Annotated in this window: 43 protein-coding genes and 1 riboswitch; of the genes, 19 read left to right on the top strand and 24 right to left on the bottom strand. The window is 50.1% G+C overall.

The window, feature by feature from the left end:
• The first annotated feature begins 338 nt into the window (after positions 1–338).
• Complete coding sequence (locus ACXAF9_RS16105; RefSeq protein ID WP_475075839.1) at positions 339–860, top strand: hypothetical protein; 522 nt, start codon at positions 339–341, stop codon at positions 858–860.
• A gap of 70 nt (positions 861–930) precedes the next feature.
• On the opposite strand, the gene ACXAF9_RS16110 is transcribed toward ACXAF9_RS16105, so the two are convergent.
• Positions 931–1,926 (bottom strand): helix-turn-helix domain-containing protein, encoded by a 996-nt coding sequence (locus ACXAF9_RS16110; protein WP_475075841.1) that lies wholly within the window; start codon positions 1,924–1,926, stop codon positions 931–933.
• A gap of 374 nt (positions 1,927–2,300) precedes the next feature.
• Between ACXAF9_RS16110 and ACXAF9_RS16115 the strand changes: the two genes are divergently transcribed.
• Positions 2,301–4,043: a sugar phosphorylase gene (locus ACXAF9_RS16115; RefSeq protein ID WP_475075844.1), complete on the top strand. Its 1,743-nt coding sequence runs from the start codon at positions 2,301–2,303 to the stop codon at positions 4,041–4,043.
• A gap of 64 nt (positions 4,044–4,107) precedes the next feature.
• Here the strand turns inward: ACXAF9_RS16115 and ACXAF9_RS16120 are convergent, their stop codons facing one another.
• Positions 4,108–5,322: a glycosyltransferase family protein gene (locus tag ACXAF9_RS16120; protein ID WP_475075848.1), complete on the bottom strand. Its 1,215-nt coding sequence runs from the start codon at positions 5,320–5,322 to the stop codon at positions 4,108–4,110.
• A 13-nt stretch (positions 5,323–5,335) separates the two neighbouring features.
• Entirely contained in the window at positions 5,336–6,112 is a 777-nt protein-coding gene (locus tag ACXAF9_RS16125; RefSeq protein WP_475075851.1) for an HAD-IIB family hydrolase, read from the bottom strand.
• 303 nt (positions 6,113–6,415) lie between these two features.
• Between ACXAF9_RS16125 and ACXAF9_RS16130 the strand changes: the two genes are divergently transcribed.
• Positions 6,416–7,951 carry a GNAT family N-acetyltransferase gene (locus ACXAF9_RS16130; RefSeq protein WP_475075855.1) on the top strand — a complete coding sequence of 512 codons (1,536 nt, stop codon included), beginning with the start codon at positions 6,416–6,418 and terminating at the stop codon, positions 7,949–7,951.
• Positions 7,952–7,999: 48 nt separating this feature from the next.
• Entirely contained in the window at positions 8,000–8,404 is a 405-nt protein-coding gene (locus ACXAF9_RS16135; RefSeq protein ID WP_475075857.1) for a hypothetical protein, read from the top strand.
• Between the two features lie 162 nt (positions 8,405–8,566).
• On the opposite strand, the gene ACXAF9_RS16140 is transcribed toward ACXAF9_RS16135, so the two are convergent.
• The 4 genes from ACXAF9_RS16140 to ACXAF9_RS16155 form a co-directional block, all read right to left on the bottom strand.
• On the bottom strand, positions 8,567–9,256 hold the full coding sequence (locus ACXAF9_RS16140) for a phospholipase D-like domain-containing protein (protein WP_475075859.1): 690 nt from the start codon (positions 9,254–9,256) through the stop codon (positions 8,567–8,569).
• A gap of 114 nt (positions 9,257–9,370) precedes the next feature.
• Positions 9,371–10,153: a sulfite exporter TauE/SafE family protein gene (locus ACXAF9_RS16145; protein ID WP_475075861.1), complete on the bottom strand. Its 783-nt coding sequence runs from the start codon at positions 10,151–10,153 to the stop codon at positions 9,371–9,373.
• A gap of 236 nt (positions 10,154–10,389) precedes the next feature.
• Entirely contained in the window at positions 10,390–10,941 is a 552-nt protein-coding gene (locus tag ACXAF9_RS16150; protein ID WP_475075863.1) for a TetR/AcrR family transcriptional regulator, read from the bottom strand.
• Positions 10,942–11,177: 236 nt separating this feature from the next.
• Positions 11,178–11,672 carry a L,D-transpeptidase family protein gene (locus ACXAF9_RS16155; protein ID WP_475075865.1) on the bottom strand — a complete coding sequence of 165 codons (495 nt, stop codon included), beginning with the start codon at positions 11,670–11,672 and terminating at the stop codon, positions 11,178–11,180.
• Between the two features lie 477 nt (positions 11,673–12,149).
• Here ACXAF9_RS16155 and ACXAF9_RS16160 point away from each other — a divergent pair, with 477 nt between their 5' ends.
• From ACXAF9_RS16160 to ACXAF9_RS16180, 5 genes are all read left to right on the top strand, one after another.
• Positions 12,150–13,016 carry a delta-class carbonic anhydrase gene (locus ACXAF9_RS16160; protein WP_475075867.1) on the top strand — a complete coding sequence of 289 codons (867 nt, stop codon included), beginning with the start codon at positions 12,150–12,152 and terminating at the stop codon, positions 13,014–13,016.
• A 120-nt stretch (positions 13,017–13,136) separates the two neighbouring features.
• Positions 13,137–13,568: a hypothetical protein gene (locus tag ACXAF9_RS16165; RefSeq protein ID WP_475075871.1), complete on the top strand. Its 432-nt coding sequence runs from the start codon at positions 13,137–13,139 to the stop codon at positions 13,566–13,568.
• Between the two features lie 45 nt (positions 13,569–13,613).
• Entirely contained in the window at positions 13,614–14,003 is a 390-nt protein-coding gene (locus ACXAF9_RS16170) for a hypothetical protein (protein ID WP_475075873.1), read from the top strand.
• A gap of 29 nt (positions 14,004–14,032) precedes the next feature.
• The gene (locus ACXAF9_RS16175; RefSeq protein WP_475075875.1) at positions 14,033–16,108 is read left to right on the top strand and encodes a hypothetical protein; all 2,076 of its coding nucleotides are present in this window, start codon (positions 14,033–14,035) and stop codon (positions 16,106–16,108) included.
• Between the two features lie 189 nt (positions 16,109–16,297).
• Positions 16,298–18,391 (top strand): hypothetical protein, encoded by a 2,094-nt coding sequence (locus ACXAF9_RS16180; RefSeq protein ID WP_475075877.1) that lies wholly within the window; start codon positions 16,298–16,300, stop codon positions 18,389–18,391.
• 65 nt (positions 18,392–18,456) lie between these two features.
• Here ACXAF9_RS16180 and atzF read toward each other — a convergent pair whose 3' ends face one another.
• From atzF to ACXAF9_RS16215, 7 genes are all read right to left on the bottom strand, one after another.
• The gene (atzF, locus tag ACXAF9_RS16185) at positions 18,457–20,301 is read right to left on the bottom strand and encodes an allophanate hydrolase (RefSeq protein ID WP_475075879.1); all 1,845 of its coding nucleotides are present in this window, start codon (positions 20,299–20,301) and stop codon (positions 18,457–18,459) included.
• Positions 20,298–23,927, bottom strand: coding sequence for an urea carboxylase (gene uca / locus ACXAF9_RS16190; protein ID WP_475075882.1), 3,630 nt, complete (start codon positions 23,925–23,927; stop codon positions 20,298–20,300). The genes atzF and uca overlap by 4 nt, the downstream gene beginning before the upstream one ends.
• A gap of 70 nt (positions 23,928–23,997) precedes the next feature.
• Positions 23,998–24,636, bottom strand: coding sequence for an urea amidolyase associated protein UAAP2 (locus ACXAF9_RS16195; RefSeq protein WP_475075883.1), 639 nt, complete (start codon positions 24,634–24,636; stop codon positions 23,998–24,000).
• A 10-nt stretch (positions 24,637–24,646) separates the two neighbouring features.
• Positions 24,647–25,375, bottom strand: coding sequence for an urea amidolyase associated protein UAAP1 (locus tag ACXAF9_RS16200; protein ID WP_475075886.1), 729 nt, complete (start codon positions 25,373–25,375; stop codon positions 24,647–24,649).
• Positions 25,376–25,390: 15 nt separating this feature from the next.
• Positions 25,391–26,164 (bottom strand): ABC transporter ATP-binding protein, encoded by a 774-nt coding sequence (locus ACXAF9_RS16205; protein ID WP_475075890.1) that lies wholly within the window; start codon positions 26,162–26,164, stop codon positions 25,391–25,393.
• The gene (locus tag ACXAF9_RS16210; RefSeq protein WP_475075893.1) at positions 26,161–26,979 is read right to left on the bottom strand and encodes an ABC transporter permease; all 819 of its coding nucleotides are present in this window, start codon (positions 26,977–26,979) and stop codon (positions 26,161–26,163) included. The genes ACXAF9_RS16205 and ACXAF9_RS16210 overlap by 4 nt, the downstream gene beginning before the upstream one ends.
• A 43-nt stretch (positions 26,980–27,022) precedes the next feature.
• Positions 27,023–28,063: a putative urea ABC transporter substrate-binding protein gene (locus ACXAF9_RS16215; RefSeq protein WP_475075896.1), complete on the bottom strand. Its 1,041-nt coding sequence runs from the start codon at positions 28,061–28,063 to the stop codon at positions 27,023–27,025.
• Positions 28,064–28,154: 91 nt separating this feature from the next.
• Positions 28,155–28,275, bottom strand: a riboswitch (guanidine-I (ykkC/yxkD leader).
• 219 nt (positions 28,276–28,494) lie between these two features.
• Between ACXAF9_RS16215 and ACXAF9_RS16220 the strand changes: the two genes are divergently transcribed.
• From ACXAF9_RS16220 to ACXAF9_RS16230, 3 genes are all read left to right on the top strand, one after another.
• Positions 28,495–29,154: a LysE family translocator gene (locus ACXAF9_RS16220; RefSeq protein WP_475075898.1), complete on the top strand. Its 660-nt coding sequence runs from the start codon at positions 28,495–28,497 to the stop codon at positions 29,152–29,154.
• Between the two features lie 131 nt (positions 29,155–29,285).
• Positions 29,286–30,485 (top strand): S-methyl-5-thioribose kinase, encoded by a 1,200-nt coding sequence (gene mtnK / locus ACXAF9_RS16225; RefSeq protein WP_475075900.1) that lies wholly within the window; start codon positions 29,286–29,288, stop codon positions 30,483–30,485.
• Between the two features lie 98 nt (positions 30,486–30,583).
• Entirely contained in the window at positions 30,584–30,955 is a 372-nt protein-coding gene (locus ACXAF9_RS16230) for a diacylglycerol kinase (protein ID WP_475075904.1), read from the top strand.
• A gap of 54 nt (positions 30,956–31,009) precedes the next feature.
• On the opposite strand, the gene ACXAF9_RS16235 is transcribed toward ACXAF9_RS16230, so the two are convergent.
• Positions 31,010–33,667 carry a molybdopterin-dependent oxidoreductase gene (locus ACXAF9_RS16235; protein ID WP_475075906.1) on the bottom strand — a complete coding sequence of 886 codons (2,658 nt, stop codon included), beginning with the start codon at positions 33,665–33,667 and terminating at the stop codon, positions 31,010–31,012.
• 396 nt (positions 33,668–34,063) lie between these two features.
• Here ACXAF9_RS16235 and ACXAF9_RS16240 point away from each other — a divergent pair, with 396 nt between their 5' ends.
• Genes ACXAF9_RS16240 through ACXAF9_RS16255 form a run of 4 tightly spaced genes read left to right on the top strand, consistent with a single transcriptional unit; the run spans position 34,064 to position 39,105 of the window.
• Positions 34,064–34,699 (top strand): response regulator, encoded by a 636-nt coding sequence (locus ACXAF9_RS16240; protein ID WP_475075909.1) that lies wholly within the window; start codon positions 34,064–34,066, stop codon positions 34,697–34,699.
• A 1-nt stretch (position 34,700) separates the two neighbouring features.
• Positions 34,701–36,731, top strand: a complete 2,031-nt coding sequence (locus tag ACXAF9_RS16245) for a TonB-dependent receptor plug domain-containing protein (protein ID WP_475075912.1) — start codon at positions 34,701–34,703, stop codon at positions 36,729–36,731.
• A gap of 35 nt (positions 36,732–36,766) precedes the next feature.
• Positions 36,767–37,624, top strand: a complete 858-nt coding sequence (locus ACXAF9_RS16250; RefSeq protein WP_475075915.1) for a hypothetical protein — start codon at positions 36,767–36,769, stop codon at positions 37,622–37,624.
• 5 nt (positions 37,625–37,629) lie between these two features.
• Positions 37,630–39,105, top strand: a complete 1,476-nt coding sequence (locus ACXAF9_RS16255) for a sensor histidine kinase (RefSeq protein WP_475075917.1) — start codon at positions 37,630–37,632, stop codon at positions 39,103–39,105.
• A 167-nt stretch (positions 39,106–39,272) separates the two neighbouring features.
• On the opposite strand, the gene ACXAF9_RS16260 is transcribed toward ACXAF9_RS16255, so the two are convergent.
• The 9 genes from ACXAF9_RS16260 to ACXAF9_RS16300 form a co-directional block, all read right to left on the bottom strand.
• Entirely contained in the window at positions 39,273–39,857 is a 585-nt protein-coding gene (locus ACXAF9_RS16260) for a hypothetical protein (protein ID WP_475075919.1), read from the bottom strand.
• A 1-nt stretch (position 39,858) separates the two neighbouring features.
• Positions 39,859–42,327 carry a reprolysin-like metallopeptidase gene (locus ACXAF9_RS16265; RefSeq protein WP_475075922.1) on the bottom strand — a complete coding sequence of 823 codons (2,469 nt, stop codon included), beginning with the start codon at positions 42,325–42,327 and terminating at the stop codon, positions 39,859–39,861.
• A 212-nt stretch (positions 42,328–42,539) separates the two neighbouring features.
• The gene (gene nirD, locus ACXAF9_RS16270; RefSeq protein ID WP_475075924.1) at positions 42,540–42,863 is read right to left on the bottom strand and encodes a nitrite reductase small subunit NirD; all 324 of its coding nucleotides are present in this window, start codon (positions 42,861–42,863) and stop codon (positions 42,540–42,542) included.
• Between the two features lie 14 nt (positions 42,864–42,877).
• On the bottom strand, positions 42,878–45,418 hold the full coding sequence (gene nirB / locus ACXAF9_RS16275) for a nitrite reductase large subunit NirB (protein ID WP_475075928.1): 2,541 nt from the start codon (positions 45,416–45,418) through the stop codon (positions 42,878–42,880).
• Entirely contained in the window at positions 45,415–46,701 is a 1,287-nt protein-coding gene (locus tag ACXAF9_RS16280) for an NAD(P)/FAD-dependent oxidoreductase (RefSeq protein ID WP_475075931.1), read from the bottom strand. The genes nirB and ACXAF9_RS16280 overlap by 4 nt, the downstream gene beginning before the upstream one ends.
• Before the next feature lie 264 nt (positions 46,702–46,965).
• Positions 46,966–47,586 carry a serine/threonine protein kinase gene (locus tag ACXAF9_RS16285; protein WP_475075933.1) on the bottom strand — a complete coding sequence of 207 codons (621 nt, stop codon included), beginning with the start codon at positions 47,584–47,586 and terminating at the stop codon, positions 46,966–46,968.
• Positions 47,587–47,621: 35 nt separating this feature from the next.
• Entirely contained in the window at positions 47,622–48,503 is an 882-nt protein-coding gene (locus ACXAF9_RS16290) for an ABC transporter ATP-binding protein (protein ID WP_475075935.1), read from the bottom strand.
• A gap of 21 nt (positions 48,504–48,524) precedes the next feature.
• Positions 48,525–49,544: an ABC transporter permease gene (locus tag ACXAF9_RS16295; protein ID WP_475075939.1), complete on the bottom strand. Its 1,020-nt coding sequence runs from the start codon at positions 49,542–49,544 to the stop codon at positions 48,525–48,527.
• 58 nt (positions 49,545–49,602) lie between these two features.
• Positions 49,603–50,955, bottom strand: a complete 1,353-nt coding sequence (locus ACXAF9_RS16300) for a CmpA/NrtA family ABC transporter substrate-binding protein (RefSeq protein WP_475075952.1) — start codon at positions 50,953–50,955, stop codon at positions 49,603–49,605.
• 456 nt (positions 50,956–51,411) lie between these two features.
• On the opposite strand from ACXAF9_RS16300, the gene gltX reads away from it, so the two are divergent.
• The 3 genes from gltX to ACXAF9_RS16315 form a co-directional block, all read left to right on the top strand.
• Positions 51,412–52,908: a glutamate--tRNA ligase gene (gltX, locus tag ACXAF9_RS16305; protein ID WP_475075942.1), complete on the top strand. Its 1,497-nt coding sequence runs from the start codon at positions 51,412–51,414 to the stop codon at positions 52,906–52,908.
• 491 nt (positions 52,909–53,399) lie between these two features.
• The gene (locus tag ACXAF9_RS16310; RefSeq protein ID WP_475075946.1) at positions 53,400–53,720 is read left to right on the top strand and encodes a hypothetical protein; all 321 of its coding nucleotides are present in this window, start codon (positions 53,400–53,402) and stop codon (positions 53,718–53,720) included.
• A 166-nt stretch (positions 53,721–53,886) separates the two neighbouring features.
• The coding region (locus ACXAF9_RS16315; protein WP_475075949.1) for a transposase at positions 53,887–54,766 on the top strand (880 nt) is incomplete at its 3' end.

Raw genomic sequence — 54,766 nt, forward strand, 5'->3', positions numbered from 1 at the left:
CCGTAAGCGTTCGACCAAAATATCTTATTGAAAGTAAAGGATTTAATTATTCGTGGTTGTCGAGTGGAGGACTTATTCGCAGCTTCCCTAGCATAATGTGACTCCTTGAAATCGTTGAATTGATGTAGTTATTGCGATAGCTGTGCCACGTTTTCTAAGTGTCTGTAATAAAAAGTATTTTTGGATTTGTAAGGGAGTTTCTGATACGGGAAATTACCTATTTATCCGGTAAAAATCGCCAAGGGTTATGAAAAAAGTTCATTTATGGAATGTTCATAAAGGAGTTGGACTGCTAATTGCTTAAGCTTAATGGCAGATGACAAAGAGGAGGTATCAGCATGTCGTTAAGTGCAAGTATGTGGAAGTCACTCTTTGAGTGTTGTCGCGATGCGAAAACCGGTTCCTTGTTTATTGCTACCAAAGAAAATAAGGCGGGGCAGGTTGTTGTTAAGGACGGCATCTTGGTGGGTATTGCCTATGCGGGCCTGTATAACCACGAAGCGGTCGAGAAACTCGAATCTGTCGGTGAGTTGCGTTTCTCTTTCACCCCTGGGGTTCAATTCCCGCTGAAAGAGACATTAACGGAAGATGCATCTGCCGAGCTGTTACAAGCCATGGGGTACGAGGCACCGGCTATCGAGCCTTGGGAGGAGGCTCTTGATGCGGTTGAAACCCAGCAGCCTGAGGAAGCGCCAGCGAGTTTGGAGTTAGCCTTGGATGAAGATCACCACGATGCGTTATGGGAAACGGCGAAAGCGGGTACAGTAGATCGCTTGTATCGTGGTCATAAAATCCTCAAAGCCCCTGAAATTGAACACCCTACCGAGCGCTTCTATCGAGGACAGCGAGTAGTCGCCTAAAAGCGGCCGATAGATCCGCCAAGCGATGCGTAGATAGAGGACGGACTTTTTATGGTTTACCGTGACCCGATCAGCTGCGTAATCCCCCAAAGGAGTGGGGGAGCTTAAGCCGGGTTTCCGACGGCTTCTCACCAAAGAGTTGCTTATAATCCTTCGAGAACTGGCTCAAATGCCAAAAGCCCCACTGTGTGGCGATGTCCGTGACGGTCATATCGGCTGAGGCATGGGTTAACGCTCGACGCACTGCATTAAGACGTGCCATACGAAGGTACTGAACCGGACTCACCCCAATAATGGACTCAAAACTGTACTGCAGTGTTCGTCTTGACACATTGAGCTGCTCGCACAAATCCGAAATGGTGATGGGCTCATCTTTGTGCAGCTGTAAAAATAGACGTGCTTCCTCAACCACCGCTTTTCGTTTGTGGTGACTCGGCTGTGTTTCCTGCATCGGGGTTTCGTTTTGCAACAGCTCTAAGATGGCCATCATGACTAAGTCGTACTGCAATTTAGATGCATTTTGACCGCGTGGCTCTCGCAGTAAGCGTTGCAGCAAGAAACGGATCGAGCGCAGAGTATCCTCTGGGATGTGTAAACGCTCGTTGTGCATCAGCTCAGACCAATTGATCTGAATCCCCTGCACAGCCGCCATGTTTTGAAGCGCGTGATGGCTGACAACCAAGCCGTAGATGTCGTGGTTTTCGGGCGTTACCAATTCAAACTCGGTGTTGCCGGGTCTGCACATAACATCGTATGCACCGACCTCGTAGCCGTTGATGCGGCTGCTGGCTTCTGGGCTTGCGGCAATGCCAATCCACAAACTGTCGGGCCATACGTTGCAGGTTTGGTGCAAGGTCTGGCTGGTGAATTCGTGAAACACTTGCAGGTTACCCATGGGTAACTCAGTGATTCGGCCATAAAAATGCCCAGAGCTGATCTGGTCATATTCTTGTTGCCAATCCGTCAGGTTAGAGGCGTGCTGGTCGGCATCAAACGCTTCGCTTTGGCTCAGCGCGATTGGCTGATTTAAACGAATTTGGGGCTCTTGGGTGTAGATCATATCCATTCATCACGGGCAAACCTGCTCTAAACTCCATAAAAAGGTTTAGAACGATCGACCACTTAGCAGGTTGTTATTTTTATTACTGCAATAAACGTTCCGCCTTAAGATTCGCTCTTTTGGCAAAAACGCGATACGTTGACCATAACCGACTGGCTTTTTTTGGGTCAACCCCTGTTCCATATTGAGGCGTTGTGTTGTTTGCGTGTTTTATTTTGGTGCAGTGCCGTTCGCAACGATCGAGAATGGGTTTGTCTCAATGTGAATAAGATTCATTTACTTCCTGATCTGAAAGGGAAAGCGTACGTAGGCTCTTTTTGAATAAGACTGGTCTGTAATTTGCTGCAACTGCTTAAACTTGGACAAAAAGGATGCATTCGATGACGGTGATTTCTGAAACGGCGTATTCAACCATCTTAAAGCGCTTAACGTTTTTGTATGGAGAACAAACCGCCGACGAGGTGATGCCGCAACTGATAGAGCGTATCAAACCCTATGCTGCACCGATGGCAAGCAACACGTTTAAGAAAGGTTGGGATCAAGAGGACATGGTGCTGATTACCTATGGGGACAGCATTACCCATCAGGATGATCGTCAGGCCATTAACACCCTTAAGGGCTTTGTGGACCGTTGGCTGAAAAATACGTTTAGTGTGATCCATTTATTGCCCATCTTCCCCTACACATCGGACGATGGTTTTTCAGTAGCCGATTACCGCGCCATTCGAACCGATTTGGGCAGCTGGGACGATGTGGAATCATTAGGCGAGCATTTTGATTTGATGTTCGATTTTGTTTTGAATCACTGCTCGCGGGTGAGCCTCTACTTTGCGGATTTTCGCGGTAACCGCGATCCCTACAAAGACTTCTTTATCTACGAAGACCCAGAAAACGATTGGAGTCAGGTTGTTCGCCCACGAAGCACGCCATTACTGACCGAGATCCCCACCCATGACGGCCTGCGCCATGTATGGACGACCTTCTCGGCCGACCAAGTCGATCTTAACTACAAGAACCCAAATGTGCTGCTTGAGATGATCGACATCCTGTTGTTTTACATCTCTAAAGGGTCGCGCATTACCCGCTTGGATGCGGTCGCGTTTTTATGGAAAGAGGTTGGCACCAGCTGTCTTCACCTGCCGCAAACCCACGAGGTGGTTAAACTGATGCGGGATGTGATGGATGCCATCTGCCCAACAGCCGTGCTCTTGACCGAAACCAACGTCCCCCACGAGGAGAACATCAGCTATTTTGGCCAAGGGGATGAGGCGCACATGGTGTACCAGTTCAGCCTGCCGCCCTTGCTGCTGCATGCGATCCACTCAGGGAACACCAAATACCTTTATGATTGGCTGAAAAACTTATCGGCCCCTCCTAAAGGCTGTACCTACTTTAACTTTACGGCGTCGCACGATGGCATTGGTGTGCGCCCGCTTGAGGGGCTGTTACCCAAAGAGGAGATGAAGCAACTCTTGGATGACATGCGATCGCGCGGGGCGTATGTCTCGACCCGTCGTAACACCGAAGGGCGGGATGTCCCGTACGAGATCAATGTGACCTTCTTTGACGCGTTCCGTAACCCAGGGCATCAGTCGGCACCGTGGCAGGCGGCTCGGTATCTGTTATCACAGACCTTTGCGCTGTGTTTACGAGGGATTCCGGGGATTTATATCCACTCTTTACTGGGCACCCCGAACGATCATAAGCGAGTTGAAGTGACGGGCAGTACCCGTGCAATCAACCGTCATCAATGGAATTACGAAGAGTTAGAAGCGCTTTTGGAGGTGCACGAGAGCAGCACCTACATCTTGATGCGCGAGTATCTGCGCCGCATTCGTATTCGTCGTGCTCAACCTGCCTTCCATCCCGATGCCGAGCAGTTGGTGCTGGACCTTGATGAAGGCTTAATGGGGATCATGCGGGTGGCTCAGTCCGGTCAGAAAATCATTGCTTTGTACAACTTCACAAAGACCTTTAAGCATGTGAATGAAAATACGCTAAAAGCCTTACTGGGGGCGGATGTGAATCAATGGGATGATCTTCTTCATAAACAACCGCTCAATCACGAGAACGGCTGTTTGCTGGTGAAACCGTACGCTTGTCACTGGTTGACGGTGTTGTAGTTTAGCTCTGATCATCAGCTACAAAAAAACCGGCATTGGCCGGTTTTTTCAATCTTAATGGGGGCTATCGGTTATCGAGATCCACCGCTTCCAAAAGCTGCTCTGGTAAATCAGGGAAGGCGCTGAAGACACGGTTCCAGTTAGGGATAAACGGAATCTCCATTGGGTTATGCAGGTATTTTTCGCCCGCATCTAAAATGCTGCCTGCAAAGAACTCAATGGTGCGCGCTTCTTCGTTGATATCGATGCTCAGGCCGTTGATGTGCGCATCAGCATCGTATTTTTCCAGCATATCCAAGGCTTCGCGCAGGTAAACCGCTTTTAAGGCACGGAAGAACGCGCTGTCCATGGTGGTGCCTTCGGTACCGAGCTTACGGAAAACCGCTTTAGCGATCTCGTAGGTCATTCGGGACAAACCGCCCTCATGGTCGGAATTACCCATATCTTGGTGCTTGTGATCGTAATTTTCGGCGATATCAACTTGGCAAACGCGACGTGAGGTCATGTTGCGATAGGCTTCGGAGAGAATGCCCACCTCGAGTCCCCAATCACTTGGGATACGAATCGCGCTTAATAGATCGGTACTTAAGGAAAACTCGCCCGAGAGTGGGTAACGAAACGCATCTAAAAACTCGAGATAATCGGTATTACCCAGCACTTTTTTCAGTGATGTGATCAAGGGCTGCACGAACAATCGGGTCACGCGTCCACTCAATCGACCTTTGCTGTTAACCCGTGTGTAGTAGCCCTTACAAAACTCAAAATCGAGCGCAGGACTTACAATCGGGTAAAACAAACGCGCCGGAATATCGCGGGAGTAGGTCAAGATATCGCAATCGTGCAGAGCCACCGCTTTGGAGTTATTGGCCGCCAAAATGTAGCCGATGCAGTACCAGACATTGCGACCTTTGCCCGGTTGGTTCGGGCCAAGATTCGCATCTTCTAAGGTTTCGGCGATGGCACGTAAACGTGGCCCATCGTTCCATAAAATGCGGGTATTTTGCGGTAATTGACTGAAAAACTTTTTGGCTTTTTCAAATTCGGCTTCATCGGCTTGGTCCAGTCCAATCACAATGTGATTGATGTAATCGGCTTTTTTCAGCTCTTCGATGATGCCCGCCAATGCTGGCCCTTCAAGCTCGGAATAGAGCGAGGGCAACAGCAGTGTCATTGGGTTGCGTTTAGAGTAACGACGAAGCTCATCTTCAAGCTTTTCAAGGTCGTAACCTGGGAGGCGGTGTAAGGTGGTGATTGCGCCAGTCTGTTTATAATCGGACATACTGTGCTCCTTATTATTCTGTCAAAAGCGCCAAGAGGGTGGCATTCCAACCTTCAGGGCCTGGCGCTTCGGTGCGTATAATTTTTTGATCAGGCCTTTGAGTTACAGCAAGAGGCGTGCCATCCGGGTTGTAAACAATGACTCCGATGTCAGCTGCGGCGATCATCTCTTGGTCATTAGGGCCATCGCCTAGCGCAACAACGGTGGGTTTGTCCCCATCCGCTTGGTAATGCTTGGTGACATACGCCATGGCTTTAACCTTGTCGGTATTGCCCATCACATGCCAAAAACGACCGCCACGCTTTAAGGTTAAGTTGGCCTGTTCTAGGGCTTCTTTAAAGGTGTTCAAGGCAGGCTCCGAATCAAACCACAGCATGGGCTCGGAGGCTTCGCGCTGGCGAGCTAATGCGGCCGACTCTTTGGGAAGACCGGTCACCTCAGCCACTTTATCGACACTCCAATCGTGAAACCCTTCGCATTGAAATCCGTGCTCTTCTCGAATTCGATCGATCTGTTGGCAAATGTATTCGTAAGCTTCTCCCATGATGATGGGCTCGTACTTATCGGGTAGGGCGATTAAGCTGCCGTTTTCCGCGATGATGGCGGTGGGTAAGCCTAAGCTTTGGGCGATGGATTGGATCTCGGCGCGGGTCTTACTGGAGTTTAAAATGACCGGAATATTACGGGCTTCTAAAGCATTAAGTGCGGGCAGTGCAGCGTCAAAGGAGTAGGTGTGATGGTCCAATAATGTGCCATCAAGATCGGTAAAAACCAAAGCATTGGTTAACATAGTGTCTCCTTTTGCAGAGGCAAAACAAAAGGATAGCGAGGTGTCCGTTTGCCTCTCCTGGTTCCTGAGAGCTTTGCAAAAAAGCATGAAGGTTTTATGACATAAAAACATGCAGCTAGGTTAAATACCAGATCTACCAAACGTTTATAGACGTAATGACGTACGCTTTCCTCCTTGTGTTTACCTTACAAAGGGAACGCTTTTTGCTTTCAATGTTCCTATACTGTGAACCATCACTGTCGATGTGTTTGTTACGTTTCGCCACTGGCCCGTGTACCCCACGGTGTCTGATAAGGAAGTATCATGCTTGAAGATCTGCATCTAAAAATACGTAACCTTGAAAAGTCCGATTACCCGCAGCTTAAAGAGCTGATGGATAAGATCTACGATGACATTGGTGGCGCGTGGCCAGAGCATACGATCTTTAAACTGATTGATGATTTGCCCGATGGCCAGATCTGCTTGATCGACCATGAAAAGATCGTCGGTGTTGCCTTATCCGTGCAGGTGGATTATCAACGCTTCAGTAACCCGCACACCTACGATGACCTCATCAGTGCACGCGAATACATCTTAAATAACTCAGATGGTGATGCCTTATACGGCCTAGATGTGCTGATCCACCCTGACTACCGAGGCTACCGATTAGGCCGTCGTTTGTACGAAGCGCGCAAAGAGCTGTGTCGCCAGCACAACCTGCGTGCCATTTTAGCTGGTGGTCGGATTCCTAATTACTATCGCCATGCCGACTCGATGACTCCGGGTGAGTACTTTGAAGCGGTTAAACAGCGCAAAATCTACGACCCGATTTTAACCTTCCAGCTTTCGAACGATTTTCAGGTAAAACGACTGCTCGGCCAATATCTACCCGAGGATGAAAAGTCTCAAGGCTATGCCACGCTGTTGGAGTGGAACAACATCTTCTTTGAAGCTGAATCACCGGTAATAGAGACGCGTAAAACGCAGGTGCGCATTGGTGCGATTCAGTGGCAAATGCGCGAGGTCTCATCCGTTGAGGAGCTCTTAAAGCAGGTTGAGTACTTTATTGATGCGTTGTCTAACTACAAATCTGACTTTGCGTTGTTTCCTGAGTTTTTTAATGCGCCTTTGATGGGCTTGAGTCCAGATCAGCGAAACCAAACAGAAGCGATTCGGTTTGTGGCTGGCTTTACCGAGCGCTTTAAGCTTGAAATGTCTCAGATGGCGGTCAGCTATAACATTAATGTGATCACGGGGTCGCTACCGCTGATTGAAGGTGACCGTCTTTATAACGTGAGCTATTTGTGCCGTCGCGATGGCACTATTGAAGAGCAGAAAAAAATCCACATCACACCGCACGAGCGCCGTGACTGGGTCATCAATGGTGGGCATGACTTGCGCGTTTTCGAAACCGATGCCGGTCGTGTCGGCATCTTGATCTGCTACGACGTTGAGTTCCCAGAACTAGGTCGCTTACTGGCGGATCAGGACATGGATATTCTGTTTGTACCTTTCTGGACGGATACCAAAAACGGTTACTTGCGTGTGCGTAACTGTGCGCAAGCACGCGCGATTGAAAACGAGTGTTATGTTGTGATTTGCGGAAGCTGTGGCAACTTACCGCAGGTCGAAAACTTGGATGTTCAGTACTCTCAAGCGGCGGTGTTCTCGCCATCGGACTTCTCGTATCCACACGATGCGGTCATGGCGGAAACCACGCCTAACACAGAGATGATCATGTTCAGTGACCTTGATTTGGATAAGTTAAAACTTACCCGCAGCGAAGGCTCCGTGAATAATTTAAAAGATCGCCGTAAAGATCTTTACGATGTGCGCTGGAAAGAGCACGTACGAGGCTAACAACCAAGATAAGGGCGCTAAGGCGCCCTTATTTATTAGGATAAACAGATGGATTTGATCTTTGTTGATGATAGCTTGCCCGGTATTACACGCATTAGGCGTGGTAAGGGCTGGAGTTATTACTGCCCAGAAGGGAAACACATCAAAGAGAAAGTGCTGGTTAAGCGGTTGAATGCCATCGCGTTACCGCCCGCTTATACCGACGCATGGTTTTGCCCCGCCGAGAACGGCCACATTTTAGCTACAGGCTTTGATGCCAAAGGACGTAAGCAGTACCGATATCACCCTCAATTTCGTGAACAGCAAGAGCGCTCAAAGTTTGAGGCGTGTGCTGTGTTTGGCCATAAGCTTCCCCTTATACGGGCCCGCGTTTTAGGATGCTGGAGAGTGTTTCAAAAGAGTTGGGCAACACACCCAGCATCGCGCGTAAATCCTATGTGCATCCGGTATTAATTGAGGCGTGTAAATGGCCAGAGGATCAATATCAAACGGTTTTTGCAGACTTTGATTTACCCCGCAAAACTCAGTATCTGAGCCGTTACGAGCGGGGGCTTTTGGTTTTTTTAGAGACCTACTCTTGAATCAAAAAAGAGTAAAGATCCATAACGCTAAAGACTATTTGGAAAAGGTCGTCCACAAATCATTGAAGATGCGATCAAAATCGCGCACAAGCGTTGGATTATCGCTAACAACGATATTCTCTTGGTTGTAATCAGAAGCACTGCGCGTCCAGTTAAAGCTGCCGTTGAGCAAATACTCGTCCACCAACGCAAACTTATGGTGCATATGACTGGGTGAGCTGTCCATGACCACCGGAACTCCGTGATCTTGCATACGATAGACGTCACTTCCAAGGTCGTTGGCTTTATCGTTGTCGGTCAGAATCCTAACCGGGATTTGTCGGTCGTGGGCTGCAATGATCGACTCAGTAATGCGATCATCCGAGATGGTGAACACGCAAATATCAATGCGTTTACGGGCTTTTGTGAGTAGGTCCAAAATACCGTTTCGGCAATCTTGCCCTGGGCTAAAGAAGGCGCGGCTGGTGATAATATCCTGCTGAGAGCTCATATCGACCAGTTTTACGACTCTCTCTAACCAGCCCATCACGCGCATAATCTGGCTGATGTCGTCGCTGATGGATGCAACTTTATCCCGTGCAAGATCAAACGCTTGGTTTCGTACGTAGCGCTTTTGATCGATGTTGAGCGTTGTCATTACTTCATAGAAATAACTTTTCTCATCGTTATCGAGTTTGTTATCGGCCAGTGATTCTGAAAGCTGCTGTTTTAAAGTATCCAACATAGTGAACTGATGCCTAAATCCGTTTTGTTTCTGTTCGAGTGGAGCCATAAATCGGCCGCATCATAACACAGAATGTAAGGTGGATTTTCGGACAATCATGAACACAGCGATTGGTTAAGGTGCGCCATAGACATCCACAAAAAAGTAAAGCGTGGTTGCAAGGCTGATCCCGATCACGAAGTACCTCACCGCTTTTTGCGGTAAGCGAGTAGAGATATGTGCTGATAAATAACCACCAGTAACGGTGCCGACCAGAACAGCAATCCCCTCAAACCATGCAATCTTATCGTCAAGGATAAACAAGACGATTGCGACGATGGATACTGCGGATGAGATCAACAACTTCATACCATTCATGGCATTGATGTTGGTGTAACCGGCAAGGGCGAGATAACTCAGCGAGATGATCCCAAGGCCAGCATTAAAAAAGCCCCCGTACACCGACACACCTAATAAAAACAGTGCTAATAACAGGACACCCAATCCACCGAGCTTGGCGGAATGACGGTTGTTCGAAGCCATATGTTTGAGTGCTTGGTTGAGTTGAACACCAAAGATGAACATCACGGTTGCAAAGAGGAGTAACCAAGGGACAATCTGGTTAAAGGTCGTTTCTTGGGTGTGCAGTAATAGATAAGCCCCTAAGCCACCGCCGATTAGACTGATGCCGAGGATTTTTGGGATGTCGCTTCGGTAGGCGCGCAGTTCTCGGCGCAGTGCAAAAGTACCACTCATGTAACCTGCACACGCCGAAAACGTATTAGTGGCGTTGGCGATGACCGTCGGCACGCCCATAAACACCAGTGTAGGGAAGGTGATAAAACTGCCACCGCCCGCCAGTGAATTGATGATGCCGCCAAAGAAGCCTGCAATAAATAAGATCAGCCAATCAATCACAACACGCCCTTATCTAACGACTTAAAAACAACACCTTAGCAGGGCGCTGTTATGCAGGACAGATACAGATCTTTACACCTTTAGGGTGACAGATTGGCAGGGTTTCTGACTACAATAAGGCAACTTAAATAGGGTGTTTGTGATGCAACCGATAAACAAGTTGGACCTGAATCTGCTGAAAGCCTTTGTGGTGTTGATGGATGAGTGCAACGTCTCGCGCGCGGCCGCAAGAGAGCTCAGCTTGCGACTAGGTGTTTCGCTATCGCTTTTGCGGTGTTGCTGGCGTCTGGATTTTTCGCTACCGCCGCTTGAACGATCGCGCCCTCTTTTAACAAAGCCAATGCGTTAGCTAGGTCGCGATTTTCCGATGGAAGTTTTTTTTGTATCAAGTCGACTACCGATGCTTTATGCCGCTGGCAGCTTTGTGCAATAGAGTGGTTTGCTTCGCCAAATTCCGATGCGGTATTGATAAAAAAACACCCCCTAAACTCCCCAAGCTCCGGCACTTTGCCGCTGAACCAGTGATATAAGGCATCAAAGAGCTGATCGATTAAACCTGCATCGCTTGGCGCCGCATTGAGCGCGTTATCCAGCCAAGCCATAAATCGTGTATGTCTTGCCTCTAGGGTAGCCAAGACCAATTCATCTTTGCTCGCAAAGTGGGTGTACAGGGTTTTTTTTGCCACCGACGCTTCTTTAAGTACTTCGTTAATCCCCATTGTATGTATTCCATGACGATAAAACAGTGATAAAGCGGTTTGGATAAGGTGTTCTCGTTTTTGGCTCATACCGTTATTCGTTTTTGTGTGTGAAAAAGAGATTGTACTGATCGCAATAGCCAAAGGTTTTAGAGCTACGTTGGGTTTATCATTTTTAGTTATGTTGGACATGTTTATTTCCGATTTTTTAGTCGTTTGAAGCAAGGGGAATCGGAGTATAATAAGCTAAATGATTGATAAAGGCTTAATGATAATAATTCGTATTCAATTTAAAGGTATGAAACAGGCGTTACGCCTTGCTCGCTTTACCACTCAATCTGAATAGGGGTACCTACGGGTACCAGTGATAGAAATTCATCCATCTCGTCATTAGTGAGGGCGATGCAACCATTGGTCCAATCAAAATGTTGAGTGAGGGGCGACAGCCAACCTAGGCCGTTTCGTTGTCCGTGAACCATGATAAACCCACCAGGCGAAACGCCGCGTTGCTGCGCATTTTGAGTATCAATTGTGTTTGGATAACTGACATGCATGGCGCGGTAAAATGAGGAGTCTTCCTTCACGTAGTCTAATGTATAAACCCCTTCGGGCGTTTTTTCATCGCCTTCTTGTTGTTTGTGGCCTTTGGGGTTGGCACCCAAAGCAATGCGATACTGGCGAATGGTTTTCCCATCGTGCATCAGGGCCATCATCCTCTCTGATTTATCAACGATGACTCTGTCCACCGCTTGGGCTTGATGAGGCAACGCGAGTAAAAGGCCGAACGTAAGACACCAAGGTTTAATCGAGGGGGGAATCATAAGAGCGCTTCCTTGCTTGATTCGATAAATGCAGAAGGGAAGGCTACCGCCTTCGTACGTTTGAGTAAATCAAGTTTAGTGGTGTGTAAGCGCTGAATATGGGTACTCGATGGCCCATTCCTCTTGGCGAATAGAGCTAGGACGGCTGGTGTATTTGAACGTTTTCCTGTTCATTTTATATTAATAAATACCCTTATAGTGTTCGTATCCTATCTCAGGGATAGTCTGTAAATTTGTACTTTTTTTGGTTGATTTTCAGATTGTTAAGTTTTAATTAATCTTTTCATGCACAACCTTGTGCACGTGAAATGCAATTCACTGTCACGTTTCACGAGTTCTATCGTGCGTTTTAGGGAAAAGATGCCGCTGTGTTTTAAGTTGTAAACAACAATACAGGCTGTATGAATTGTTTTGATACATAGGGTAGTCGCCTTAATTCCTTGCAAACCTATGCTTATTAATCAAAAGAGAGATGCAATGAAATCTTCAAAAATCGCAATGTTGACTCTGATGGGTGCAACTCTATCCAGCACAGCTGTTTTCGCTGATTCTGCTGCGCATACCGATCACGCGGTTGCCGACAGTGTGATCACTGAGCAGCGCGCTGCGCTGGCTAAAAACACCACCGGTGAAGGCTTTGGCCCACAGTCACCTCGTGATATCGATGCAAAAGTAGGCGAGAACACGGTTCAGTTTTCTACTGCGCCTAAGTCGTCTCAAATGAACCTGTGTAACATCCACTTCCATAAATACGCAGAACATAAAGGCGGTGAATTTACCAAGTTTATGGGGAATGGCGATGGCATGGGTAACGGTACAGGCTTTGCGTACAGCGGTAAGCTGAGCGCAGATGAGCTGAAACCAACAGCGCCTGCTTGCCCTAGCAGCCATGGTGGTCTGGTTCCTGGTGATACGATTGAAGTGCACTACGTGCATTCAACTGCGCAAGTTCATCCGGGTGAAACTTTGGGTGCATGCTTGAGCCCTTCTATCAACAATCCACAGCTACGTGTAGAAGCGCAGGTTTACGTGCTGGTTAATGATGACAAAGCACTTGATTTTGCTGAATTGGCCAAAGTAGGTGAAAAGAGCGGCTATCACCAAGCGCTAAACATTCCGAAAAACAGCGGAAGTCCAGTTGAGTACGCAGGTTCTACTACCGGTCCTAAGTACAACGAAGAAGGTTCTCCATTTCAAGTGACTTGGAGCGTTCGTCCGAAGGTACAAAAAGTAAACATCGCAACCGTAGGTGAGTGGTGTAAAGGTAACGAGTTTAACGAAGACCACGCGCACGGTGTTCGTAACTTGGTTATCAATCCAGCTTTGCTGTCGAACATGAAGTAAGACATGCATTGATGCTGATAAGAAGCCGGCCATAGCCGGCTTTTTTAGTCGCTGAATTTAGACTTTTTATCAGTAACTCTTTATGATGATGGCCGATGGAACGGATTTTAGGATGACAGGATGTCAAAGCTGCAATTCCGACAATGGCCCTCGTACCTTGCCCCAAGCTTGGTATCTATAGCACTCCTTTATAGCTTGATACAGTTGGCGGTAATGCCTTGTATGACGGTTAATAAAGAGCTGCAGGCATCCGCTAATCGTTTAAATGCCTTCCTTCCGATAAAAGTGACACCGACCACCCGTTGGGATCAGGTCATTGCTGGTGATAACTCACTTGGTTATGTGTATACCCTAACGCTTGCACTATCATCAGGTCGGGTCATGCCCACGATGCTGTCTGAAAGCCAGTACCTGATTGACTATGGGTGTGGGGATTCGGCGTTGCGCTCATACCTTGAAAACGATGTGAGGGTTTCTTTAACCCTACGCGATCAGTTAGGGGTATTGGTGCGCGTCATTAATTTGAATAAAAGCGACTGTAACGTTCTGTAAGTTGCTTTTAGGGATCGCTCTATTTCTTATGACAGGAAGTCAAACATGAAAAAAATACTACTACCTATCCTTACTGCAGGAATGCTTTGCTCGTTAGCCGGCTGCTCAGATATTAACGATGAGTTAAAGACGTTATCCGAGGACACTAACAAGCAGTTACCTAAAAAGCTCAACCCATTTGTAACAATGGAAAAAACGGAGTCTAAGGACCACGGGTTTAGCATCTTTTATACGATGACAAGGGTCACAGCCGAAGAAATAGATGACGACACCATAGCAACAACCAAACAAATGGTCGTTGATCTAACGTGTAAGGATGGAGATATAAAGGATTATCTCGAGCAAGACGTAGAAATCACCTATGTCCTGAATGATAAAAATGGCGAACATGTTCGTGATATTTCAGTGAAGAAGAAAGATTGCCCTGAGCTTTAACATCTGAATTATAGACATTGGAACATGGTATGAAACGGAATTTACTTGCCGCAGCTGTGATGGCTGCCAGTCTTACTCAATTAGCAGGCTGTCAGGTGCAGACCAGCGCCGAGACGTTAAATAAAGTATTTGAGTTTTCCCAACAAAATGCGCCGGCTGATACCATTCTGTATCTGCAAAGTAAGCACCTGCCGGATGCGGAAGGGGCGTATGATCTGACTCAATTACAAAGCGCTTTATCACTCTATGCTTCGAAAAGTGACTCAATGCCCTCTGCGTTGATGAATGTAAAAGCGTTTCTTGATCGCTTATCCGCGTTGGAAGATCAATCACCGGACACCTTATTAGAGCGCTTTGGCTTGGAAACGGGTTTTGGTTCAGTTGTATATCTTGATGGCTTAGCACCTGTGATGCACCTATCGGTTGCTGATTCGGAGCAGTTCTTAACAGGTATTCGCTCGCTCTCTGATGAGAATGAGTTAGAAGAAGTGAAGATCAATAATCAGTCGGTTCTGGTGATGCCTTTAGCCGCAAGTGATGAGCCTAAGCCTTCTGATGAGCAGATCTATTTAGCAGCTCGAGTGAGCGATGGGATCGGGACAATCACGCTCTTCACGGACAAAGACTCTGATCAGGTTAAGCAGCAAAGACTAGCGTTGGCGAAAGAGAGCGATTCTTTGTTAGATACACACCAGGTTAAGCAGCTAAAAGACACCTATCAATACCACCACGATGTCGTTGGGTTTATTGACTTGGTGCAACTTGCAACGAGTTTGTTAAAGCCTGAACAAAAAAGAGCCGGTCAGGATTTACTCGCGCACGATATCAACACTAAACCAGATGGTTTGATCGACGTGTGTGCCGATGATCTCATTCGTGTTGCGGGTAATACCCCACGAATCGTCATGGGCATGACCGATATTCAAAAAGAAGGTGACGCTTATACCGTTGATGTATCGGCGACACTCGAGATTGCCAACACTGATGTTCGAAACCAATTAATCAAGCTGAACGGGCATTTAGACCCTTCTGCTTTCTCATCCCAAGCATTGTTATCTCTTGGCCTTGGTGCAAATGTCGATAACTTTGTCACGGTTATGACGGGGCTTACCGGTCAGTTAAAGTCAGCTTCTTTCGAGTGTTCTGGTTTTCAAGCTAAAAAGGATGAGCTGATGGATGAAGATGCGGTCAAAAAAATTGCAACCTTTTCAGCGCTTGCATCCGGCCTTCAGGGGGCCTCTGTAGAGCTGTTTAGTGTTGATATGGATGCTAAAAAAGGCGAGCCATCGGGTATAGATGCCTTGATAACCGCCTATTCTAAAAACCCGCAGCAGCTTTTGAATTTGTCGGCGATGCTCAACAACACGGTTAACTTGCCTGATGATGGGACGGTTGTTGATCTAGATATGCCTGAAGCGCATCCGCTAATTCAAAAACTCGAGCTTAAAGCCGCGAAAAAAGAAAACACATTACTGATGTTAAGCGGTGAAACTTCACTTAACTCTGTGCAAAACGCGAGTACAGTTGAGCTTAATCAAAAAGGCATTTTGGGGCTTCGTGTGGATTATAAGGGTCTTCGCGCACGTGCTGCCGAAATGCAGGCCATTTTGGCAAACTCCGAAAAACCGAGCTCAGCAGGTTGCAGCCTGCTGCACACAACGGTTGTATCGATTAACCCATCCAGTGATTACGCTGATCTGTTGATGGGCTTTGAGGAGCAAGGTTTCACCCTTAATTCGAGTTATAAATTCTCGAAAGCACAAACGCATTCGTTTGAACCTGGTACTTATCACTTAGAGTCTTTGAGTCGCAAATGTGCTTGGGAATACGACAGTGAGATTGAGTTTAAAGACGATGGAACAGCCACCTTTACGCGCTCTGAGGAGCCTGGGTCTTGCCCTTTAAGTAAGGTGGAAAGTCATTGGACAAAAACGGGTCCGCAGATGGCGTTTACGATTGATCGTGTGACAAAGCGAAAAGATTGTTCAGCCGAGTGGAGTGAGTCAAAGCTTGGTGACCTTTCATGCGTTATAGTGAACCCGACCAAAGAGAGCTTTGAGTGTCGCATGGGCGACGATCACTATATGCGCTTTACGCGGCAATAGTTGTTTAATTTTTGTACGAGATGATTCGTAAAGATCAGATGTCCCACGATTTATTGAGTATTTAGGTAAAACTCTTATTTACCCATGACATTTAGATCGTTATTTTGTGCGCTGATGATCGATGGTGAATACCTAAACGGATGCTAGCGAATCAATAAAATTCATTACAGAGGAATATTAGGGAATAGCATGAATAAAAAAATGCTGGTAACAGGCGCTTTAGTAGTAGGCGCTACGCAATTAGTTGGATGTGGTTCTGATAGTGATCCGTTGACGATTTTCCAAAAAAACGCCCCTGCTGACACCATCATGTATGCTCAAGGCAAGCATGTTGCAGGCACAAGTGGCATGTACGATTTAGACAAGATCCAATCGGCTCTTTATCGTTTGCTCATGATGGATGGTATTCATCAAGACAATGAAGCCAAAAAGACCTTTCGCTCTTTGCTTGATAAGCTGACAACACTGTCTGAACAAGATGCTGATAATGCGCTTAAGTCATTTGGCTTAAAAGACGGCTATGCATCAGCTTTCTACTTGGACGGTATCGCACCTGTCTTGCAATTCGAATTGGAGAACGATGAGCAATTCATCAAAGGTGTTCAAGACTTAGTGTCTGATACCGAAAGCTTGAAATTCGAAGAGCAAACCATCGGCGGTAAGAAAGTTCAGGTTCTGCCTTTCAAATCAAAAGATGAAAATACCGAAAGCTCAACATCAAAAGGGCCTCAGCAGTTATTCCTAGCGGTACGTGCTGAAGAGGGTATTGGTACGATTACCATCTTTACCGATAAAGATGCTGACGAGCAGAAGGAACAGCGCTTAGCCATTATCGAAGAACCAAAGCCTCTTTCTGATACAGACCGCATCGAATCCCTGGAGAAGAAGTACAACTTTACTGAGAACATGGTGGGTTTTGTTGACCTAGTCCAGTTAGCGACCAGTGTTGTAAAGCCTGAAACAACGCGCGCAGGTAAAGATTTCTTAGCGTGGGATGGCCCAAATTCAAGTCAGGGTTTACCGCCCGTGTGCGCTGATGAAACCATTTCATTAGTCAAAAATGTGCCTGAGTTGGTAGTGGGTTATACCCAGTTAGAAAGCGACGGCAGTAAGCTCAAAATGGACTCTACGATGATTCTTAAAATTGAGAATCAGAAAGTGCGTGATGAGCTTAAAAAGTTAAACGGTCACTTGGATAGCTCAATGCTGAACTCTAATGCCATCATTGCGATGGGTCTGGGTTTAGACATGGATCAATTGGTTCCATCGTTGACGAATCTGTGGACTCAATTTACCGGCGCTACTTTTGAGTGTCCGGCGCTGCAGCAAGCTCAAATGCAAGCTCAGCAAGCTAACCCTGCTATGTTAGGCATGTTCACGTCATTTGCATCTGGCGTACAAGGTGTATCGTTCGAGTTGTTTGATGTGAACTTTAATGAAGAAGGTGAGCCAAGCGATGCTGACTTCATTATCACGGCCGCTACTAAGCAACCAAACCAGTTGGTAGGTTTGACGGCGATGGCCGGAATGCCTCTGCAATTACCAGCAGATGGTTCAGCGATCAGTCTTCCATTGCCACCTAATGCTCAGCTCCCAGAAGGTGTTGACGTTAAGGCCGCAATGAAAGAGAAAGAAGTTGTTCTTTTCATGGGTAAAAAAGCAACTGAAGTCTTTGAAGGTAAAAACAATGATGCCCTTAACCACGACGGCATCATGAATGGTATGTTCAATTACAACAAGTTGTTTGATTTGGCGTCCAAAGGTGCACAGCTGATTGGCGCGGCCAAGTACAGCGACTCTTATGAGTGTGCTACCGCACGTGAAGCTGTGATGATGTGGGATTCCGCTGTAGATTACGCAAACTATGATATGCGCTTTAACGATGAAGGCCTTGTCATCAAAAGTGCTGGCCAAGTGAGCAGCCGTGAAGCTGCCGCGTTCAAGCCAGGTAAGTATCAAGTGGAATACCTGTCTGATGGTTGCGAGTGGGTTGTTGAAGGCAAAGAAGAACTGAAAGAAGATGGTACCGGTTCTTACTCTAGCCTAAGCGATGATCAATCGTGCGCACTGACTGAAGTGGCTTACACATGGACTAAGACCGGTCCTATGATTGAGTTCAAGGATGACAGCGTTCAATACCGTGAGCAGTGTTCAGATGAGCTGGTTGACGATGAGAAATCGGAATACTCTTGCTTGATCCTAAGCACCAACGAGAAAGGCTTCGAGTGTCTTTACGGTGTAGAAGAGGGTGAAGGTGAGCTTTACCGCTTTACGCGTCAGTAATTAATCGCCTGCGTTAAAGTAAAAGAGCCTCATCATGAGGCTCTTTTTGGTTAATGGCTTTAACCTTACTTTTCCAAACTGGCGAGATACGCCCGCCAGCCACCCAAATGGGTTATCTCTTTTGAGTCTTTTAACCCCGCGGGTTCACAGATAAAACCCGATACCCAGCGTCCATCGGCTAACTCCACCTTACCAATCCCCAGTGGTGCTGGGATGCCTGCAACAAAGCTACCCAATTGAGCCGTTGGTATTTTCCACACCTCGACATCAATCGCTTGGCCTTGCGTTTCGCTGTTCACCAAAGCAGGGCGAAGCGGCGGGCCGCCGGCTAACGCATAAAGGCGATAGCTGGGTGAAGTTGTGGTGCTTTGTAGTAGTGTGGCACCGCGTTCGGTGAGCTGCCAATTAAGTGGTTGGCCAGAGAGATGCGCCCCGCAGACCAGCAGTTCCACTGAGTCTAAGTCCCCCACTTCTTGGTTGCTAAGTGTAGGGTTAGCAATGCCTGTAGCCCCTTGTGGTAGCAGGAATAAGGTCTGAATGCGGTTGGCGATGGACAGTAATTGCCGGTCGCTGAACGCAGGTCCCACCACGGTAACACCGAACGGCATTTGATGAGTGATCTGTGTGGGCACAGCCACCGAGGCCATATCCAAAAGGTTCATAAAGTTGGTGTAAAAGCCGAGCTGGCTGTTCCGGAGAATGGGCTCCTCGAGCACCTCCTCAATGGTGAAGTGTCGTCCAGCCGTTGGGGTGAGTAAACAATCAAGTGATTCCATTTGCGCTTTGCAAAGCTGGTTTAAGTCATTCAAGCGATACTGTGCTTTAAAAAGCTCAGTGGCTTTGGGGGTGCGGCCTTGCTCGACAATGGTGCGCACGACAGGGAAGACCGACTCTGGGTTGGTCTGGAGCATCTGTTCTGTTGCTATAAAGCGCTCGCTGACCCAAGGACCCTCGTAAAGCAGTTTTGCGGCTTCATCGAATGGAGCGTAGTCGATCTCGATCAGGGTGTGACCGTCGGCTTTAAGCGTCTCTAACGTGGCGTTGTACGCCGCTTGGTATTCAGTGCTGCCAAAAAAGTCGAGCTGATCGTTTGGAATAACACCGATGGTGAGCGCACCTTGGCGTCGTCCATACTGGCGAGCTTGGTTTTGAAATGGATTTTTACGGCTGTATCCATCGCGTATATCAAACCCTTCGGCGGCGCTTAAAACGACATTGGCATCGTCGCTGTTAAAGGCAAAAATGCTGATGCAATCCAATGTTCTGCAAGCGGCCACCATGCCGGTCGCCGAGAGTAAACCGATGGTCGGTTTTACGCCGATTAGGTTGTTAAAACACGCTGGGACTCGTCCAGAGCCTGCGGTATCAGTCCCCAAACTGAATGTGGCTAACCCAAGACCTACGGCAACAGCCGAGCCCGAACTTGAACCGCCGCTGACGTAATCTTTGTTAAAGCTGTTTCGGCAAGGGCCAGCAAAGGAGCGGGTGCCATTTAGCCCTGTGGCAAATTGATCGAGATTGGTTTTGCCAACCGGAATCGCGCCAGCATCAATCAACTGCTGAACCACACATGCAGAGTCATCTGGTTTGTATGTAAAAGGTTCGCACCCTGCTGTGGTTGGAATACCGGCCAGATCAATATTGTCTTTGATCGCAAACGGCACGCCCCAAAGTGGATGAGTCTCGATCGGTTTCTGCTTTAACGCATCAAGGTAAGGGCTGATCTCCTCCTCGGTCAGTAGGTGCAGGAAGATTGTGTGATCTTCCGCAATCTTAGCTCTAGCGCGTATGTCGGCGAAAACCCCGTCTGGGGTGCGAACACCACTTTGATAATCCTTGTGTAGGTCCGCTATGGTCATCGAATGCTGAGCGGCACCGGGCAGCGGTGTAAAGTCGTGAGTCGTGTTCATGCGGATTCCTCCATGATGATTAAAGCTTGGCCTGCTTGGATTTTTTGTCCGGAAGTGATCAAGACCTCAGTGATTGTCCCGCTGCACGGTGCAAAAATAGGGATCTCCATTTTCATGGATTCAAGGACTAACAGCTCTTGCCCTTGTTGCACGGTATCGCCTTGATGAACATTGGCTTGCCATACGCTGCCCGATACGGGGGAATCACACACCATGGCGTCTTCTGGCCATTGTGTGTCGATCGTGATGACTGCCTCTTCTTTGGTTTCGTAATTGAACTGACCGTCTTTGTGCCAGCGGGCAAGCTCCTCTTCAAAGGCAAGGTCTCGCTGGGTTTTGAACTGATCGATTTCGCTTTGATGTTGCGCCACAAACGCATCATATTCACTTAGGCTAAAGGTCGTCTCTTCGATGGTGATGGGGTAGTCCCCATTCGGGAAGTCACGACGAATCTGGGTGAGCTCCTTGTGTGAGACTTCGTAAAAACGGATCTGATCAAAGAAGCGTAACAGCCAAGGTTGGGTAAATTCGCGGGTGTGTTTGTAGCGATTCCACATCTGTAAGGTGCGGCCCACAAACTGATAACCGCCGGGGCCTTCCATGCCGTAAACACACAGGTAAGACCCACCGATCCCCACTGAGTTTTCAGCTGTCCACGTTCTTGCTGGGTTGTACTTGGTGGTCACTAAACGCTGGCGAGGGTCAATTGGGGTGGCTACCGGTGCGCCTAAGTACACATCCCCTAAGCCCATTACAAGGTAGGAAGCCCCAAAGACGATCTCCTTAACCGCCTCGATGCTATCAAGGCCATTGATACGGCGGATAAACTCAAGGTTACTTGGACTCCACGGGGCGTTTTTACGCACGGATTGATCATACTTATCAATCGCAAGCTGGCAGGCTTTGTCATCCCACGAAAGGGGGATATGCACAACGCGAGATGGAACACTCATGTTTTCAAGCTGTGTCGCGAGTGTACGCTCGGCTTTGTGAAGGTGAGCTAGCAAGGTATCAATCGAAAGCTGCTTGGCATCGTAATGCACCTGCAAAGATCGAATACCGGGCGTGAGCTCTCGCATGCCATCCAATGGGTGTTGGCGAAGCCATTGCATCAGGGCATGAGCTCTAAAACGCAGTCGAATATCGAGCTGCTGTGGGCCATACTCAACCAACAAGAAATGATCGCCAGCGGCACGGTAGACCACGGTTTCGCCCACATCCTCTTGGTGTAGTTGGGAGATGACGGGGGTGGTGATGGCCACGTGCGGGATCTGTTTTTCCAGATGCTGCAAAGCCTGAATAGCGTTGCATTGATGTGTTTCAAGCTCTACCGCATCCTGCAACGCCACCGGTATGAACCGCACTTTGGAACCGGCTTTGAGTTGGCCGAGTTTCCAAAGATCTGCACTGATCACGGTTGCAGGGCAGACAAACCCGCCCAGTGAGGGGCCGTCTGGGCCGAGGATAACGGGCATGTCGCCGGTAAAGTCGATGGTGCCAAAAGCGTACGCATTATCGTGAATGTTTGACGGATGAAGACCGGCCTCTCCGCCGTTTTTGCGTGCCCAATTGGGTTTGGGGCCAATCAACCGTACACCGGTACGGCTGGAGTTGTAGTGCACCTCCCAAGTGTGATCAAAGAAGGTTTCGATGTCCTCTTGGGTGAAAAAATCCGGCGCACCGTGTGGGCCATAGATGACGCGAATCTCCCAATGGCCGGATTCACAGGCGCTTTGAAAAGCCGCTAACTCAGCTGCCTGCAGCGTTAGCGGATTGGTCTTGTTGTGTAGATCGGCTTTCGGTGTATCCACTAATCGAATCACGTCGCCGGTGCGAAGTGCTCGCCCGTTGTGTCCGCCAAATTGACCCAGTGTGAAGGTTGAGCGCGAGCCTAAATAATCCGGGCATTGGATGCCGTCTTTTATGGCCAAATAGCTTCGTGCGCCTTTGCCTTGAATGCGCCCAAGCTTGAGCGTTTGACCGGCTTTAATCGTGACGCATTGCCATTGTGGAAACGGCTGCTCATCCAAGGTGGCATCAATCATCGCACCGGTAAGCGCGACCTCGGTGTCTTTGCTAAACAGCAGTTGTGGCCCCGACACGGTGATCTCAAGCCCTGCGGCGTTCTCTGGGTTATCAAGAAGTCGGTTGGCCAAAGCAAACGAGCGTTGATCGAACGGACCACTGGGTGGTACGCCAACATCCCAATAGCCACTGCGTCCAGATAAATCCTGAACCGTGGTTTGGGTTCCTCCTTGCAGTACATCGATGCGTGAGGGGGTAAATGAAAAGGTGTTTAAGTAGCGAGTGGTGATCTTCCCTTGGCGCAGTACTTCATCCTCAAGGAGGGCAATCAAGTAATGTTGATTAGTGACACTGCCGTAAAGAGTGGTGTCTCTTAATGCGTTGGATAACCGTTCTAAGGCTTCGTCACGGGTATCGGCGTGTGCGATCACTTTGGCGAGCATCGGGTCAAAGTAAGGTGCGACGCTAATACCGCTCTCTAGCCAGTGATCAATGCGAATGCCGTTACGCTCTGGGAAGTGGACGGCGGTGAGTTGATCAGCACTGGGTTGGAAATCTCGATAGGGGTCTTCGGCGTAAACACGCACCTGTACGGCATGGCCTTGAGGGAATAGGGCGGCTTTCAAGGTCGCAAGTTTGGGTAATTCGCCGGACGCTAATTGTACCATCCACTCTACAAGATCCACCTTGTACACCATCTCGGTGACGCCGTGTTCAACCTGCAGTCGGGTGTTGACCTCCAAAAAGTAGAACTGGTCGGTATCGGTGTCGTAGATAAACTCGACGGTGCCGGCATTGCGGTAATGGGCCGCTTGTAAGAGCTGCTCGGCGGTGTGGTGCAGTGTTTCGGCAAGCTCCGGCTTAAGATGGGGGGCTGGGCACTCTTCAACCACTTTTTGGTTGCGTCTCTGGCTTGAGCAGTCGCGCTCGCCGATGGCGATCGCTTGGCCTTCGCCATCGCCAAACATCTGAACTTCGATGTGGCGTGCGTTTTGGATAAATTTCTCTAAAAAGACGCCATCATCGGAGAAGTTATTGGCCCCTAAGCGTTTGATCGAATCAAAAGCGCGCGTTAACGCAGCGGAGGATTCACACAGTTGCATCCCAATTCCGCCACCGCCTGCGGTGGTTTTCAGCATGACGGGGTAGCCGATCTGTTCGGCGGCCTGAAGCGCCTCGGCTAAAGTGGTGATCAGATCGGTGCCGGGCAAAAGTGGCACATTGGCTTTCTCGGCTAGGGCGCGTGCCTCGTGTTTTAAGCCAAATTGACGAATCTGCTGTGCGGTTGGGCCGATAAAGGCGATTCCGGCGGCTTCACAGGCCTCCACAAATTGGGCATTTTCACTTAAAAAACCATAACCTGGGTGGATCGCTTGTGCGCCACTTTTCTTGGCAATGTCGAGCAGCTTTTGGCCATCAAGGTAGGTGTTAGCCGCCGGACCATCGCCCAAACTGTAGGCTTCATCGGCGTGTTGAACATGAAGACTTTGCACATCGCAATCGGCGTATACGGCAACCGATGTGATTTGCATCGCTTTTAAAGTACGGATAATCCGAGTGGCAATGGCACCGCGGTTGGCGATCAGCACTTTTGTAAACATGGAGCACCTGTTTCCGGGCCGTCCCGGAATCTGTTTTCACTGTGAGGTCGTCCACACAGGGATTAATCGGTCAGTTCCAGATCGCTACATCTATCGGGGTTGGGTTGTAGCCGTTGCAAGGGTTGTTCAGCTGTGGGCAGTTGGAGATCAGCACAATCACATCCATCAAAGCCGTAAGCTCTACGTATTTACCGGGGGCTGAAATGCCGTCGGCAAAGGTCAAACCGCCCTCTGGGGTGATGGGGACATTCATAAAAAAGTTAATGTTGTGGGCGATGTCGCGTTTGTGCAGACCGTATTCGGGGTGTTCGGCAATCGCGAGCATCCAGCTATCACGACACGCATGCATACAGCGCTTTTCCAAGTCATAGCGCACGGTGTTGCTCTCGGTGGCGCAGGCTCCGCCTAAGGTATCGTGACGGCCACAGGTATCCGCAGTGATCTCAAGTAAGGGGTTATTGAGGTTGGAGCGTAAAACCGACCCGGCGGTTAAATACACATTGCCTTGTTCGCGTACGGTATCGGTTGCGCTGTAACGCTCTTGCGGGTCGTTGGCATTAAAAAACAAGGTATCGGCCGCTTGGTTGCCTTCAAGGTCGGTGATACGAAAAGTTTGACCGGCTTTAATGCGGCCTATGTAGTAATCACCGGCTTTGACGTGTTGCACCGCGTGGGCGGTGTCGTGGGTAAGTGGGCTTTCTTTGATCATGTTCATCCCCTTAGCGGCCAATGTGGTAAAGGTCGTTATTTTGGAAGCCTCTTAGGTTTTCGGCGCATGCGTTTTTGCAGGTGTCGTCCTCTTGAACCGGTGCGGCTGTCCCCAGTGCGATTTCGACTTGGCCCTGTGGGTAGGCTTTCGCGCGCTCCAAAGGGTGAGGGCAGGTGTGCAACATCACGAGGGTGTCCATCTCGAATCGCAGCGTGACTTCGTGCCCTTGAGTGGATTGATCAACAAGGCGCATGTTGCCTTGTTCATCGGTTGTGACTTGGCTAAACCAGTTGATGTTGGCGGCAAGGTCAGCGGCGCTTAGCCCGTATTTGGCCAGCTCGACCAAAAAAGCATCGTGCCCGTTTTGTAGCCAGTCATTGCGGTCGTGTTGGTAGTCCCGAAGACCCCATTGTTTGATGTGACTTGCATGGCTGTTACCGCATACGGTGTCGTGCCACCCAAGAGAATCCTCCACCACTGAGGCAAAAATCCGCCCCATATCGGAGTAAAGGCAATGGCCTTGGGTCAGCTTAAACGTGTGCTGGCATTTAAGGGTATCGGGTGCGTTGTAGCGCTCCAGCATATTCTCGGGGTTGTAGAACAACATCCCGACATTTGAGTGGTTGGACACGTTTTTCAAACGCATCACGGTGCCTTTGCGCATGCGCAGCGACCAGTGCGCACCGCTGGGTAAATAGGTGGTGTAGTTGATCTGATCGATCAAAGACGATTCAGACATCACAATCTCCTTAACTTAGGCGGCAACCGGAGTTGGCCTGATGGACTGTTGAAGGTGTTGATAGGTTGAGCTGGCTATCTCACCCACGTTTAGGTCGTAGGTGATGGTGGCCCCATAGGCGTTGGGGGCGTGTGGGTCATACCGAAGTTTGTCGAACACCCACAAGCGCGTACCTAAGTAGAACCCCTCTTTAAGGTCGTGCGTGACCATAAACACGGTCAGCTTGTACTGCTCCCAAAGCGAGAGGACAAGGTCGTGCATATCTGAACGAATGCCAGGGTCAAGTGCGCCAAAAGGCTCATCCAGCAGTAGGATTTTGGGTTTTCCAAGTAGGGTTTGGGCGATGGCGAGGCGTTGACGCATACCGCCGGATAGCTCAAGTGGGTATTTATCCAACGCATGCTGAAGGCCAACGCGCTCTAGCATCTCTAGGGCTTCGTCGCGTGCTTGGGCTTTTGCATTCCCGAACAGGTAGCCAGTTACGCCTCGTCGTTGAAACCCTTTGGTGGCCATTACGTTGGCCAACACATTCATGTGCGGAAACACCGAGTATTGCTGGAACACAATGCCACGATCGGGGCCTGGTTCTGATGGGATAGGGTGATCATCCAGTTGCAGCTCACCCTGGCTTGGCGTTTCGGTGCCCAGCAGCATTTTCAGGAAGGTGCTTTTACCACACCCTGATGCGCCCACCATGGTGATGAATTCGCCTTCCTTCACCTGCGTATTGATGTTTTCTAGGACGGTATGATCACCGAAGCGTTTCCATAAATTACGGGCGTGAATCATGATTGACCTCCTTGATGCCAAGGGAACAGAGCCTTGCTGAGTCGTGCGAGGGCATAATCGATCACAAAGGCGAGTAGGGTGATCCAAGCCACATAGGGGATGATCACATCCATCGACAGGTAACGACGGACCAAAAAGATGCGGTACCCCAACCCATCGGTCGAGGCGATGGCCTCAGCGGCGATCAAAAATAGCCAACCAGCACCGAGGGACAAGCGCACAGCGTCGAATAAACGAGGCATCAGTTGTGGCAGCATCACGCGTACCAGAATTTGCGAGGTGTTTGCCCCAAGCGTTTGGGCTTTGACCAACTGCTCGCTGGGGATCTCTTCAGCGCGACGCTGAATGTCTCGTGCGATGAAGGGGGTGATCCCCACCGCAATCAACACGACCTTGGAGAGCTCGCCAAGTCCAAAGACGATGAACAAGATGGGCAAAAGCGCCAGTGGCGGGATCAGCGACAGCACCGTTAATAAAGGTGAGAAACCGGCTCTGACCAGTGGCAGTGCACCGGTAAACAACCCCATCGCAAGCCCGAGGGTGGCCGCAATGGCCACACCGTACCCTAAGCGCGTTAAGCTGCTCAGTGTGTCTTGCCAAAAGAGGTATTCGCCTGTGCGTTTACTCGGCTCAAACGCCATGCGCTCAATGGCGCTGCTCATCTGAGTAAAGCTGGGTAACAGCTTGTCATTGGCGTTTTCGGCCAAGCGCATGTCCGAGCCGATCATGTACAGCACAATCAAAGCCGCAAAGGGCAGCAGTGCTAATAAGACCGCGCTGGCGCGAGACGGTGTGTAATTAATCAGACGTTTCATGATAGATCCAACTAAGCGGCAACCTGAGTTGCCGCGTTAACGATTACAGAGCGCCGTCTGCCGCCATTTGCATGAAGCTTGGGTTGAATCGCAGTTGGATATTGTCTGGGTTACCGTACACACCGGACGGTGTTTCGATACCAATGAAACCTGCATCCGGTGCGCCATCGCCCAATAAACCATGATCGAATGAGAACTCAGCCACATGCGCCATCGTGGTTTTTAGCTGATCGCTGTTGGTGAGTTCCAAGGCGCTGGTTGGGGTGTAGAACATCTCGGTGCTGGCCAGTTGGTCGTTGTAGCCTGCAAGGTCGGTACCTGACGCTTCGGCCATGTAGGTTTTGGCCGCATTAGCGGTGTCTGAATCCCCTTGCATTAGGCCCATGATTTCATACCAAGCGCCGACCAAGGCTTTGCCAAGTTCGGGATGATCGTTCAGCGTTTGGGTGTTGATCACCATCATGTCGATGATTTCGCCCGGGATTTGAGATGAGTTAAACACCTCTTGGCTGTTTGGCATCGAATTGATCTCACTGAGCAGAGGGTTCCACGTCACCACCGAGGTCACATCATCCGTACCGTACACGGCAACCATATCCGCATCGGAGGTGTTCACAACGGTGACATCCGCTTCGCTCATGCCCACGCTGTCCAAAGCGCGTGCGAGCAGGTAATGTGAAACGCTCAGCTCAACCAGATTCACCTGCTGGCCTTTAATGGCCTCAAGCGAGTCAGCCCCTTTTAGAACCACACCGTCATTTCCGTTAGAGAAGTCCCCAACGATCAGAGCCGTGCTATCGACACCGCCGGCGGCTGGGATAGTCAAGGCATCCATGTTGGTCATGGTGCAGGCATCAAATTGACCCGCCGTGTATTGGTTGATGGATTCAACATAATCGTTGATCTGAACCACTTCGATCTCGATACCGTATTTATCGGCCCACTTTTTGACGATGCCTTGTTCAGCACCATAAGCCCATGGCATCCAGCCAACGTAGATCGACCAGCAAACTTTGAAGGAATCGGCGGCCATCGCCGAAGTGGAGAGCAGTAAAGACAAAGACAACGCGCACAGTCGTTTCATGAAAAACCTCTCGTTCGTTCCGGTGGCAAAGCTGCCACTGTGTTCAGGTTGCGTCGGTAAATGGAGTACCCCTGGCGCTTACGCCAAACGAGTCTCCCGGGCTTTTGTCCCGCCGTGTAACCTGTACTCGAACACGCCTGTTCGAATCGAAAGGTCGAGTGCTCTTGGACCAGACGTTGATAGCATCAACCGGAACCCTAGCGCTCTATTTATCCAGATTGTTTGTCACGTAATGCAAGGGTACGGACACTTTTGTCACAGCAAAAATAAGTCCTGTTTTTATAAAGTGCTTATTAAACAGTTGGTTATATGAATTTTTGTATGGTTCGATAATATAGTTCTGGTTCTGTAGCTTCTGTCTTGCTCTAACTCGGTGCACAATACCTCTGCACATTGCACTCTTTTAGACGCACACCCCAAAAGGATGGTAAATGGAAGGTTTAGCGCTTTCGCACTATGGATTTTTCTTTTTAACGGCGATCTTACTGGCCCTAACGCCTGGGCCGGATAACCTGTTTGTTCTGCTTCAATCGGCGCGGTTTGGCCATCGTGCCGGCCTTAGTATTATTGCCGGTTTATGCACCGGGCTTTTGGGTCACACGCTTGCGGTCTTGCTGGGGGTGGCGGCCCTTCTGAAAGCATCGGCTTTAGCGTTTACCGTGTTAAAAGTCTTGGGGGCGCTTTATCTGGTGTATTTGGCCTACAAAGCTTGGACGGCGCCTGTCGGCACTTCATCAGCATCGCAACCTGACGTACAAGGCGCGAACACGCAAGCGCCATCACTCTGGCGTTACTACCGTACCGGTGTGTTGATGAACCTCACCAACCCTAAGGTGACTTTGTTCTTTTTGGCGTTTCTCCCGCAATTTGTGAACCCTAGTGTAGGTAGGGTAGAGGTGCAGATTGTGATCTTTGCGGCCTTGTTTATCATCGCGGCCATACTGATCTTTACCGTGCTTGCTTATGTGGCCAGTGCTTTATCGAAAGTGCTTTTCTCAAAACCCATCTACGAGCGTTGCTTAAATCGATTAGCCGCGACCGTCTTTGGGGCGTTGGCGGTCAAGCTTATGATGAGCCGCGTTCACGATTAACCCTAACGATTTGATCTTTAAGGATGCTGGTTTTTCTCTATAATGCCCTACACCTTAACAACCGTATGTAGGGCATCGGGCGCTGCTCGGTAACGATAATAATCGGCCTGTAATCGACGTGGATCTTGATCATGACGTACCCAAAATTTGAATCCGATGCGGATGTCATCGCCTTTGTTCGCTCCTACACCTCTGTGTTTTCTGATGCAGAAACCCTCATCGTGGAGGAGATCGGCGACGGTAACATCAACTTCATCTACCGAGTTAGAGGCGACATCGAGAGCGTCATCGTAAAGCAGGCCTTGCCGTTTGTTCGCATTATTGGGGATGGTTGGCCGCTCTCGCGGGATCGAATTCGCATTGAAGCCGAAGTCCTTAAAACCGAAGGGACGTGGGCACCACAATACGTGCCCAAGGTGTTCGCGTTTGACCCTGATGAGTCGGCTTTCATTATGGAAGACGTGGGCGATCACGAGAACTTGCGCCATGCTTGGATTGCCCGTCACCCGCTGCCGGATTTGGCTCGTCATTTAGGTGTGTTTTTGGCCGAGACCTTATTCCATACCTCCGACTTTTATCTGGATTACGAGGCGAAAAAGCGTGCGGTTGCTAACTACATCAATCCGGATCTTTGTAAAATTACCGAAGACTTATTCTTCTGGGACCCTTACTGCGACCACGAGCGCAACAGCATCAACCCAGCCGTTAAATCCGTGGCGCAAAGCCTATGGCAGGATGAACCCCTGAAACTTGAGGTCAACCGCTTAAAGTACCGCTTTATGACAGGTGCTGAAGCGCTGCTGCACGGGGACCTTCACGCAGGTTCGGTCTTTGTTCGTGCGGACAGCACCAAGGTGATTGACCCGGAGTTTGCCTTTTATGGGCCTATGGCTTTTGATGTCGGCTCGGTGATCGGTAACTACCTGTTAAACATCGCCGGTCAATTTGGCCTTGAAGGCGATGCCAAGGCGCGTGCGGATTACCAAGCGCATCTGTATGAGTCGATCCAAACTCTGTGGGTGACGTTTAAAACACGCTTCTTGAAGCGCGTATCCGAGAAAACCGATGAGCCAACGTTCCAGTCGGCGGCGTTTGCCAAAGATTTTCTAGATCGGGTGTGGCATGAGTCGGTCTCTTTTGCCGGTACCGAGATGATCCGTCGCACAATTGGTCTTGCGCATGTGGCGGATCTGGATCGGATTGACGATGAAGCCTTACGTGCCAAATCCGAGCGTTGGGCCTTGCTGTTGGGGCGTGAAATGATCCTCACGGCGGATCAGATTGCATCGCCAGAGGCCTTGGTGGCGCTTGCCAAGGATTGGGAATATTAACCCGGATGTGACATTTGCGTGAATTAGATCTTAGCGGCTGGAAAAACCCTACCCAAGCCGCTAGATTACTGCGCTGATTGGTTAAGGAATAGGACACCATGATTAAAGCCCGAGGTTTAGCCCGCTTTTATTACGCAACCCAATATTCAATTAAAGGGTTAAAAGCGGCGTTTCGTAATGAGCCTGCATTCGAGTATGAGGTGTACGCTTTTATTGTGCTGTTTCCGGCCTCCTTTTTTGTGGCGCAAAGCCCAACGCAGTGGGCTTTGCTAGCCGGCAGCTTATTCATGGTTTTGGCGTTTGAGCTGATTAATTCGGCGATCGAAGCCGTGGTGGATCGAGTGGGTGTCGAGTTTCACGAGCTGGCCGGTCGTGCTAAAGATTTAGGATCAGCAACGGTCATGATGGGGCTCTTTATTGTGGCGATCTGTTGGGGATCGGTCATCGTCGAAAATCTCATGGGTGGCTAATGCCCCCATGATTTTTCCGCTCTAGCACTGCCAATGGCTGCTTTTGCAGCTCTTTTAGGCGGCAGCATCCCTGGTTAGAGTCTTTTCTACAATTGCTTTGAGTTCCGGTATGCAAGAACCACAGTTGGTACCGCATTTTAAGGTGGCACCTAGTGATTCGGCTGAGTCGGATTTGCCCTCCAGCAAGGCGTTGATGATGGTTTGCTCGCCCACCTGATAACACGAGCACACGGTGCGTCCCGTTTGGCTGGCAGGGGCTGCCGGTACGCCCGCTAACAGGCGAAGGCGGTCGGTCGAAACATCAAAGCATTCACCCAGTTGCTCATTAACCCAATGCCGATCACAGTTAGGGCGGTTTGGCTCACCCAGTAGCAGCACCACAAGGCGGGTCTTCACAAAGCCCGCGGCACTCAAATACCGCCCTTCGGTATCGCTTAAATGCACCCACTCGTCTACTTCTGGAAAGTTGTTTTTAAGCCAATCAAGATCGGGTAGGCGATCCTCACTGATCAGCTCCCACGCCGTGCCTTTACTTAGAGGCGTTTTAAACCAGATAAGGTCTTCGTCCGGCTTAAACGCAGCTGTGGTAAAGAGCAAACCTTGCCACATCGCAGGCAGAGCGCTGACATTCACCGGGCTTTGTTTGAACTCGGGCTGACCCGATATCGGGTCGACTTCGGCTTTCACAACGCTGTTTACACGCGCTTGGCTGGCAAATTGATCTGTCCAGTGCATCGGTACAAACACCGAGTCTTTACGCACCGCTTCGGTGACTTCGGCGCGCGCTACGTATCGGGTTTGCTGGTGAGTAATACTGACCAATTGATCATCTTCAATCAAACGATGCTTGGCTGAGTCCGGGTGGATTTGTACGCTGGGTAAACTGATGTGCTCCAGTAAGCGAGCCGCTTTGCCGGTACGCGTCATGGTGTGCCACTGGTCGCGGATACGGCCGGTGTTGAGCATCAACTCGCTGGCCTTAGGTGCGTGCACTGGCAAACGAGGTTGAACCGCCACTAAATTGGCTTTTCGGTTCGGTGTAAAAAAAAGACCATCATCAAAAAAACGCTGACGGCCGTTTGGGTAGGCCTGATTAACAGGCCATTGAATCGGTTTGAGCGCGTGGTAAGCAACGTCAGAAATATCGGCCAAGCCACTGATATCAAAATCCCGCTCGTGATCGTTTTCAAAGCCCGATAGTGCTGCGTGCTCGCGGAAAATATCGGCATTACTGGTGTACGAGAAGGCCTCTTCAAAGCCCATGCGTTTGGCAATATCGCACAGGGCTTGCCAATCGTGGCGGGCCTCCCCAGGTGGGGTTAAGTAACCGCGCTGGCGGGAGATAAAGCGCTCCGAGTTTGTGACGGTGCCGTCCTTCTCGCCCCAAGTGGTGGCGGGCAGTTTTACATGGGCAAAGGCACTGGTATCGGTGTGTTCCAGTGCATCGGACACCACCACCAACTCGCAATTACCTAAAGCTGCTTTAATCCGATCCGCATCTGGCATCGAGACAACCGGGTTGGTGGCCATAATCCAGACGGCCTTGATGCGCCCATCCAGCATCGCATCAAACATATCCACGGCTTTTAAACCTTCGGTTGTGGCCATATTGGGGGCCTGCCAAAAGCGTTGCACGCGCTCGACATGCTCAGGCTTTTTAAAGTCCATATGGGCCGCCAACTGATTAGCCAATCCGCCGACTTCTCGGCCACCCATTGCGTTGGGTTGGCCTGTGATGGAAAAAGGGGCAGCCCCTTTTCGGCCGATCTTGCCTGTCAGCAAGTGGCAGTTAATGATGCTGTTGCCTTTATCTACGCCCGATGAAGATTGGTTAATGCCCTGTGAAAACAGAGTCACGACATTGGTGCGCTCGGTAAATAACCGGTAAAATTCACCGAGGGCGTCCTCATCAAGATCGCAATCGGCCGCTGTTTTAGAAAGGGTTTGACCTTTAACCGAATAACAAAATGCTTCAAACCCATTGGTGTGATCATTCACAAACACAGGGTCGTGTGCATTGGTGGATAGGATATGCTCTGCAAGGCCATTAAACAGATACGCATCACTGCCAGGGCGAAGCGGTAGATGAAGATCGGTCAAGTCACAGGTGGCAGTGCGTCTTGGGTCGATGACCACGACCTGCATGTTTGGCTTGTTCTCTTTGGCTTTGGCCAAGCGCTGATACACGATGGGGTGTGCCCATGCAAGGTTAGATCCGGTTAAGATGACCACATCGGCATGGTTTAAATCGTCGTAGCAGCCCGGCACGGTATCCGTACCAAAGGCCCGTTTGTGTGCCACCACCGCCGAGGCCATACACAAGCGTGAGTTGGTATCGACATTGGCGGTACCCATAAAGCCTTTAATCAGCTTATTGGCCACATAGTAATCTTCGGTCAGGATTTGGCCCGACAAATAAAACGCCACTGAGTCTGGGCCGTACTTATCAATAATGGCTTTGAAGGAATCTGCGACATGCGCTATGGCGGTGTCCCAGCTGACCTGTTGGTGATTGATCATGGGGTGGAGTAAACGGCCTTGGTGATCAACCGTTTCATGCAACGAGGAGCCTTTAACGCACAAGCGGCCTTGGTTGGCGGGGTGGTCTGTACTGCCGCTGACCGTAATCAACTGATCGTTCTCGATTTTAGCGTCGACACCGCAGCCTACACCGCAGTAAGGACAAGTGGTTTTAACAATCGATGCCGTCATGATGCGCTTACCCAAAAAAAGCCAAAAAAAAAGCGCCCTCAGGTTAAAACCTGAAAGGCGCCATTGCCATTGCTCCTCATAGCAGAGACTACAGTCTCAGTATCGATATAAATAAAGCAGGTAGTGTGCCAGTTTTTAGTTGGTTTGTTTTATTTTTCATAACTATTTGAAATTTAAGGATTTTAATGCTGTCCTTCTGTTTTTGTGAGGCTTTGTTTACGCTAGACGGCCTTTTTAAAATGAGAGGAAGGGAGTCCAAGTTGGGGCGTTTGCTCGGTTTTGGTGCGCGCTATTTATCGGTAGGGTCTTATCCATAGGTGGTATCCCTTGTTTTAGTGATTGCGCATTTAATCAACAGTTGTTATTTATAAAGGTTAAACAAACGGATTTGACCCTATGAAACAGACTGTCTTAATCGTAGAAGATGATGATGCCACCCGAGCTCGATTAGAACGGGCCATCCGAGAAGGCGGGATGTTTACCCTGATCGGTGCAGTTGGTTTTTTCAACGCCGCCTCGCTGCTGCTGCATAAACAACCCCCTGATATTCTGCTCACCGACTTGGACTTGCCCGACGGCAACGGGGTGGATCTGATCAAGATTCAAAAACATGCCCCCAATGACGGCTTAGCCGTGGTGATCACCATTTTTGGTGATGAGGGACACGTCATCAAAGCGTTAAAAGCGGGTGCTTCAGGCTATCTTCTGAAAGACGATGATTTCATCGAGATCAACAACGCGCTTAAACAGATGGTCGATGGTGGCTCGCCCATCAGCCCGTCCATTGCGCGATATCTCCTCGCTGAGTTTAGCTCACCCACGCAATCGGAAGGCATTGAAAGCCAGTTGAGTGTGCGGGAGCAAGAGATACTCGTCTTGGTCAGCAAGGGCTATACCTCCAAGGAAATTGGCATGATGTTGCAGGTGTCTTTCCACACCGTGAATGCCCACGTCAAAAATATCTATAAAAAGCTCTCGGTTACCAACAAAGCTGAGGCCATCTACGAAGCGACCCGACAAGGAATCATCTAACGTGCTGCGCTCAACCTTCATCGAGGCTTGGATCTTAAAAAGAGCCTCCCTGATCTGCTGTGTTCTTGGTTCAACCCATGTTTTAGCGGTTGATATGGAGGGGGAGAGTGCTTTTTTTGATCAGCTGCCTACGGTGATCAGCGCATCTCGGCTGAATCAAAGCTTGTTAAAAGCCCCATCGGCCATGACGGTGCTGGACCGAGAGATGATTGAAGCTTCGGGTTTTACCAATCTGGCGGATCTTTTTCGTTTGGTGCCTGGCTTTCAGGTGGCTCAAGTGGATGGACGTCGATTCTCGGTAAACTACCACGGCGGTGGGTGGGAGTACTCCAATCGGATTCAGGTGTTGGTCAATGGGCGCTCAACCTATGCCGCCACACTCTCTGCGGTCGATTGGGACACCATTGGCGTTCATATCAAAGACATTGATCGCATTGAAGTGGTGCGCGGGCCTGCGGCTTCGGCGTACGGGTCTAACTCCTTTACCGCGGCTATCAATATCATTACCCGCCCGATCATCTTGGATGATGATTTAACTGCAGAGGTTCGTGTGGGGTCCCAGCAGGATCGAGAGCTTTTGGTTCGAGGGACGGAGCTTTGGGAAGATCAACGACTTCGGGTATCCGCATGGCATCGGCAGGATAACGGCTTCGATGGCCAGCCCGATCACCGTTTTTTTAATAACCTATCCATGGCCTATGAAAAGGAGTTCGATAACCGTGCATTGATGCTCTCTGGGCACTACGTAAGCGGGCATACCGGGACGGATGTGGATCTGTTTTATGGCAAACGCAACCGAGAGGTCGAAGCGGCCAGTACTCAACTTCGTTATGTGCAAACCATTGATACTGAGCGTGAGTGGCAAATTAATGCCTATCACAACTATGACTCAAACGATGATCGTGTTCGAAGCCCCTATTTAGCTGGACTGTTTGGGCTAACTGAAGATCAGTTTGAATCCCTCTTTGGTGTGCCGGACCAGCAAATTACCTTGGGACGTACGATTTTTAACTCCCATAAAACCGACGTGGAATATCAGTACAGTGGTGTTCATACCTCGGGGTTGCAGTATATGTGGGGTTTAGGTGCCCGCTACGAAACGTACAAAAGTCATTTTTTGGTCAAAAGTGGCGAAGTGGATAGCTTTACTTACCGAGCACTGGGTAATGCTCAGTTGCCCCTCTCATCGTCTTGGACTCTGAATGCTGGGGCTTTGTGGGAGTACGAGCAGGACGAAGATCAATACGTATCACCCAGGCTTGCCCTTAACTGGCAGTTCTCGGATGTGCAGTCGTTTCGGTTAGCCTACTCTAGGGCGTACCGCCTGCCGTCCATTTTGGAGCGCAATTTTGATATGCACTCCCGTTTATCCAACGGTTTGTTGTTTGATCAGCGGATTTTGGCAGACCCTAACTTAACGGCCGAAGAGGTCTCTAACATAGAGTTAGGCTGGGTGGGCAAGCTTCGAAACCATCCCGTGCAGTGGGATCTTAAGCTTTATCATCAAAAGATCGACGATTCGATCGGTTATGTATTTGATCAAACGGTGGATCATCCCAGTGGGTTAAACAGTCGAAAACTCACCAATACAGGCTATTACATTGCACAAGGGGTTGAAGGAGAATTAACTTGGCGTCCGAAGAAAGAGACATTTGTTCGCTTTTTCTTTAATGTAGGCCGCGATAAAGAACATGTCGCTCGTCGCGCGGTCGAACCATTAAAGATCATTACCCGAACGGACCTCTCGCCAAGAAACAGCTACGGCTTGATGTATTCACAACCGGTTCGAGATTGGCATGTTAATGTCGCCGCTTACCATGTCGATGACATCGTCTGGAAAAGCCGCGGAGATCACGTGGATGGGTACGACCGGGTGGACTTAAACCTGCGTAAGCGGTTTTCGATCGCTCAGGGGCAGCACTTGGATCTCACCTTCGGGGCCCAAAGTATCGGTAATGAATATCATGAATTTTCCGATAACCTAATCTACGAACCTAGGTATTACGTCAGCTTGAGTATCACCAACCCTTAATGAAGCTTCTGAAAAACACTCTGATCGCGCTGCTTATGCTTGCAAGTCCCGCCCTATACGCTGGGCAAGAGCGGGCTTATCTTGTGCTCTCGGGTGAGAGTGATCTATACAGCCAAGTTACTACACTGATTCGCCATTACCTGACGTCGGACACTCAGCTAAGAGTGGTCAATTGGGATCAGATCCAATCAACCGACATCGACCCCGATGCGCTTCTGATTACCGTTGGGCGTAAAGCGGCCGAAAAAATCAGTCAGTTCAACCGTCCTCAACCAGTCGTATTCAGCTTTATTGATGCAGAAACCTTAAACCGTCAACTGGCGCGATCCCACTTTGAAGCACCATGGGCGGCGACCGTAATCAACCAGCCCGCCGAGCGTTTAATCAAGGTCTCGAAGCCATTAATCCGAACCGCGTATCGCGATAAGCTGTTGGTCATCCTAGATGAGGAAAACCAGTGGGCGCTGGATCAGATTGAGGCATTACCCCAAAAGCAACGGGACTATTTGGATGTGATGGTTTTGGGACGCAATGAAGTGGCGGCCCGCTTAATTGAAGACTCCTTTTTCAAGGTTGCAGCGGTTGTGGCCTTAAACGATACGGTGATCTGGTCGGGTAACAGCGCTAAGTGGATTTTGCACCAAGCGTACACCTACCAAGTGCCTGTGGTGGGCTACGCGCAAACCTTCCAAAAAGCCGGTGCCATGGTGTCGGTTTACTCATCCTTAGATCAAATAGCCAACAGTACCGCTAAATTGATTGACGCTTGGCATTCAACAGGCGCACTCTCAAGTGAGGGGATGGTGTACTCGGAGTATCATATGGAGATGAACGACTACATCGCACGCGCGTTAAAGTTTGACCCCAACGTCTTACCGCAACAAGTGGATTAACCGCCATGATGGGTTCCAGAATCAAAACGCAGCTCTTGGTGATCTCTCTGACGCCCTTGATGCTGGTGATGATTCTGGTGTTGGCGTTCTTTGTGAATGCCTCCAAAGATACATTGGAAGAGCGCATTCAATACCGTGGTGGTGAGATTGCCGCCCAAATCGTATCCATGTCGGAATTCTACTTCTATACCGGCGACATCGACCGTCTGCAAGACGTAGCCGAGCTGATGATCAACATCGATGAGCTGATGAGCATTCATTTTCGTGGCGTGGATGATCAGACCATTGTATTTCGGGAGCTCGACAGTAAAGATCAACCGATCCGTATGTTTACTGTGCCGATCATGGCCGAAAATAAGCTCGCCGATGAACTCACCGAGATGGCCTATGAAAACGAACCAACACCCATTTTGGGTAGCTTAACCATTGGCCTTTCCGAAGATCGTTTAACCACACAGTTGGCGGCGTTGTATTCCCGCATTCTGTGGGTGGGTGTTGCAGGGATGCTGCTTGGGATGGTGTTGGTGTATTTCTTAAGTCGCTCGGTGACGCGCTCGTTAACCTCCTTAGCGGAAACCGCCAAAGAGATCGAAGCCAGCAAGTTGTACAGCCGATGCCCCGAAAACGGCAAGGGCGAGCTATTGGCGTTACAACACATCTTTAACGACATGGCCGAATCGCTGGAGCGTAACGAGCAGATACTGCAAACGCGTATTTTGGATGCCACCGCCAGCTTAAACGCCAGTGTCGAGGAGCTGTCCCTTAAAAATGACGAGTTGGCTCGTAAGCGCCAAGAAGCGATTAGCCTAGAACGCTCTAAAGCAATTTCGGATGAGCGTACCCGGATTATGAAAGACATGCACGATGGCATAGGCGGGCAATTGGTCAGCACACTTGCCATGCTGGACCGTCACGCAGGGGACTCTGTAACTGAGCAAACCAAGACGGATATCGCCGATACCCTTAGGGAGTGCTTAGAGGATTTTCGTCTGATTATTCACTCCCTCAACATCAATGCTGATTCAATGGAAGCCTTGTTAGCGGACTTTAAGTACCGGCTGATTAAACGCTTAAAACCCCTGAACATCGAGCTGATCTGGTACATGTCGGAATCACTCGATCACGTAAAGCTACAGCCACAACAATCCTTGCATCTGTTACGCTTCCTGCAAGAGGCCACCACCAACACCATGAAACACTCGGGCGCCAGTGAGTTGTCAGTTAGGGCGGTGTGCTTAAGCGAGCAGATGGTGTCGTTGGAGGTGTCCGATAACGGTCAGTGCGAGCAGTACGAGTCCGTTTTAACAGGCCATGGGATTAAGAACATGCAGTGGCGGGCGTGCGAGCTTGATGGCACCTTGAATCTGGCCAATGAGTCGGGTGGGTTATGCATCGAATTGCAGATACCGCTTTATAAAGACGATGAAGGCCGTTTACGCATTGGTCTTACGTCGCAAAAAGCTGACCAAATGGATCCCTAGTTTTAGGGATAGGCTCAGAATAGGCCGATACGTACACTTTGAAGGGTGAGGGCTTCAATGGAATTGATAGCTCACAGACTGCGAAAAGCGAGCGGTGGGTAGGTTTTTCAGGGAGATCTACCCACCGCGATCTTTTAAGACAAACGCCTCACTTCTTATCGGCTACCTTACTTCTTAAACCTTTTCCAGGTAATCAACCAAAACGCAAATGAAGCCCCCAATGCAGCAAAATGCATCTCGTAGGCGGTGGGTATGCTTAAAGACTCTGGCATGTCCATCAAGGGTTTGGCCGCGGTAAAAAGGGTCAGCAATAGCAGTAGATACCCCAACCGAAACCCAAATTGACACAGCCAAAGCGCAGCTAACAACCAAAGCCCATAGAGCCAAGACGAGGCGCCCAAATAGAAGCTGCGTTCATACGCCAGCGCCAAGTAAAGATCGCACGCGATGAGGTTAATGGCAAAGGCGACCCACCAGACCCAAGTAGAGATCCGTTTTTTAAGCTGGCTGATGCATGCATAGAGGCCCAAAGCCCCCACCGCATTGGTGATCAGGTGGCGCAAATCCCAATGGGTGAGATGCGCGGTGAGCCACGCGTACAGATGGGGCGCATCGGCATCCCAACGTAAGGCATCGCGATAGGATTCGTTAACAGGGGCGAAAACAAGGAAGGCCACCGGAATCAGGCAAAAGCTCAGTGGCTGATTAAACGCATTAAAAAAGGCCCTCAATGGGCCTTTTAAGTCTGACATATCAGTGTCCAGAGGTATGATCCATAATGATCTGATTATACCGCGCGGCATAGTCGCGTAACGCTTTTTGTTGGGTAAGCGCATCGGACTGATCTTGTCTTAGCACATCTGTATTGGGTAGATAGCGCACGGGGTAATCTTTACTCAGTGCAGAATCCACCCCTGGAATGATCCGATCTCGACCGGCGACGGCCCAAAGACGCTTATCGCCCTTGTTCAATGCCGTTTTTGCATCTGCTTCTGGGTCGGTCCACTCAGACTCGCTGGCAGCGCTGTTTTGGGTGTGTTTTTTGTCGGCCTGAGCACAGCCCATCAGACCAATTACACTCACCAACACCATCAAGAGGGTACTTGGCAGTGACAGTGCACCGCCACCACCGCCGGAGCTGCTGCTCTCGCTGGTGGAACCGGTCGAAGTCGTGCTTGTGCCAGAGCTGACGCTGGAAACACGGCTGGCACTTTGATCTACCACGTCGCTTACAGCCGTGCTGGAGCTGCCCGCAATCGTCGTAAAGGCACGATCATTGATGGCGTAGAACACGTTATCCGAACAATGGATGATGAGGTAACTCTGGCTTGAGCCTGTACTAACCGTTGGTAGTGTGATTTGTGCATAGCCATCATTTTCCGTGTCGTAGGCGATGTAGCTAAAGCTGCTTCCGCCATTGGTGGACAGCAGTAAATCAACATTCTGACACGATACTGGGGCATCGTACGTGTTGGCGACATCCCACTCTACGGTGACGGTCTCGCCCGCGCGCCAAGATTCGCCTTGATCGGGGGTATTCAACACAAACGGGCCGACAGAGCTGTTCACATTGATCACGGACTCGTCGATCGCCACGCCCCCATTTCCATCACGCACCGTGAAACTGAAATTCAACTCTCGCGTTGTGGTTGGATAGGCTTCACCAATGGATAAGGTGCCGTCGATCACATCGGCTAACGCAGGGAAGAACCGAGTGGTTCGCGTGCTGGGTTCCAGCGAGCGGAACAACGGACGTGAACCGTCATCGCCCATAGTGCTCGATGACGAACTGGCTGTGCCGGTGTCTTTTTCTTCCCAAATGTAGCTTAGGGTATCTCCATCGGCATCCGATGCCGCCCCGGTTAAGAAGAACGGGGTGTTGGCTGGAATCGTATGGTCATTGCCCGCATTGGCGGTCGGCGCTGTGTTATCGAGTGTTTGAGCCACACCACACGAGGTGGTGCCCAGGTAATCCTGAATCTCGCCGATGGAGCCTGCATGGAAAAATGCACTGCTTTCGGATTGCAGGTTTTGAGTACCACAGATACCGGCATAAGCCATGATGGTCGAACCACTACCAGGTTCCCAAGCGGTACTGGCGTTACGGTTGGTCGTCGAGCAAGAGCCTTCGCCTGTGCCATTAAAGCTGTGGTTTGCGCCAAACTGATGACCAAGCTCGTGTGCCAACATGCTGATGTAAAAGATATCGCTGTTGGGTTCGCTGTAACCCGACACCCCCGCCGCTTTGTAATATGCGTTGGAGGATGGGAAACGCTCGGACGCACAGACCGTTCCTAAATACGCTAAGCCATCCCCCACGGTGGTGAACAAGTGGCCCACATCAAACGCGCTTACTCCAATGACACTTGGGATCACCTCGGCAACGGTTTCTATATCGACAGCGGCATTGCCGTTTACAAAGGGATCGGAGTTTGCGTTGGTGTAAAAAAGGTCATCCGTATCGGTTGCCAGTTGCAAGGTGACCGCCAAGTCTTTCTCGTAAACGGCGTTGATACGGGTTACGGCATTCACCACGGCATTATAGGTGGCCGTTGTGCCGCCAAAATAGCTGGTGTATTCACCGGTGGTGGCAACCGCCAGTGTGTACTGGCGAATCTGGTTGGAGCTTGTGCGTGCCGCGATCGATTTTTCGGCTGATTCTAGAATCGCTAAATCATCCGCCCGTTTAAGTACGCCTTCTGAGCGGATTTGGCTTTGACGCACCGTATTTTTAGCGAGATAGCTTTGGTATTGGCCGGTGTTCTCGCGGCTGATCGGATCGATCATAAACCACTCGCCATCGTGAAAGATCATCGCATGGAAACCGTTGGGCCCCACATCGATCTTACCGCGCGTTTGAGTATCTTGGGTGCTCACCGCGTTGAAGGTTGCGACCTCTGGGTAACGGTCTCTTAAGGATTCGGGCAAGGTTGAATCTTGTGTGACCGTAAAGGTTTCAAATTGGCCATCGGGCAGGGGGAGGGACAACTCAAGCTCGCCACCGTTTTCGGCCAAGGTTCTGAGGGTAGATGCCATGGCATTAAAATCAGCCGACAGATCAAAGGTGTTGATGGCTTTGATCGAGCGCTCAGAGAGTTGGATGCTGGCGGATTTAGCCGCCGTATTGCCGGAGTACCAAGGATTAAACGCATCGGCCAAGGCGATATTTGATCCGCTGATGGCGATGGCCAAAGTGCTGATCATTGGAACAAACGCTTTCATATGTGTCCCTTAAATATGAACGGTGTGTTTATAAAATGGTGATAATAGTTCGCAACAACTATAGACAAAGCGCTTACGTTAAACCACTTTTTCGATGCGAAAACCGCGATATTAAAAGGGATAAGGTGTGATGCGTTTACGAAAAAAAGGGCGTCAGTAACGAGTCACTGAGCGCCCCAACGTAGGAGGAGTATCGTCTTAACGATTTTTGATTAGGCCGCGATTAACACGCGACCATTAATAATGTTGGTGGGCCATGCGGTAAGTTTCACGGACTCATCGTCCAAGCATTGGCCGTCTTCTAAGCGAAAACGTTGTTTGTACAAAGGCGATGCCACGTAGAGATCCTCCCCAGAGGAGCCCACTAAACCTCGGGATATTACATTGGCATGTCCAAAGGGATCCCACTGGCTGACAGCAAAGACTTTGTCACTCTCTGGCAGGTAAAACAGGGCCACCTGCTGGTCACCCACCAAAGCGCACACGCCGCTGTTAGGCACCAGATCATCCAGATTACACAGATCTAACCAATTCATACGTTTGTGCTCCTTTATCCAACCAGCTTAATCGGTTCGGCTTTCTCTTCGTCGCGCGCTGGGCGAATCTGACCACGCTCTTGAACGAAGACAATGTTGTTGTCTTTCTCGTCGCTGTTCACAAAGGTACGGAAACGCTTACGGGCTTCCTCACTTTCCACGGTTGTCTTCCATTCGCATTGGTAGGAATCAACCACATGCTGCATCTGACGCTCCAACTCTTCGGCAAGGCCCAGATGATCATCGATGATCACTTTGCGAAGGTACTCAAGGCCGCCTTCAAAGTTTTCCATCCACACGGAAGTACGCTGCAAACGCTTACCGGTTTTGATGTAGAACATTAAGAAGCGGTCGACGTATTTGATCAGGGTCTCTTTGTCCAAATCCGTTGCGAAAAGGTCTGCATGGCGGGGCTTCATGCCACCGTTACCGCACAGGTACAGGTTCCAGCCGTTTTCGGTGGCGATGATGCCAACATCTTTACTCTGTGCTTCGGCACATTCACGAGTACAGCCCGACACGGCCATTTTGACTTTGTGCGGCGCGCGAAGGCCCTTGTAGCGGTTTTCCACTTCGATGGCGAAACCGACGCTGTCATCCACCCCGTAGCGGCACCATGTGCTGCCGACGCAGGATTTAACAGTACGCAGGGACTTACCGTACGCGTGGCCGGTTTCCATACCGGCATCGATCAGCTCTTCCCAGATGGCAGGTAGCTCTTCTAAACGGGCACCAAACAGGTCGATGCGCTGACCGCCGGTGATCTTGGTGTAGAGGTTGTATTTTTTACCCACGTTACCGATGGCGATCAGCTGATCCGGTGTGATCTCACCCCCAGCAACCCGAGGTACAACAGAGTAAGTACCGTCCTTTTGCATGTTTGCCAAGAAGGTATCGTTGGTGTCCTGAAGCGGCGTGTTCTCTTTGGTCAGAACGTAATCGTTCCAACAAGAGGCCAGCAAAGAGCCCACCAAAGGTTTACAGATCTCGCAGCCTAAACCGCCATTACCGTGTGAGTGCATCAAGTCTTTGAAGGATTGAACCCCCTCAACACGGATGATGTTGTACAAATCTTCACGCGTGTAAGAGAAGTGCTCGCAGATGTCAGTGCTCACCGCCACACCACGCTCGGACAATTCGTGGTTGACCAAGTCGGTCAACAGCTGAACACAGCCACCGCAACCGGTCGCGGCTTTGGTGGCCGCTTTTACATCGCCCACGGTTTGTGCGCCGTTATCAATCGAGCAGCACACCGCACCTTTGGTGACATCGTGACACGAGCAGATCTGTGCGGTTTCCGGCAGTGCCGACACACCGAGCCCTGTTTGGGCATCGTCGCCACCAAAGTTCGGGACGATCAGCACCTCTGGGTTGGCGGGCAGCTCAATGCCGTTTAGGGCGTATTGCAACAAGGTGCCGTAATCATCGGCATCACCGACCAAGATAGCGCCCAGCAACTCTTTACCGGTTTGGGAGACGACGATCTTTTTATAGACCTCGTTGACCTCATCGTTGTAGGTGTAGGCTTTTGCGCCCGGTGTGTGGGCGTGCGCATCGCCAATGCTGGCCACATCGACACCCATCAGTTTCAACTTGGTGCTCATATCGGCACCTAGGAACTGGCTATCACCGCCGGTTAATTGGGCCACAACCACTTTGGCCATCGCATAACCTGGGGCCACCAAGCCGAAGATACGGCCTTCCCACAGGGCACATTCGCCAATCGCGTAGATGTTGGTGTCGGAGGTTTGACAGTTATTGTTGATCACAATACCGCCGCGCTCGCCGATGTCTAAGCCGCACTGGCGGGCTAAGTTATCGCGTGGACGGATACCCGCCGAGAACAAGATCAAGTCTGTCTCTAGGCTATCGCCATCAGCAAACTCCATACGGTGAACGGCATCATCGCCATCAACGATGTGTAGGGTATTTTTACCGGTGTGGACTTTAACGCCCAACTCTTCAATTTTGGTGCGAAGCGTCTGACCGCCACCTTCATCCAGCTGAACCGCCATCAAGCGTGGCGCAAATTCAACCACGTGCGTCTCTAACCCTAAGTCTTTCAGCGCTTTGGCCGCTTCCAAGCCCAACAGACCGCCACCGACCACAACGCCGATTTTGCCTTGTTCGGCTGATGCTTTGATCGCTTCCAAATCTTCGATGGTGCGATACACCAAGCAATGGTCGCGTTCATGGCCAGGTACCGGCGGTACAAACGGGAAGGAGCCCGTCGCCAAAACCAGCTTATCGTAGAAAAGCTCAGTGCCTTTGTTGGTGTAGACGCGCTGATTGTCACGGTCGATTTGAGTGACCGCTTCGCCAATAAGGACGTTTAAACCCCAGCTTTGGTAGGTGTCGATATGGCCCATCGCCAGATCTTCAGCGGTGGAACCTGAAAAGTAGCTGCTTAGGTAGACACGGTCGTACGCTAAACGTGGCTCCTCACAGAAGACAGTGACATCGAAATGCTCGATCTGGCCACTGTCGGCCAAGCTTTGTAGGAACTGGTGTCCCACCATGCCATTACCGACCACTACAAGATTGGGTTTGTTCATGACGATGCTCCTGTCAGTGCCTTATTAGGCTGAGGTGTATTAGGCTGATTTGTGTGTGCTTCTGTGAGCGTGCAAAACGATTTGCCGTACAGAAGGTGAGGCAGCAGATCATCAACCTTGGTCTGCTGCTCCAGTAATTCGAAATACCAGTTGCCATCTTGCACATCGCCAAACAGAACGATGCCGACGATACGCTGATCTCGTAAAATCAATTTTCGATAGGCGCGATGGGTTGGGTCTTTAAGGGTTAGGGTGCGGTCCCCCTGTTCGGCATCGACCAATCCGGCCGAGAACAGATCCACCCCCGACACTTTCAACTTGGTGGGCACGGCCTTAGAGGCATACTGCGTTTCGCTACCAAACACTAAGCGCTCGGCCAGTAGCTGGGCCTGATCCCAAATAGGGGCGACTAGACCAAAGGTTTCGCCGCGGTGCTCGATGCACTCGCCAAGGGCGCTAACGCAGGCGTTGGATGTACACAAGCTGTCATCGACGATGATACCGCGACCAACATTCAGCCCAGCGCTCTGGGCGAGGGCTGTGTTGGGGGTTATACCAATAGCGATAATCACCAGATCCGCCTTTAGGGTTTCGCCGCTGCCCAACAAGGCACCGCTGACGCACCCATCCCCTAAAAAGGCATCTACTTGATTGTCCAAGCGGGTGTCGATCCCTTTTTCCAAAAGCGTTTCGCGCAGCATCTCGCCGGATTCAGCATCCAGCTGACGGTTCAGCAAATAGGGCGCGCGGTTCACAACTGTGGTGTGCACACCTTTGATGGCTAAGCCATAAGCCGCTTCCAAGCCCAGTAACCCACCGCCAATCACGACGGCGTTTTTTGCGCTTTGGGCCGCGGTTAGGATCGCATCCACATCCTCGATGGTTCTAAAGAGATAGATGTTCTTTAAGTGATCCCCAGGGGTCGGTACCCGAAACGGTAAAGAGCCTGTCGCAAACACCAGCTCGTCATAAGAAAGCTCGGTGCCTTGTTGGCTGACCAAGGTTTTCTGCTCGCAGTCGATGCCGGTGATGCGCTCGTTTTTGTACAGCGTGATGCCGTGCTCTTGATACCAATCCAATGAATTAAGGATGATCTGGTCGGCTGTCACATCCCCCGCCAACAGCGGGGAGAGCATGATTCGGTTGTAGTTGGGGTGGGGCTCTTCACCAAACACCGAAATCTTGTATTTAGAACGATCCAGCTGCATTAGTTCATCCAGCAATCGGCCGCCGGCCATGCCGGTGCCTATGATCACAAGATGCTTCTGAGTGGATGGGTTCATGTTTGCTTTGCCCTATAAACGCAAAAAGGCGTTCTCATCTGGCTTATGAAAGCCATCAGAAGAACGCCTTTGTTCAAATTCGATTTATGTGGTGGCGGTATCGCCAACCTATGGTTTATTAGATAGCGATTAACGTGCCAATGTTGATAAGTTTATATAAAACAGTGGTTTATGAGTTTTATGAGCTAATTCTGTGTGGTTTTTTGTGCACTAAAACAGGGATTTTTAATGGATTTGTCTGTTTATGGTGCACGATAGCCAAATTCACGACAGCCAATACACGAGTTGCGCAAGATTGAGCCCCAAAAGCACTAGGCTGATCAGCTTCCAGCTTTTGATCGGGTCTTTCTCGATCCAAGGCTTAGAGGCTGTGGCGGCCTCCAAGCTGCGATTCGGGTGGTGCAGGTCAAACTCAAATTCAGAGAGTGCGCCATAACGATGAATCGGGTTGGGCTGCAGGGCCTTGGCCAGAGCACCTTCAACCCACATCGGGATCTCTCGCACATGGTGATGGCTTGGGGTGTAGATCAGCTCTCGGTAGTGTTTCAGTACCGGCGCATTGGGTGCGCGCTCCGGGTAGGGCAGGTGGCCTGTTAGCATCTCGTACACCATGACGGCTAACGAGAACAGATCCGAACGGGTCGAGCCGCTTTGCCCCATCAGGTATTCAGGTGCAATGTAGTTGACGCTCCCCTGTGGGATTGATTTATCCAGCGGGGAGTTCATCTCCTGAGTACCCGCCACTAAAACGGTACCAAAATCGAGAATTTTAATGACGCCGTCTTGGGTCAACATGATGTTTTCGGGTTTTAAATCCTGGTGCACCATCTCTTTTCGTTGAAACGCCCGAAGCCCCGCCACAATTTGCTTAAGTAAAGGGCGCACTTAGTGCTGAATCCGAACAAAGTAGTGGTTATATCCTACGCAGCTTCGGCCTTGTCGCCGTTTTCTGCCGGTTTTTCTACCTCGGTCGCTTCAGTACTTTGCACAGTCTGTGCCACTTTCTCTTCTTCGGACTCCGGTTTGCGCTGCTTCTCGTACAGGAAGCTCAGTACCGCATGACGGTAGTGGTTGTACTCCACGTCATCGGCAAGCTCGATGCGGTTTCTTGGGCGCTCCAGATTCACATCCAGTATCTCGCCCACGGTGGCCGCTGGCCCGTTGGTCATCATCACAATGCGGTCGGACAGCAGTACCGCCTCATCCACATCGTGGGTGATCATGATCACGGTGTTGTTCAACTCGTTCTGGATCTCCATTAACGAGTCCTGCAAGTGCGCGCGGGTTAGGGCATCGAGTGCACCGAAGGGCTCATCCATCAGTAACACCGTAGGCTCCATCGCGAGAGCTCGGGCGATACCCACACGCTGCTTCATGCCGCCCGAGATCTCATCCGGGCGCTTATCGAGCGCATGGCTCATGTGCACCAGATTTAAGTTGTGCAAAATCCACTCGCGCATCTCGGCTTTGCTTTTTTTGCCTTTAAACACCTGCTTAACCGCAAGCTCGACGTTTTGGTACACCGTAAGCCAAGGCAGTAGGGAGTGGTTTTGGAACACCACGGCACGCTCAGGCCCGGGTTCGTTGACCTCTTTGCCATCCAGTACCACACCGCCGCGAGTGGCTTGGTATAAGCCCGCCACAATGTTAAGGACGGTCGATTTACCACAGCCAGAGTGGCCGATTAGGGAGATAAACTCTCCTCTTTTGATTTTTAAGTTCACACCTTGCAGGGCCAAGAACGGGCCTTTTGGCGTTGGAAACTCGATTGAAACGTCTGTCAGGTCTAAATGTGTACACATGATCGTTCTCCAGTTCTTGGGTTAGCGCAGGGCAGCGGATTTGTCCCAAGAGACTTTGCGTTGGATGATCAGCATCAGGCGATCCAGCAAGAAGCCGATAAAACCGATGGCAAGCACTGCCACCATGATGCGGCCAAGGGATTGAGAGCTGCCGTTTTGGAATTCATCCCAAACAAACTTCCCAAGACCTGGGTTTTGCGCCAGCATTTCAGCGGCAATCAATACCATCCAGGCGATACCCAGCGACAAGCGAAGACCTGTAAAAATGGATGGGATCGCGGATGGGATCACAATTTTAGTTACGTGCGTCATCCAGTTAAGGCGCAGCACCTTACTGACGTTTTGCAGATCCTTACTGATGGACGAAACGCCCACCGCCGTGTTGATCAGCGTTGGCCAGATCGAACACAGGGAAACCGTAATCAGCGAGGTAATAAAGGATTTAGCAAACATTGGGTCGTCAGTGACGTACACCGCCGAAACCACCATCGTCACCAAAGGCAACCACGCCAGTGGCGATACGGGTTTAAACAGTTGGATCAAAGGGTTGATCGCGCTGTACAGCGTTGAGTTTAGGCCGATCATAATCCCAACGGGGATGGCAACCAGCGAGGCCAAAATAAAGCCCGCCATAACCGTACCTAAGCTGGTAAAAATCTGATCAATAAAGGTGGGTGCACCCGTGTAAGGGCGAATCTTCACCACCGCATCGGGGTTTTTAGCCAATTTTTTAGCGTTACGCGCTTCCTGGCGGTCGTAAAAGGCTTGTTCTTTATCACGCTCGGCACTGTGCTCATCCATAAGGTTGTTGGCTTGCTCCCAAACGGCGGCAGGCCCAGGGAAAGCACCCAGCGATGTGTTGATGTTTTTAGCACCGATGTGCCAGACAAACAGAAACACCAACAAGCCTATCATCGGAATCCCTATGGATCGGATGATCAGCATGATCTGCTCGCCTGGGTTTTCGCCTTTGGCGATTTTGATGAACGGCGCTAACCAGCTCATGTTCATCAACCCGTTACGTAAAGAAAGTGCGTTCATAGCTCGGCTCCTGCGTGGCCCCAGAGTCTGGGGCCTTTGTTATCGGTCTTATTCGGGGTTAGATCTGGTCGTCACCCTTTAGGCCGATCTTAAATTTCGACAGGTAATCGTTAGGCTTTTTACCGTCGTACGTAATGCCATCGATGAAGTCGGTTTGCGGATCGCGGTAGCCATCTTCGGTTGCAAAGTCTGGGAATTCCGACGCATCCATCACGCCTTCTTCGATCAGAGCTTTAGCCGCTTGCGCGTAGATATCTGGGCGGTAAACCTTTTTCGCGGTTTCCATGTACCAATCGTCGGTCTTAGGCTCGGCGATTTGGCCCCAACGGCGCATCTGAGTCAGATACCAGATCGCATCTGAGTAGAACGGGTAAGTCGCGTTGTAACGGAAGAACACGTTAAAGTCAGGAACGGAGCGCTTATCGCCTTTCTCGTACTCGAATGTACCGGTCATGGAGTTAGCGATGACATCGTAATCCGCACCGACGTAATTCGGCTGCGATAGGATTTTGACCGCTTCTGGACGGTTCGCGTTGTTGTTCTCATCCAGCCATTTCGCTGCACGGATCATCGCTTTCACGACACGTAGGTGGGTGTTTGGATATTGATCGGCCCATCCTTTAGAAACACCAAAGACTTTCTCTGGGTTATCACGCCAGATTTCGTAATCCGTGATCACAGGTACACCAATGCCTTTGAAGACCGCTTGTTGGTTCCAAGGCTCGCCCACGCAGTAACCGTAAATGGTGCCCGCTTCCAACGTGGCTGGCATCTGTGGTGGTGGGGTAACCGAGAGCAGGGCATCGGCATCAATGGTGCCGGAGGTATCGCCTTTAGCCGGTGCGTAGAAACCAGGGTGGATGCCGCCTGCGGCTAACCAGTAGCGCAGCTCGTAGTTGTGCGTCGATACCGGGAAGACCATGCCCATGTTGAAGGGTTTACCTTCGGACTTGTACTTTTCGACCACAGGTTTCAGCGCATCGGCTTTGATCGGGTGGACGGGCTTGCCATCTTCACCCACAGGGATGTTTGGCTTCATCTGCGCCCAGATGTCGTTAGAAACGGTGATGGCGTTACCGTTTAAGTCCATGCTGAATGCGGTAATGATATGGGCTTGGGTACCGAAACCGATGGTTGCGCCAAGCGGCTGACCGGCCAGCATGTGAGCGCCATCAAGTTGACCATCAATGACACGGTCCAGCAGCACTTTCCAGTTGGCTTGCGCTTCGAGCGTTACGTACAGGCCTTCATCTTCGAAAAAGCCTTTCTCGTAAGCAATCGCAAGAGGTGCCATATCGGTCAGTTTGATAAACCCGAATTTCAGGTCTTCTTTTTCTGGCTCGCCAATCTCGGCATTCGCTGGGCTAAAGGTCAGTAAAGTACTAACGGCGGCAGCACCGAACGTCATCATGGATTTGCGCAGCAAGCTACGACGGCCGATCACCTTTTGCAGAATGTTGTTGGACATGCTTGGTTCTCCATCTTAAAAAAAGAAAAGGCGCCCCGACCGGTCCTAAAACCAGTCTGCGGGCGCCTTTGCCTGACAAAACAAATTGTAATTTTGAAATCTGTATTGCAGGTGGCGTGCCAACAATACACGGTGTTTTTTTACTGGCTTGTTTTTAAAGGGTTTATTGGCTTTCTTTGGTCAGGAAGCTAAAAGGGCTTGTACTTTTATGGCACGCTTTTGTTGTGCAAACTTAGGGCAGGGTGCTCAAAAAGTGCACACAATTGCACCGCATTAGGCGTGTAAAACGGTGCGCAACGCTCTTTTACCTAAGTGTTGTGTGTGCTCTGCATAGAAGCGCACCCCAAGCACGGGTATACTAACTGCCTTTATACTTCAGAGGTTTTTGGTAGGAATATCATGACGATTCGTACTCGCGTAGCACCTTCCCCAACAGGTGATCCACACGTCGGCACCGCTTACATTGCATTGTTTAACTTAGCGTTCGCACGTCAACACGGCGGGGAGTTTATCCTTCGCATCGAAGACACCGACCAAACTCGCAGTACAGCCGAATCTGAACAAAAGATTTTAGACTCGCTTCGCTGGTTAGGTCTGGAATGGGACGAAGGCCCAGATGTGGGCGGCCCACACGGCCCTTACCGCCAGAGCGAGCGTAAAGATATGTACGCACAATACGCGTACGACCTGGTTGAAAAAGGCCATGCCTTTATTTGTTACCGCACCAGCGAAGAGCTGGACGAGCTTCGCGAAGCGCGTCGTGCCGCCGGTGGCCATACCGCATTAAAACAAAGCGATTTGGCACTGCCAGCGGATGAGGTTGAAAAACGTAAAGCCGCCGGTGCACCGTTTGTGATCCGAATGGCTGTACCCGAAGACGATGGCGTATGCGTGGTGGATGACCTGCTGCGTGGCCCAATCGAGCTTGAATGGGGCATGGTGGATGCGCAAATCCTGCTGAAATCCGATGGCATGCCAACCTACCACCTAGCCAACGTGGTGGATGACCACCTGATGAAGATCACCCACGTGATCCGTGGCGAGGAGTGGATTAACTCAGCACCTAAGCACAAGCTGCTGTATCAATACTTCGGTTGGGAAATGCCTACACTGTGCCACATGCCACTGCTGCGTAACCCAGATAAGTCCAAGCTGTCGAAGCGTAAAAACCCAACCAGCATTCTGTACTACCAACGCATGGGCTACATGGCCGAAGCACTGCTTAACTACTTAGGCCGTATGGGCTGGTCGATGCCGGATGAGCGCGAGAAGTTTAGCCGTGACGAAATGTTCGCGAACTTCGACATCACCCGTGTATCACTGGGTGGCCCCGTGTTCGACCAAGAGAAGCTCAGCTGGCTAAACGGCACTTGGTTACGCGAAAACCTAACCCACGCCGAATTTGCAGAGCGCTTCCAAAACTGGGCACTGAACCCAGAGTTTTTGATGCAGATCGTCCCACTGGTACAGCAACGTGTCGAGAAGTTCTCGGATGTCGCGCCGTTAGCGGCCTTCTTCCTGTCCGGCATGTTGGACCTGAAAGAAGCCGACTTTGAGCACAAATCGGTAACGCTGGATGACACGAAGAAGATCCTGCAATTTAGCGTCTGGATGCTGGATACCGAAAATAACTGGGCGAAAGACCACTTGTTTGCCCAAGTGAAGCAATTGTCCGAGTTAATGGGTTATAAACTACGTGATTTCCTATTCCCGCTGTTTATCGCGATTGCGGGCACTAACCAAACCGTATCGGTGATGGATTCCATGTCGATCATCGGCCCAGACATGACCCGCGCACGCCTGCGCCATGCGCTTGGCATCGTAGGTGGCCCATCTAAGAAAGAAGCCAAACGTTGGGAAAAAGAGTTTAAAGAGCTAGCCGCTCAATTAAGCTGATCTCAGACTTTGCAGAAAAAGCCCGGTTCGCCGGGCTTTTTTGTGTCTCGACTTTAGTACGACATGGGTCAAAAACGGGTGTTTTATGGATGGACAGACGGTGGTAATTGTATAGACTCAAGTAAGTGTAAGTCCGTATCAGGGCGGCGTAGATAGTGTGGATAACATTGGTAAGAATTCTGGATAAATATACAGTGTATTTTCAGATTTTGCTTAAACAGGCACGTTTTGCCATTAAGCTAGGCGCGGTTTCTGCGCTGGACAAGTATGGAAATCTTTGTAAAATCAACAAGATAAAGATATTCACAGGGAAGATATCGTGCCACTTATGGAAGAATATCGCGCATGCGCGTTTTTCTACCGTGCAGTTTTTCATGAATCCCTGATTAGTAAATTAAAACAAAGTGTTATCGCAATTTCTGACTTTTGGGTAAGGAATGATATTGCGCATGCACATGAAGAAGCTGTTATGTGTCGTTCAGAGTCTAGCTATGGAAGAAGAAATCAATTGGGTAGAGCCTTGGTGGCATTTGAAAGAAAATGCAAAATTTAAATCTGGCATACAGAAAGAGCTCGATTCTGAAATTGGTCCTAAACATCCTTTATGGCAATTAAAGCCTGTAGCTATTGCCAAAACCGACGCTAATGATGATGTGATAGTTCAGCTCAGTGATGGCAGGTTTGCTTGTGTGCATTTAGTCTGGCATGGAAAAATTGATCAATATCCAGAGAAATTCCCATTGAGCATCATTTTCGATACTGTTGAAAGCCTACAGATTTATATAAATGAAGAGTCAGATGAATACACATAACAAATTGCAGCAGCATCGCCCCTGCGGGGCTGGACAGCCAAACCTGCGGTTCGGCTGCCGCTGTGCAAGGCGTTGAGGCTGTCGGATAAGTCTTTCAGCCCTCGACCTGCGGTCGAATCCTCAGTTACACTGCTTGAAACAAACTTTACCCCGCATGGTGCAACGGATGGCACGCTTCAAACACTACGATTACGAGCAAACCAAGATGATTCCGTTGCGGTTTGCGGATCAAATCCAGAAGGGAACCTTCGAATATACCCTTAATCACGTCGTCGATAATGAACTCGACCTCAGTGTGTTTGAATCCCGTTATCGTAACGACCATAACGGTGCGCCTGCTTATGATCCTGCGCTTTTATTGAAAATCGTTTTATTTGCCTATTCGCGTGGCATAACGTCCAGCCGTAAAATAGCTCAAGCCTGTCGAGAGAACGTTATTTTTATGGCGCTCTCGGCGGATTGCCAACCGCATCACAGCACCATAGCCGACTTTATTTCCCGTATGGATGAAGTGATAGCACCGCTGTTTACCCATGTATTGATGGTCTGCGATGGTATGAACCTAATAGGCCGAGAAATGTTTGCAATTGATGGCTGCAAACTGCCCTCAAACGCTTCGAAGGAATGGAGTGGAACCCGAGCAGAGCTGACCCGAAAGCAAGCCAAAATAGACCGTGCAGTTGCTCGAATGTTGGAGTCGCACCAAAGCAGTGACCAAACGGATAAGGCCCCTGAAATCACCGAGCGGGAGCAAGCTCAAATCAAAAAGTTAGAGCAGGTCTCCGCTAAAATTAAAAAGCACTTAGCGACCGAGCCTGAACGACTCGGTCAGCGTGGCACAGCGGTAAAAGGCAATATAACGGATAACGACAGCGCCAAAATGAAAACGGCCAAAGGAGTAATTCAAGGCTACAACGGGGTCGCTGCTGTAGACGAAAAGCATCAAATTATTGTTCATGCGCAGGCTTACGGAGCAGGTCAAGAACAGCACACACTGTTGCCGATGCTCACGGGAATCGACAAACGGATTCGATCGTTAACCCCTG

It is taken from the genome of Neptunomonas sp. ABH4_499 (assembly GCF_056160565.1).

Bases quoted from the DNA above. Each gene is read 5' to 3' on its own strand.
- ACXAF9_RS16310 (WP_475075946.1), top strand. From the start codon at position 53,400: ATGGAAGAAGAAATCAATTGGGTAGAGCCTTGGTGGCATTTGAAAGAA.
- ACXAF9_RS16230 (WP_475075904.1), top strand. From the start codon at position 30,584: ATGATTAAAGCCCGAGGTTTAGCCCGCTTTTATTACGCAACCCAATAT.
- ACXAF9_RS16280 (WP_475075931.1), bottom strand. From the start codon at position 46,701: ATGAACCCATCCACTCAGAAGCATCTTGTGATCATAGGCACCGGCATG.
- ACXAF9_RS16115 (WP_475075844.1), top strand. From the start codon at position 2,301: ATGACGGTGATTTCTGAAACGGCGTATTCAACCATCTTAAAGCGCTTA.
- ACXAF9_RS16290 (WP_475075935.1), bottom strand. From the start codon at position 48,503: ATGTGTACACATTTAGACCTGACAGACGTTTCAATCGAGTTTCCAACG.
- ACXAF9_RS16180 (WP_475075877.1), top strand. From the start codon at position 16,298: ATGAATAAAAAAATGCTGGTAACAGGCGCTTTAGTAGTAGGCGCTACG.
- ACXAF9_RS16120 (WP_475075848.1), bottom strand. From the start codon at position 5,322: ATGTCCGATTATAAACAGACTGGCGCAATCACCACCTTACACCGCCTC.
- ACXAF9_RS16195 (WP_475075883.1), bottom strand. From the start codon at position 24,636: ATGATCAAAGAAAGCCCACTTACCCACGACACCGCCCACGCGGTGCAA.
- ACXAF9_RS16175 (WP_475075875.1), top strand. From the start codon at position 14,033: ATGAAACGGAATTTACTTGCCGCAGCTGTGATGGCTGCCAGTCTTACT.
- nirD (WP_475075924.1), bottom strand. From the start codon at position 42,863: ATGAATTGGTTAGATCTGTGTAATCTGGATGATCTGGTGCCTAACAGC.
- ACXAF9_RS16155 (WP_475075865.1), bottom strand. From the start codon at position 11,672: ATGATTCCCCCCTCGATTAAACCTTGGTGTCTTACGTTCGGCCTTTTA.
- uca (WP_475075882.1), bottom strand. From the start codon at position 23,927: ATGTTTACAAAAGTGCTGATCGCCAACCGCGGTGCCATTGCCACTCGG.
- ACXAF9_RS16300 (WP_475075952.1), bottom strand. From the start codon at position 50,955: ATGATGACGTTCGGTGCTGCCGCCGTTAGTACTTTACTGACCTTTAGC.
- ACXAF9_RS16205 (WP_475075890.1), bottom strand. From the start codon at position 26,164: ATGATTCACGCCCGTAATTTATGGAAACGCTTCGGTGATCATACCGTC.
- ACXAF9_RS16135 (WP_475075857.1), top strand. From the start codon at position 8,000: ATGGATTTGATCTTTGTTGATGATAGCTTGCCCGGTATTACACGCATT.
- ACXAF9_RS16210 (WP_475075893.1), bottom strand. From the start codon at position 26,979: ATGAAACGTCTGATTAATTACACACCGTCTCGCGCCAGCGCGGTCTTA.
- ACXAF9_RS16220 (WP_475075898.1), top strand. From the start codon at position 28,495: ATGGAAGGTTTAGCGCTTTCGCACTATGGATTTTTCTTTTTAACGGCG.
- ACXAF9_RS16150 (WP_475075863.1), bottom strand. From the start codon at position 10,941: ATGAGCCAAAAACGAGAACACCTTATCCAAACCGCTTTATCACTGTTT.
- ACXAF9_RS16240 (WP_475075909.1), top strand. From the start codon at position 34,064: ATGAAACAGACTGTCTTAATCGTAGAAGATGATGATGCCACCCGAGCT.
- ACXAF9_RS16255 (WP_475075917.1), top strand. From the start codon at position 37,630: ATGATGGGTTCCAGAATCAAAACGCAGCTCTTGGTGATCTCTCTGACG.
- nirB (WP_475075928.1), bottom strand. From the start codon at position 45,418: ATGAACAAACCCAATCTTGTAGTGGTCGGTAATGGCATGGTGGGACAC.
- ACXAF9_RS16130 (WP_475075855.1), top strand. From the start codon at position 6,416: ATGCTTGAAGATCTGCATCTAAAAATACGTAACCTTGAAAAGTCCGAT.
- ACXAF9_RS16215 (WP_475075896.1), bottom strand. From the start codon at position 28,063: ATGAAACGACTGTGCGCGTTGTCTTTGTCTTTACTGCTCTCCACTTCG.
- ACXAF9_RS16160 (WP_475075867.1), top strand. From the start codon at position 12,150: ATGAAATCTTCAAAAATCGCAATGTTGACTCTGATGGGTGCAACTCTA.
- ACXAF9_RS16260 (WP_475075919.1), bottom strand. From the start codon at position 39,857: ATGTCAGACTTAAAAGGCCCATTGAGGGCCTTTTTTAATGCGTTTAAT.
- ACXAF9_RS16110 (WP_475075841.1), bottom strand. From the start codon at position 1,926: ATGGATATGATCTACACCCAAGAGCCCCAAATTCGTTTAAATCAGCCA.
- ACXAF9_RS16165 (WP_475075871.1), top strand. From the start codon at position 13,137: ATGTCAAAGCTGCAATTCCGACAATGGCCCTCGTACCTTGCCCCAAGC.
- ACXAF9_RS16200 (WP_475075886.1), bottom strand. From the start codon at position 25,375: ATGTCTGAATCGTCTTTGATCGATCAGATCAACTACACCACCTATTTA.
- ACXAF9_RS16295 (WP_475075939.1), bottom strand. From the start codon at position 49,544: ATGAACGCACTTTCTTTACGTAACGGGTTGATGAACATGAGCTGGTTA.
- mtnK (WP_475075900.1), top strand. From the start codon at position 29,286: ATGACGTACCCAAAATTTGAATCCGATGCGGATGTCATCGCCTTTGTT.
- gltX (WP_475075942.1), top strand. From the start codon at position 51,412: ATGACGATTCGTACTCGCGTAGCACCTTCCCCAACAGGTGATCCACAC.
- ACXAF9_RS16140 (WP_475075859.1), bottom strand. From the start codon at position 9,256: ATGTTGGATACTTTAAAACAGCAGCTTTCAGAATCACTGGCCGATAAC.
- ACXAF9_RS16265 (WP_475075922.1), bottom strand. From the start codon at position 42,327: ATGAAAGCGTTTGTTCCAATGATCAGCACTTTGGCCATCGCCATCAGC.
- atzF (WP_475075879.1), bottom strand. From the start codon at position 20,301: ATGAACACGACTCACGACTTTACACCGCTGCCCGGTGCCGCTCAGCAT.
- ACXAF9_RS16105 (WP_475075839.1), top strand. From the start codon at position 339: ATGTCGTTAAGTGCAAGTATGTGGAAGTCACTCTTTGAGTGTTGTCGC.
- ACXAF9_RS16250 (WP_475075915.1), top strand. From the start codon at position 36,767: ATGCTTGCAAGTCCCGCCCTATACGCTGGGCAAGAGCGGGCTTATCTT.
- ACXAF9_RS16235 (WP_475075906.1), bottom strand. From the start codon at position 33,667: ATGACGGCATCGATTGTTAAAACCACTTGTCCTTACTGCGGTGTAGGC.
- ACXAF9_RS16170 (WP_475075873.1), top strand. From the start codon at position 13,614: ATGAAAAAAATACTACTACCTATCCTTACTGCAGGAATGCTTTGCTCG.
- ACXAF9_RS16125 (WP_475075851.1), bottom strand. From the start codon at position 6,112: ATGTTAACCAATGCTTTGGTTTTTACCGATCTTGATGGCACATTATTG.